The sequence below is a fragment of the Gordonia sp. NPDC003429 genome (assembly GCF_053588575.1).
In genome coordinates, this window is record NZ_JBSFQF010000001.1 from 636549 (window position 1) to 694219 (window position 57671).

The 57671-nt window shown below is 68.2% G+C and carries 49 protein-coding genes and 2 riboswitches (2 of these 51 cut by a window edge); of the genes, 20 read left to right on the forward strand and 29 right to left on the reverse strand.

The genetic code is table 11. From position 1 onward, the window contains the following. Positions 1–1378: the 3' portion of a glycerol-3-phosphate dehydrogenase/oxidase gene (locus ACWDSI_RS02950; RefSeq protein ID WP_449746073.1), read on the forward strand. 365 nt of this gene lie to the left of the window's left edge; 1378 of the gene's 1743 nt are visible here — the last part of the coding sequence; its start codon lies beyond the left edge, outside the window; the stop codon is at positions 1376–1378. Between the two features lie 136 nt (positions 1379–1514). Further along, positions 1515–1937 carry a pyridoxamine 5'-phosphate oxidase family protein gene (locus ACWDSI_RS02955; RefSeq protein ID WP_449746072.1) on the forward strand — a complete coding sequence of 141 codons (423 nt, stop codon included), beginning with the start codon at positions 1515–1517 and terminating at the stop codon, positions 1935–1937. 40 nt (positions 1938–1977) lie between these two features. Here the strand turns inward: ACWDSI_RS02955 and ACWDSI_RS02960 are convergent, their stop codons facing one another. Both ACWDSI_RS02960 and ACWDSI_RS02965 read right to left on the reverse strand, forming a co-directional pair. Next, entirely contained in the window at positions 1978–2778 is an 801-nt protein-coding gene (locus ACWDSI_RS02960; protein WP_449755615.1) for a DNA-formamidopyrimidine glycosylase family protein, read from the reverse strand. Next, entirely contained in the window at positions 2771–7519 is a 4749-nt protein-coding gene (locus ACWDSI_RS02965) for an ATP-dependent helicase (RefSeq protein ID WP_449755616.1), read from the reverse strand. Before ACWDSI_RS02965 ends, ACWDSI_RS02960 begins: the two co-directional genes overlap by 8 nt. Before the next feature lie 92 nt (positions 7520–7611). Continuing rightward, positions 7612–7671, forward strand: a riboswitch (cobalamin riboswitch). Positions 7672–7747: 76 nt separating this feature from the next. Between ACWDSI_RS02965 and ACWDSI_RS02970 the strand changes: the two genes are divergently transcribed. The 3 genes from ACWDSI_RS02970 to ACWDSI_RS02980 all read left to right on the forward strand — a co-directional run bounded on the left by ACWDSI_RS02970 (position 7748) and on the right by ACWDSI_RS02980 (position 10678). Continuing rightward, a complete protein-coding gene (locus tag ACWDSI_RS02970) occupies positions 7748–7975 on the forward strand; it encodes a CbtB domain-containing protein (RefSeq protein ID WP_449746070.1) in 228 nt (75 codons plus the stop codon). 45 nt (positions 7976–8020) lie between these two features. Continuing rightward, positions 8021–8857 carry a CbtA family protein gene (locus ACWDSI_RS02975; RefSeq protein WP_449755617.1) on the forward strand — a complete coding sequence of 279 codons (837 nt, stop codon included), beginning with the start codon at positions 8021–8023 and terminating at the stop codon, positions 8855–8857. A gap of 186 nt (positions 8858–9043) precedes the next feature. Beyond that, positions 9044–10678: a DUF222 domain-containing protein gene (locus tag ACWDSI_RS02980; protein WP_449746067.1), complete on the forward strand. Its 1635-nt coding sequence runs from the start codon at positions 9044–9046 to the stop codon at positions 10676–10678. A gap of 16 nt (positions 10679–10694) precedes the next feature. Here ACWDSI_RS02980 and ACWDSI_RS02985 read toward each other — a convergent pair whose 3' ends face one another. From ACWDSI_RS02985 to ACWDSI_RS02995, 3 genes are read right to left on the reverse strand one after another with little or no spacing between them, the layout of a single operon-like run. Next, a complete protein-coding gene (locus tag ACWDSI_RS02985) occupies positions 10695–11387 on the reverse strand; it encodes a (2Fe-2S)-binding protein (protein ID WP_449746066.1) in 693 nt (230 codons plus the stop codon). Positions 11388–11391: 4 nt separating this feature from the next. After that, positions 11392–12309 (reverse strand): CbtA family protein, encoded by a 918-nt coding sequence (locus tag ACWDSI_RS02990; protein ID WP_449746065.1) that lies wholly within the window; start codon positions 12307–12309, stop codon positions 11392–11394. A 16-nt stretch (positions 12310–12325) separates the two neighbouring features. Beyond that, the gene (locus ACWDSI_RS02995; protein ID WP_449746064.1) at positions 12326–12565 is read right to left on the reverse strand and encodes a CbtB-domain containing protein; all 240 of its coding nucleotides are present in this window, start codon (positions 12563–12565) and stop codon (positions 12326–12328) included. Between the two features lie 314 nt (positions 12566–12879). On the opposite strand from ACWDSI_RS02995, the gene ACWDSI_RS03000 reads away from it, so the two are divergent. After that, positions 12880–14121 (forward strand): acyl-CoA dehydrogenase family protein, encoded by a 1242-nt coding sequence (locus tag ACWDSI_RS03000; protein WP_449746063.1) that lies wholly within the window; start codon positions 12880–12882, stop codon positions 14119–14121. A gap of 206 nt (positions 14122–14327) precedes the next feature. Here ACWDSI_RS03000 and ACWDSI_RS03005 read toward each other — a convergent pair whose 3' ends face one another. The 4 genes from ACWDSI_RS03005 to ACWDSI_RS03020 all read right to left on the reverse strand — a co-directional run bounded on the left by ACWDSI_RS03005 (position 14328) and on the right by ACWDSI_RS03020 (position 20791). Next, on the reverse strand, positions 14328–15596 hold the full coding sequence (locus ACWDSI_RS03005) for an Nramp family divalent metal transporter (RefSeq protein ID WP_449746062.1): 1269 nt from the start codon (positions 15594–15596) through the stop codon (positions 14328–14330). Positions 15597–15703: 107 nt separating this feature from the next. Beyond that, complete coding sequence (locus ACWDSI_RS03010) at positions 15704–18490, reverse strand: molybdopterin-dependent oxidoreductase (protein WP_449746061.1); 2787 nt, start codon at positions 18488–18490, stop codon at positions 15704–15706. Continuing rightward, positions 18487–19341 carry an FAD binding domain-containing protein gene (locus tag ACWDSI_RS03015; protein WP_449746060.1) on the reverse strand — a complete coding sequence of 285 codons (855 nt, stop codon included), beginning with the start codon at positions 19339–19341 and terminating at the stop codon, positions 18487–18489. The genes ACWDSI_RS03010 and ACWDSI_RS03015 overlap by 4 nt, the downstream gene beginning before the upstream one ends. 85 nt (positions 19342–19426) lie before the next feature. Beyond that, a complete protein-coding gene (locus ACWDSI_RS03020; protein ID WP_449755618.1) occupies positions 19427–20791 on the reverse strand; it encodes an 8-oxoguanine deaminase in 1365 nt (454 codons plus the stop codon). 369 nt (positions 20792–21160) lie between these two features. On the opposite strand from ACWDSI_RS03020, the gene ACWDSI_RS03025 reads away from it, so the two are divergent. Then, on the forward strand, positions 21161–22636 hold the full coding sequence (locus ACWDSI_RS03025) for a nucleobase:cation symporter-2 family protein (protein ID WP_449755619.1): 1476 nt from the start codon (positions 21161–21163) through the stop codon (positions 22634–22636). A gap of 53 nt (positions 22637–22689) precedes the next feature. On the opposite strand, the gene ACWDSI_RS03030 is transcribed toward ACWDSI_RS03025, so the two are convergent. Both ACWDSI_RS03030 and ACWDSI_RS03035 read right to left on the reverse strand, forming a co-directional pair. Then, positions 22690–23307, reverse strand: coding sequence for a L,D-transpeptidase (locus ACWDSI_RS03030; protein WP_449746057.1), 618 nt, complete (start codon positions 23305–23307; stop codon positions 22690–22692). Between the two features lie 7 nt (positions 23308–23314). Then, complete coding sequence (locus tag ACWDSI_RS03035) at positions 23315–24778, reverse strand: short-chain fatty acyl-CoA regulator family protein (RefSeq protein ID WP_449746056.1); 1464 nt, start codon at positions 24776–24778, stop codon at positions 23315–23317. A 118-nt stretch (positions 24779–24896) separates the two neighbouring features. On the opposite strand from ACWDSI_RS03035, the gene prpD reads away from it, so the two are divergent. The 4 genes from prpD to ACWDSI_RS03055 all read left to right on the forward strand — a co-directional run bounded on the left by prpD (position 24897) and on the right by ACWDSI_RS03055 (position 31964). Next, positions 24897–26408, forward strand: coding sequence for a 2-methylcitrate dehydratase PrpD (gene prpD / locus ACWDSI_RS03040; protein WP_449755620.1), 1512 nt, complete (start codon positions 24897–24899; stop codon positions 26406–26408). Beyond that, positions 26408–27370 carry a methylisocitrate lyase gene (prpB, locus tag ACWDSI_RS03045; protein WP_449755621.1) on the forward strand — a complete coding sequence of 321 codons (963 nt, stop codon included), beginning with the start codon at positions 26408–26410 and terminating at the stop codon, positions 27368–27370. Before prpD ends, prpB begins: the two co-directional genes overlap by 1 nt. Further along, a complete protein-coding gene (locus tag ACWDSI_RS03050; RefSeq protein ID WP_449755622.1) occupies positions 27367–28494 on the forward strand; it encodes a bifunctional 2-methylcitrate synthase/citrate synthase in 1128 nt (375 codons plus the stop codon). The genes prpB and ACWDSI_RS03050 overlap by 4 nt, the downstream gene beginning before the upstream one ends. An 80-nt stretch (positions 28495–28574) precedes the next feature. Further along, positions 28575–31964 (forward strand): pyruvate carboxylase, encoded by a 3390-nt coding sequence (locus ACWDSI_RS03055; RefSeq protein ID WP_449755708.1) that lies wholly within the window; start codon positions 28575–28577, stop codon positions 31962–31964. Between the two features lie 35 nt (positions 31965–31999). Here the strand turns inward: ACWDSI_RS03055 and ACWDSI_RS03060 are convergent, their stop codons facing one another. Beyond that, positions 32000–32560 carry a helix-turn-helix domain-containing protein gene (locus ACWDSI_RS03060; RefSeq protein ID WP_449755623.1) on the reverse strand — a complete coding sequence of 187 codons (561 nt, stop codon included), beginning with the start codon at positions 32558–32560 and terminating at the stop codon, positions 32000–32002. A gap of 31 nt (positions 32561–32591) precedes the next feature. Here ACWDSI_RS03060 and ACWDSI_RS03065 point away from each other — a divergent pair, with 31 nt between their 5' ends. Beyond that, positions 32592–33545, forward strand: coding sequence for a DMT family transporter (locus ACWDSI_RS03065; RefSeq protein WP_449755624.1), 954 nt, complete (start codon positions 32592–32594; stop codon positions 33543–33545). Positions 33546–33608: 63 nt separating this feature from the next. Here the strand turns inward: ACWDSI_RS03065 and metE are convergent, their stop codons facing one another. The 4 genes from metE to ACWDSI_RS03085 form a co-directional block, all read right to left on the reverse strand. Beyond that, the gene (gene metE, locus ACWDSI_RS03070; RefSeq protein WP_449755625.1) at positions 33609–35930 is read right to left on the reverse strand and encodes a 5-methyltetrahydropteroyltriglutamate--homocysteine S-methyltransferase; all 2322 of its coding nucleotides are present in this window, start codon (positions 35928–35930) and stop codon (positions 33609–33611) included. Positions 35931–36074: 144 nt separating this feature from the next. Continuing rightward, positions 36075–36265, reverse strand: a riboswitch (cobalamin riboswitch). A gap of 205 nt (positions 36266–36470) precedes the next feature. Next, positions 36471–36797 carry a hydroxyisourate hydrolase gene (gene uraH / locus ACWDSI_RS03075; protein WP_449746049.1) on the reverse strand — a complete coding sequence of 109 codons (327 nt, stop codon included), beginning with the start codon at positions 36795–36797 and terminating at the stop codon, positions 36471–36473. A gap of 9 nt (positions 36798–36806) precedes the next feature. Next, positions 36807–37328, reverse strand: coding sequence for a 2-oxo-4-hydroxy-4-carboxy-5-ureidoimidazoline decarboxylase (uraD, locus tag ACWDSI_RS03080; RefSeq protein ID WP_449746048.1), 522 nt, complete (start codon positions 37326–37328; stop codon positions 36807–36809). Between the two features lie 9 nt (positions 37329–37337). After that, the gene (locus ACWDSI_RS03085) at positions 37338–39329 is read right to left on the reverse strand and encodes a solute carrier family 23 protein (RefSeq protein WP_449746047.1); all 1992 of its coding nucleotides are present in this window, start codon (positions 39327–39329) and stop codon (positions 37338–37340) included. Positions 39330–39530: 201 nt separating this feature from the next. On the opposite strand from ACWDSI_RS03085, the gene ACWDSI_RS03090 reads away from it, so the two are divergent. Continuing rightward, entirely contained in the window at positions 39531–40124 is a 594-nt protein-coding gene (locus ACWDSI_RS03090; RefSeq protein ID WP_449755626.1) for a nucleotidyltransferase family protein, read from the forward strand. A 46-nt stretch (positions 40125–40170) separates the two neighbouring features. On the opposite strand, the gene ACWDSI_RS03095 is transcribed toward ACWDSI_RS03090, so the two are convergent. The 6 genes from ACWDSI_RS03095 to ACWDSI_RS03120 all read right to left on the reverse strand — a co-directional run bounded on the left by ACWDSI_RS03095 (position 40171) and on the right by ACWDSI_RS03120 (position 46254). Continuing rightward, positions 40171–41043 (reverse strand): 3-hydroxyacyl-CoA dehydrogenase, encoded by an 873-nt coding sequence (locus ACWDSI_RS03095; RefSeq protein WP_449755627.1) that lies wholly within the window; start codon positions 41041–41043, stop codon positions 40171–40173. 97 nt (positions 41044–41140) lie between these two features. Continuing rightward, on the reverse strand, positions 41141–41575 hold the full coding sequence (locus ACWDSI_RS03100; protein ID WP_449755628.1) for a hypothetical protein: 435 nt from the start codon (positions 41573–41575) through the stop codon (positions 41141–41143). 10 nt (positions 41576–41585) lie between these two features. After that, the gene (locus ACWDSI_RS03105; protein ID WP_449755629.1) at positions 41586–43382 is read right to left on the reverse strand and encodes an acetyl/propionyl/methylcrotonyl-CoA carboxylase subunit alpha; all 1797 of its coding nucleotides are present in this window, start codon (positions 43380–43382) and stop codon (positions 41586–41588) included. Between the two features lie 92 nt (positions 43383–43474). Then, positions 43475–44902 (reverse strand): condensation domain-containing protein, encoded by a 1428-nt coding sequence (locus tag ACWDSI_RS03110; RefSeq protein ID WP_449746042.1) that lies wholly within the window; start codon positions 44900–44902, stop codon positions 43475–43477. Between the two features lie 22 nt (positions 44903–44924). Further along, positions 44925–45356 carry a SufE family protein gene (locus ACWDSI_RS03115; RefSeq protein WP_449746041.1) on the reverse strand — a complete coding sequence of 144 codons (432 nt, stop codon included), beginning with the start codon at positions 45354–45356 and terminating at the stop codon, positions 44925–44927. A gap of 7 nt (positions 45357–45363) precedes the next feature. Then, positions 45364–46254 (reverse strand): sulfurtransferase, encoded by an 891-nt coding sequence (locus ACWDSI_RS03120; RefSeq protein ID WP_449746040.1) that lies wholly within the window; start codon positions 46252–46254, stop codon positions 45364–45366. A gap of 139 nt (positions 46255–46393) precedes the next feature. On the opposite strand from ACWDSI_RS03120, the gene ACWDSI_RS03125 reads away from it, so the two are divergent. Beyond that, positions 46394–47413 carry a neutral zinc metallopeptidase gene (locus tag ACWDSI_RS03125; protein WP_449746039.1) on the forward strand — a complete coding sequence of 340 codons (1020 nt, stop codon included), beginning with the start codon at positions 46394–46396 and terminating at the stop codon, positions 47411–47413. 21 nt (positions 47414–47434) lie between these two features. Here the strand turns inward: ACWDSI_RS03125 and ACWDSI_RS03130 are convergent, their stop codons facing one another. Genes ACWDSI_RS03130 through ACWDSI_RS03140 form a run of 3 tightly spaced genes read right to left on the reverse strand, consistent with a single transcriptional unit; the run spans position 47435 to position 49967 of the window. Beyond that, complete coding sequence (locus ACWDSI_RS03130; RefSeq protein WP_449746038.1) at positions 47435–48094, reverse strand: Maf family protein; 660 nt, start codon at positions 48092–48094, stop codon at positions 47435–47437. Continuing rightward, positions 48091–48342, reverse strand: a complete 252-nt coding sequence (locus ACWDSI_RS03135) for an acyl-CoA carboxylase epsilon subunit (RefSeq protein WP_449746037.1) — start codon at positions 48340–48342, stop codon at positions 48091–48093. The genes ACWDSI_RS03130 and ACWDSI_RS03135 overlap by 4 nt, the downstream gene beginning before the upstream one ends. Then, positions 48339–49967: an acyl-CoA carboxylase subunit beta gene (locus ACWDSI_RS03140; protein ID WP_449746036.1), complete on the reverse strand. Its 1629-nt coding sequence runs from the start codon at positions 49965–49967 to the stop codon at positions 48339–48341. Before ACWDSI_RS03140 ends, ACWDSI_RS03135 begins: the two co-directional genes overlap by 4 nt. 77 nt (positions 49968–50044) lie before the next feature. Between ACWDSI_RS03140 and ACWDSI_RS03145 the strand changes: the two genes are divergently transcribed. Beyond that, complete coding sequence (locus ACWDSI_RS03145) at positions 50045–50851, forward strand: biotin--[acetyl-CoA-carboxylase] ligase (protein WP_449746035.1); 807 nt, start codon at positions 50045–50047, stop codon at positions 50849–50851. Between the two features lie 64 nt (positions 50852–50915). Here the strand turns inward: ACWDSI_RS03145 and ACWDSI_RS03150 are convergent, their stop codons facing one another. Beyond that, positions 50916–51530, reverse strand: a complete 615-nt coding sequence (locus ACWDSI_RS03150; protein ID WP_449746034.1) for a DUF6069 family protein — start codon at positions 51528–51530, stop codon at positions 50916–50918. A gap of 118 nt (positions 51531–51648) precedes the next feature. Between ACWDSI_RS03150 and ACWDSI_RS03155 the strand changes: the two genes are divergently transcribed. The 3 genes from ACWDSI_RS03155 to ACWDSI_RS03165 are packed head-to-tail and all read left to right on the forward strand — an operon-like array spanning position 51649 to position 54272. Continuing rightward, positions 51649–52212, forward strand: a complete 564-nt coding sequence (locus ACWDSI_RS03155; RefSeq protein WP_449746033.1) for a PH domain-containing protein — start codon at positions 51649–51651, stop codon at positions 52210–52212. Then, on the forward strand, positions 52209–52883 hold the full coding sequence (locus ACWDSI_RS03160) for a response regulator transcription factor (RefSeq protein WP_449746032.1): 675 nt from the start codon (positions 52209–52211) through the stop codon (positions 52881–52883). The genes ACWDSI_RS03155 and ACWDSI_RS03160 overlap by 4 nt, the downstream gene beginning before the upstream one ends. A gap of 27 nt (positions 52884–52910) precedes the next feature. Continuing rightward, positions 52911–54272 (forward strand): sensor histidine kinase, encoded by a 1362-nt coding sequence (locus ACWDSI_RS03165; protein WP_449746031.1) that lies wholly within the window; start codon positions 52911–52913, stop codon positions 54270–54272. Here ACWDSI_RS03165 and ACWDSI_RS03170 read toward each other — a convergent pair. Continuing rightward, entirely contained in the window at positions 54244–54804 is a 561-nt protein-coding gene (locus ACWDSI_RS03170) for a GtrA family protein (protein ID WP_449755630.1), read from the reverse strand. The two genes, ACWDSI_RS03165 and ACWDSI_RS03170, sit on opposite strands and share 29 nt — an antisense overlap. A 76-nt stretch (positions 54805–54880) precedes the next feature. Between ACWDSI_RS03170 and ACWDSI_RS03175 the strand changes: the two genes are divergently transcribed. Beyond that, positions 54881–56125, forward strand: a complete 1245-nt coding sequence (locus ACWDSI_RS03175) for a 5-(carboxyamino)imidazole ribonucleotide synthase (RefSeq protein ID WP_449755631.1) — start codon at positions 54881–54883, stop codon at positions 56123–56125. A 167-nt stretch (positions 56126–56292) separates the two neighbouring features. Next, on the forward strand, positions 56293–56808 hold the full coding sequence (gene purE / locus ACWDSI_RS03180; protein WP_449746231.1) for a 5-(carboxyamino)imidazole ribonucleotide mutase: 516 nt from the start codon (positions 56293–56295) through the stop codon (positions 56806–56808). Positions 56809–56844: 36 nt separating this feature from the next. On the opposite strand, the gene ACWDSI_RS03185 is transcribed toward purE, so the two are convergent. Then, positions 56845–57243 carry a nitroreductase family deazaflavin-dependent oxidoreductase gene (locus ACWDSI_RS03185; RefSeq protein ID WP_449755632.1) on the reverse strand — a complete coding sequence of 133 codons (399 nt, stop codon included), beginning with the start codon at positions 57241–57243 and terminating at the stop codon, positions 56845–56847. A 230-nt stretch (positions 57244–57473) separates the two neighbouring features. After that, positions 57474–57671, reverse strand: the 3' portion of a protein-coding gene (locus ACWDSI_RS03190) for a hypothetical protein (RefSeq protein WP_449755633.1). 99 nt of this gene lie beyond the right edge of the window; 198 of the gene's 297 nt are visible here — the last part of the coding sequence; the start codon falls outside the window, past its right edge; it ends in the stop codon at positions 57474–57476.

The window sequence follows — 57671 nt, forward strand, 5'->3', positions numbered from 1 at the left end:
GTGGGAGCGTCCCTACATGGCCGCCGGGTTGTTCCTCTACGACACCATGGGCGGCGCGAAATCTGTTCCGGGACAACGACATGTGACCCGTTCCGGGGCGCTTCGGGTGGCGCCTGCGCTCAAACGCGATTCCCTGATCGGTGGTATCCGCTACTACGACACCGTCGTCGACGACGCGCGCCACAGTCTGACCGTCGCGCGCACGGCCGCCAACTACGGCGCCGTGATCCGCACGTCGACGCAGGTGGTGGGATTTCTGCGGGAGGCCGACCGCATCATGGGTGTGCGCGTGCGCGACACCGAGAACGGCGAGACCGCGGAGATCCGGGCGCATTGCGTGATCAACGCGGCGGGCGTGTGGACCGACGAGGTGCAGGCACTGTCGAAGTTGCGCGGGCACTTCCGCGTGCGGGCCTCCAAGGGCGTGCACATCGTGGTCTCGCGCGACCGGATCGTCAGCGAGACCGCGATCATCCTCCGCACGCCGAGTTCGGTGCTGTTCGTGATCCCGTGGGAGACGCACTGGATCATCGGGACCACCGACACCGACTGGAATCTCGACCTCGCCCACCCGGCCGCCACGCGCGCCGACATCGACTACATCCTCGAACGCGTCAACGAGGTGCTGGTCACCCCGCTGCGCCACGAGGACATCGAAGGGGTCTACGCGGGCCTGCGACCGCTGCTGGCCGGTGAGGAGGAGTCGACGTCGACGCTCTCGCGTGAACACGCGGTGGCGACGGTGGCGCCGGGCCTGATCGCCATCGCCGGCGGCAAGTACACCACCTACCGGGTGATGGCGGCCGACGCGGTGGAGGCGTGCACCGACTTCATTCCCAGCCGGGTGGCTCCCTCGATCACCGCGCGGGTCCCGCTGATCGGGGCCGACGGATACTTCGCGCTGGTCAATCAGTGCGATCAGCTCGGTGAGCGCTACGGGCTGCACCCCTATCGCATCCGACGGCTGCTCAATCGCTACGGCTCGCTCATCGACGACGTGCTCTTCTATGCCGCCGCCGATCCGTCACTGCTGCGGCCGCTGGCAGCGGCGCCGCAGTACCTGAGGGTGGAGGTGGTGTACGCCGCCATCGACGAGGCCGCCCTGCATCTCGAGGATGTGCTGGCGCGGCGCACCCGGATCTCCATCGAGTACGGTCACCGCGGCGTCGACTGTGCACGAGAGGTGGCCGAATTGTTGGCGCCGGTGCTGGGCTGGAGCGACGAGACGGTCGAGTTCGAGATCGAGACCTACAACGCGCGTGTGGCCGCCGAGGTGGCGTCGCAGCAGCAACCCGACGATGCGTCCGCCGATGCGTTACGGGCGGCGGCCCCGGAGTCGCGGGTCGACATCCTCGAGCCGGTGCCCGTGCCGGAGTGAAGGGTTTCATCGCGCCTCTTCATCGCGCCTCTTCATCGGACCCAAACTTCATCGCGCCCAGACTTCATCGGGCCATTGTGCTCTACGCCCGGTAACGTCGATATCGGGACAATGAGCTATGGGAGAAGGACAGGTCATGGTGGACACTCCGATTCACGCACTCGCCGTCGATGAAGCCTGGGAACTGCTTGCCACTGCCGAGATGGGCAGGATCGCGGTGAGCGCGGGCGGTCAGCCCGACATCTTCCCGATCAACTTCTATGCGGGCCAGGGCCGGATTCTCTTCCGGACGGCGGAGGGCACCAAGCTCTCCGAGCTCACCGTCAATGATCACGTGGCCTTCGAAACCGACAGCTACACAGACACCGGCGGGTGGAGTGTGGTCGTGAAGGGCACCGCGCGGGTGCTCTCCACGGGAGCAGAGATCGCCGACGCGGACAAACAACCCCTTAAACCCTGGGTGCCCACGCTCAAGTACAACTACGTCGAGATCACGCCCACCGAGGTGAGTGCGCGACGTTTCGATTTCGGTCCCGAACCCGAGCGCTATCCCGTCTGACCGCAGGATCGGTGCCCGAACGACGCCGAGGTGACCGATGTCACCGCTGGCACGACGGGCAGTAATAGATCACGCGCTCCTCGGTGACACCCGACGGTGTGTGTCGGCCCATCTCGTCGCGACGGATGGGTGTGCCGCACCGTCGACATGGTGCCCCGATGCGCCCGTACACCCAGGTTCGCGCACCGTGACCGGTGCGGCCGGTGGTGGTGCGCGCGAGCCGATTCCGGTTCTCCCACAGCATTCGTCGGCACAGCTCCACCAGTGCGGGCAGGTTGTCCACCTCGCGCACCGGACGGTCCGGACGCAGTCCGGTGAGAAAGCACGCCTCGCACCGGTAGACGTTGCCCACGCCGGCCAGCAGTCGCTGATCGAGCAGGGCCAGGCCGATCGGGGTGTCGGGATGGGCCGCCAGGTTCGCGACGGCTGCCTCGGCGTCGAAATCGTCGGCGAGGAGGTCGGGCCCGAGCCAGTCCAAATCCGCGGCGGTTGCCGAGACCAGTTCCAGAATGCCCAGGTCGAACCCGACCGCCTCGTAACCGTTGGCGCGCAACACGATTCGCGCCTGAAATCCCGGTCGGCGCCATCGGGTGCCGGCCCGGTGCACGTGCCAGGCGCCCTCCATCTTCAGGTGGCTGTGAATGCTGACGCTGGTGCTGTCGGGCCGCTCGACGTCGATCAGCAGGTGTTTGCCGCGCGAGCGGACGGCGGTCACGGTGCCGCCGGTCAGGTCGGTGGTGGCCAAGGACGGGATACGAAAGTCACTGCGCTCCAGAGGGTGTCCCACCAATGCACGGCGCAGTCGATCGGCGGCCTGGTAGACGGTGTCGCCCTCAGGCATGGTTTCCGTACCGCATTCGCAGGCCTCGCGGTGTGGTGGCGAAACCGGCGTCGACGAAGACGGGGGCGAGGGGTGACCGCAAGGCGTTCACACCGTCGATCTGATCGACCATCAGTCGTGACACCCGGCCCGACGCCACGGTGGAGGCGAGTGCGGATGCCATCGCGGAGAGGCTGCCGTCATCGTCGGTGAAGCTCAGAACCGTCTTGCCGCCGCGTTCGACGAACGCGACGAGATCGCCGTCCACGAGAACCACCAGGGCACCGGGTTTGCGACCGGGCCGGTGCCCCCCGGCCTCGGGGCGGGTGGGGGGCCACGCCAGTGCCGCACCGTACGGGTTGGCAGGGTCGGTGGCGGCCAGCACCACACCCTGTTCGTGTCGTCTGTCGGCGGGTCCGGCGTCGGCGTGGGCGTGGCGGCGCAACTCGTCGACGGTGGCGGGCCCGGCGAACTGGGCGCCGCCCAGCCGGTCGACGAAATAGCCGCGTCGGACCTGTCCGTTGTCCTCGAACACAGTGAACGCCTTGTAGATTCGCGCGAATCCGCCATTGACGTCCTCGCCGGTGACGCTGCCGCGGGTCACCACCCCGTAGCGGGTGAGTAGTTGTTCGCACAGCGCCTGGGTGACCGTGGTCGGGTCCACTTCGGCACGCGCAGGCGCGAACCAGCGTCCGCTCGCCGTGGCGCGGACGGTCCCGGCCCCGGCGTTCTGGGCGAGGAGGTGACGGGTGGTGAGGCGGCTGCGCAGGCGCGGCGGCCGTGCGCGCGACCGGTGTGCCGGTGCCGACCGTGCGTTCGCGCTGCGGCGCGGCGCGAGCAGTGCACGAATCGGGCCGAACGAGTCGTTGCTGATGTGCCCGGACCACACCAGATCCCACAGCGCGTTCTCCACCTCGTCGGCCGATGCCGCATCGTCGGACCCCGCGGCGAACCGGGTGAGTTGGGGGAACCGCAGACCGCCGCCGGTGCCCAACGCGTCAAGCAGTCGGTGGTGCACGTCGGTGGTGTCGATGTCGACGGGGGCCGGTGCGAACAGCGGAGCCAGGTCGGCCGGGTAGAAGCTGATCCACCCGTCCGACGAGCCGATGCGGCCGTGTCCGGCCCAGACGATCTCCCCGGAGCTGAGCAGTTCGTCGAGCATGGCGGGCCGGTAATCCCTCACGCGGGTCGGCAGCACCAGCGATTCCCATGCCGACGCCGGAATCCGGTGCCCGGCAAGCTGATCGAGTACCACAGCCACCCCGTCGGTGCCGGTGAGCCGTTCCGGTTCGGCCACGTGCTGCCACGAGACGAGGAACCGCGTGAACGTGGCGATGTCGACGGGCTCGATCTCCGCGCGGCTCGCCGCCAGCGAACCGCGCCGAATCTGACCGAGGACGTCGCTGTGGCACCATTGCGTCTGCCATGCCGGCCCGGCGGTGCTCTGCCGGGCCGGTTCGCCGGCGGTGGTCTGCCGGGCCGGCTCGCCGGCGGTGGCCGGGGCGGGCGCGGAGTCGGAGTCGGCGTCGGCGGGCAGGAAGTCGCCCTCCACCACCTTGCGGTCGGCGGCTAGCCGTACCAGGGTGTCGCGCACCACGGCCGGACCCATACCGAGACTCTCGGCGGCCTCATCGACGGTGAAGGGGCCGTGGGTACGGGCGTACCGGTGCACCAGGTCGCCCACCGGATCGGGCACCGGGGCCACGAACACGGCCGGAACCCCCAGTGGGGCGGGCACTCCCAGTGCATCGCGCAGCCGTGCCGTGTCCTCGACGGCCGCCCACAACGGCACGCCGCGCACACTGACGGAGATGATCGCGCCACTGCGATGAAGTCGGGTGAGCAGATCCAGTGCGGGCGTGTGCTCGCCGCGGTAGCGCAGCGCCACCTCGTCGGTGGTCAGCGGCCCCAGCCAGCGCAGCAGATCGACGATGTCGTCGGCGTCGCGGGCCTTGCGGTGCTCGTCGAGTCGTTGCAGACGGGCCACCACCTGGGCGATCACCGCGGGATCGAGGAGTTCGCGCAGATCGACGCGGCCGAGCAATTGCGCCAGCAACGCGGTGTCCAGAGAGAGTGCGGCAGCACGGCGTTCGGCCACCGGAGCGTCGTCGTTGTACATGAACGCACCCACGTAACCGAACAGCAGCGACGCGGCGAACGGTGACGGCGCCGCGGTCTCGACCTCCACCATCCGGATGCGCCTGCTACCGATGCGGGTGAGCAGGTCGGTCAGCGCGGGCAGGTCGTAGACGTCCTGCAGGCATTCGCGGACCGCCTCGAGCACGATCGGGAAATCGGGGAATTGCGATGCCACCGAGAGCAATTGGGCGCTGCGCTGGCGTTGCTGCCACAGCGGGGCGCGTCTGCCCGGATCGCGTCGCGGCAGCAGCAGTGCGCGTGCGGCGCACTCCCGGAAGCGCGAGGCGAACATCGACGATTCGGCGAGTGCGTCGGTCACGAGTTGCTCGATCTCGTCCGGGTCGACGGTGAACACCGCCGAACCCGGTGGTTCGTCGTCGGTGTCGGGGAGGCGGACGATGATCCCGTCGTCCGACGCGGTGACGGCCCCGTCGAGTCCGAGCGTGGCCTGCAGGCGCGCCGAGATCGCCGACGCCCACGGCGCATGGACACGTAAACCGTAGGGGGAGTGCAGAATCAGGCGCCAGTCGCCGAGTTCGTCACGAAACCGTTCCACCACCAGGGTCCGGTCGGTGGGCAGGTGACCGGTGGCCTGGCGTTGTTCGGCGATCAGTGCGGCGAGATTGTCCCGGGCGTAGCCGCTGAGCCCGAGGTCGGCGGTGTGTCGGTCGAGTTCGGATTCGTCGGCGATGGCCCCGACGAATTTGCCGATGGCGGCGCCCAGTTCGGCGGGCCTACCCACCGTGTCGCCGATCCAGAACGGCAACCTGCCGGGCTGCCCGAACGCCGGCGACACCAGCACCCGGTCGTGGGTGATGTCCTCGATCCGCCAACTGGTTGCACCGAGGGCGAACACGTCGCCGACGCGTGATTCGTAGACCATCTCCTCGTCGAGTTCCCCGACGCGGGACTGTTTCCCGGCGCCGACCTGTCCCGCTCGCTCCGCTCCCGGCGACCCCACCATGAACACTCCGAACAGTCCGCGATCGGGGATGGTGCCGCCGGAGGTGACCGCCAGTCGCTGCGCTCCGCGTCGTCCGGTGAGCGTGTTGGTGTCGCGATCCCAGGTGACCCGGGGGCGCAGTTCGGCGAACTCATCGGACGGAAATCGTCCGGAGATGAGGTCGAGTGTCGCCTCGTACACCGACCGCCCGAGTTCGCGGTAGGGAGTGGCGCGACGCACCACGTCGAACCAGGCGTCCACATCGAGATCGTCCACCGCGGCCGCCGCGATCGTCTGCTGGGCCAGCACATCGAGGGGATTGCGCGGAATCCGGAGCTCTTCGATCGCCCCGTCGCGCATGCGTTGCACTGCCACGGTGCAGTGGATCAGATCGGTGCGGTGTTTGGGGAACAGCACGCCCTGACTGATCTCGCCGACCTGATGGCCGGCGCGTCCGATGCGCTGCAATCCGCTGGCCACCGACGGCGGGGCCTCCACCTGGATCACCAGATCCACTGCACCCATGTCGATCCCGAGTTCGAGTGAACTGGTGGCCACCACGCACCGCAGTCGCCCGCTCTTGAGGTCGTCCTCGATCTCGGCGCGCTGTTCCTTGCTCACCGAGCCGTGATGTGCCCGGGCCAGCAGTGTGTCGGCGCCCGTTGTCGATCCGGAGGCCATGACCAGCGCCGGCGCCCCGCCGCCGACACGTTCGTTGCGGGGCACCTCGCGTTCGGCGCCCGCCCTCGACTCGTGGATCTCGTTGAGCCGCGCGGTGAGTCGTTCGGCGAGTCGTCGTGAGTTGGCGAACACGATGGTGGTGCGGTTGGCCTCTATGAGGTCGACGATCGACGCCTCGACGTACGGCCACAACGAACCAGCGGTGGGGGAGAACGCGTCGTCGAGTTCCTCGGTGTCAGGTGCCGACGGCGGCGGCGGAATGTTCGCCATGTCCTCCACCGGCACGTCGACGCGCAGGTCGAAGGTCTTGGTGGCGCGGGGACGCACGATGGTGCACGGAGCTGCGCCGGAGAGGAAGTCGGCGACCAGTTCGGGTGGCCGCACCGTCGCCGACAGTCCGATCCGTTGTGCGGGCTTGTCGAGCAGCTCGTCGAGACGTTCGAGCGACAACGCGAGATGTGTGCCGCGTTTGGTGCCCGCGACCGCGTGTACCTCGTCGATGATGACGGTCTCGACGGCGGCCAGCGTCGTGCGGACCGACGAGGTGAGCATCAGGTACAGCGATTCGGGGGTGGTGATCAGGATGTCCGGCGGGGTCTTCGCCAGGATGCGCCGCTGTGCGGCCGGAGTGTCGCCGGAGCGCAATCCCACGGTGATGGACGGTTCGGGCTCCCCGAGCTCCTGCGCGGCCCGGGTGATCCCGGCCAGCGGGGCACGCAGATTGCGCTCCACGTCCACCGCGAGTGCCTTGAGCGGCGAGATGTAGACGACGCGGGTGCCGCGCGCGCGGTCGGGACGGGCCGCGAGTGTGTCGAGTGCCCACAGAAACGCCGACAGCGTCTTGCCCGACCCGGTGGGTGCGATCACCAGGGTGTGTTCACCGTCGGCGATGGCCTTCCACGCGCCGGACTGTGCCGCAGTGGGCGCCGGGAACGCACCGCTGAACCACCGCCGCGTGGGGGCGGTGAAGCGCTGCAGAACCGGCGCGGAAGTGGCCACGCAATCCATCATCCCCGACGGTCCCGACAGCCATCCCCGACGGCCCCGACAGCGCCCGGGCTGGTATAGAGTCTGATCTGCGCTGATTGCCTGGAATCCGGTGAAAGTCCGGAACGGTCGCGCCACTGTGAGCCCCGCGGGCGAGTCAGGACGGGCGGTCGGCGGACCTGAGCCACGCGCTCGCACGTGACGATTGGGGACGCGCAATCCCCGAAAGGACCACTTGAGATGACTTCTTCGCATGCACCGGCCGCCCGGCCGGCACGATCGCTCGCGGTTCCCGACCTGTCGGTCGCGAGTACCGCGGTGGTGCTGTCGGTGACCGTTCTGCTGGCCGCGCTGGCCTACTACTTCCTGGGCTACGACCAGGGCGCGGTGTCGGTCTTCGGTTCCGACACCCACGTGCACGAGTTCGTGCACGACGCCCGCCACTTCCTCGGATTCCCCTGCCACTGAGCAGTGACAGAACCAGGAGACGCCGGGACCGGGAGACAACAGCACATGGAGAAGAAGTTCATCGGCATCGGCCTGCTCGCGGGCCTGATCGCCGGAATCGTGTCGTACGTATTCGCGCGGGTGTTCATCGAGCCGGTGGTGGCCAAGGCCATCGACTACGAGGACGGCCGGTCGGAGGCAGAGGAGGCTCTCGAGGCCGCGCACGGCCACGGCGCACATGAGCACGGGGCCGAGGTGTTCACCCGGTCGGTGCAGCAGAACATCGGTGCCGGGGTGGGCACCGTCGTGTTCGCGGTGGCCATGGGTGCCCTGTTCGCGGTGGCGTTCACCGTGTTGTGGGCATATGTGGGCCGGCGTTATCCGGCGACCGATCCGCGGTGGGCCGTCGGCGCGCTGGGCGCGATCGGGTTCGTCGCGGTGTTCGGCGTGCCGTTCTTCGCCTACCCGGCCAACCCGCCCGCAGTGGGCAACGACGACACCATCGGGGCGCGGTCGGGTGCGTTCCTGACGATCACGCTGCTGTCGGTGGCGTTCGCGATCGCCGCGGTGGTGGCCGCGCTGTGGCTGCGTCCTCGACTCGGTGGACTGGTGTCGGCGATCATCGCCGCCGTCGGCTACCTGATCGCGGTGACCATCACCATCGCGCTGTTGCCGGAGTTCCACGAGGTACCCACGCCGCTCACCGATGACGGTGGCCAGATCGTGTTCCCCGGGTTCCCGGCCGACGTGGTCGGCGATTTCCGCGTGTACGTGGTGGCCAATCAGGTGATCATCTGGACGGTGCTGACCGCCGGGTTCGCGCTCGGCATCGGCCGGCTGATGCGCGGCGGATCGTCGGACGAGGTGAGTGCCGAGCGCACCGAACCGCAGTCGGTGGGCTGACGCAGTTCGTGGGTTGAACTCGCTCCCGCGGGTGATCGATCGCCCGGATGTGGGCACGCTCGACGCGGATGTGGGCACGCTCGACCCGGGTGAGCTGCGAGAACGTTTCTGTCGGTGACCTCATGTAGCGTGGTTGTCAGTTCGAACATCAGTTCGTAGACGACGGCGTGAAGGAGGTGGGTCGCGGTGGGTGAAGGACATGTCAACGATGGCGCGGCGGCCGCCGCGCCCGCGCCGGGGTCGGCGGCTGAGGTGTTGGCCCGGATTCACAAACTGCTCGACGAGTTGGGGTCGGCGAATCTGACCGCCGTGCCCGATGCCGACGTGGTGGGTGTGGCCGAGGACGCCGAGCGGGCGTCGCGCCGGTTGGCGGCGCTCACCGACCGCGTGGTGGTCGAGGCGTCCAACCGCAACATGCCGCGGCGCCTGGGGTATCGCAGCATCATCACCTTCCTGTCGCAGCGCCTGCATATCGCCGACGCGGTCCGCCGCAACCGCCAGATCACCGCCACCGCCTCCTTTCACGGGATGACCGGTGACGTGTTGCCGCCGGCGTGTCCGGGGTTGGCGGCCGAACTCGCTGCCGGGCGGGTGGCCCCCGGCCACGTCACCGCGGTGTTGGATGTGCTCGACCGGATTCCGCACACGGTGGCCCACGACGTGCGGGTGGCCGCCGAAGCGCAGATGGCCGACTACGCCACCCGGTTCACCCCCGCCGAGATCACCACTCTGGGTACCCGGTTGCTGGGGCACCTCGATCCCGACGGCACCCTGACCGACGACAAGGATCGCCGGCGGCAGCGACAGTTGTTTCTCAATCGGCAGACCCCGCAGTTGATGTCGAAACTGACCGGCCACCTCGACCCGATCACCCGCGCCCGCCTCGATGTGCTGCTGGACGCATGGGCCAAACCCGGCATGAACAACACCGAAGACCCCAAATCGCCGGTCGGTGCGATCGGCGATGCCGACCCCGACGTGGTGGCTGCGGCCGCCGAGCGTGATGGGCGCACCCCGGCGCAACGCAATCATGACGCGCTCTCCGCTCTGTTGGGACAGATGTTGGAGGACGGCACACTCGGACGCACGCATCGCGGCCTGTCCACCCAGGTCATCATCAAGGTCGATGAGAAAGACCTGCGACGCCAGGCCGGAGTGGCGACGACCGCGTCGGGGGCGCTGCTCCCGATCGGCGATGTGATCGCGTTGGCGGCGCAATCGCAGCAGTACCTGGCGGTGTTCGCCGAGCACACCAGCACCCCGCTCTACCTCGGGCGTGCCAAGCGGTTGGCGTCGCTGGGTCAACGGTTGGCGTCGTTCGCCGCCGACGGTGGCGAGATGTGTTCGGCGCCGGGCTGCACCCAACCGGCCACCCGGGTGGAAATCCACCACACCATCGAGTGGGCCGACGGCGGCCTGACCGACATCGACCTCCTCGCACCGGCATGCACCGCCCATCACCCGATGATCGGCCCCAACCCCGGCCAATACTCCACCACCGTGATCACCGAGGGGCCCGACACCGGACGCGTCGCCTGGACACTCAACCCGCAGCCCGGCATGCCACCCAATCCCGCCCGGATCAACCGCTACCCCGACGTCGGCCGCGAACTCGCCGACCGACTCGGACTGGTGCGCAACGAGATTCACCACAGCCCGCCACCAACGCCTGACGAGAGTGGCCTCGAAAGCCGAATGGCCCTCGCCGTGATTCGCAGCGCTCCATGTCACACCCGGCGGTGCTACTTCACCTGGCCACGCCGCCGCATCACTCTGGACGACAACACCGACGACGATGGTGCTGATCCGCAGGCAGGGTGACGAGGAGATTCCGTACTCAGCTCAGCAGCACGCAGTCTCCGCACGCCGCTGCGCGGTCGCCCGCGATCCGATAGATGAGACAGCAGCTGCGGCGGCGGAAACCGTCGCCGGCGCGCAGCTTGCCGTCCTCGATGTGTGGCCGTCGTAGCACCTCGTCGGCCGCCGCCTTGGCGCGCGCGGCCAGGTCGGGCCGGCTCAACGCGATCATGCGGGCCGCCGAGTTGGCTGCCGACGCGACGTTGCCGCCCACCACCCGTGCGCTCAGGCCGTACCGGTTCACACACACTGCGCCGACCTCGTCGACCACCCCGAGTGACGGGGGCGCAACCAGTGGTTCCCGGCTCGCCGATGGCACATGAGCGACCGACAGCGGGAACGGCCCGCCGAGAGTGTCCTGCCACCACAGCGCCCCGGCATCGAGCCCGATCGGGTCGATGCCGAGCGCGCCGGCTCCGACGACCGGGGCGATCAGGCGCGCCACCATGCCCAGGTGCATCACCGACGCGGCCACGCGCAGCTCGACGCCGTCGGATTCGCGCCCCGCACCCGCGGCGAGGGCGGCGCGAACCCGGTGCATCCGGGCATCGATCACGTCCGGGTCGTTTATCGCGGATGTCAGCGACACCCACGGCCAGACCGGCGCCTCGTCGGCATCGTGGAACTCGACGGCGAAAAACGGCCCCAGTTCGGCCAGGCGGGTGTCGGTCACCCCGTCAGGATGCCGCGACCGGTTCGTCGTGTGCCACCGGCATCCGCGGTGCGGTGCCGCGGGACATCCGCTCCATGAGTTCCCCGAACACCACCCCGATGGTCAGCCACACGAGGACCTGGTTGATCAGCGAATACCACCGGAACTTCCACAGCACGTCCGGATCGAATCCCGGGTAGACGATCTGTCCGGGCGCGTACACCTTGCCGTCGACGGTCAGCGGCGTGGACAGGATGTTGGTGATCGGCTGCGGCGTCTCGGTGGAGGCGCGGGCGAATCCGAACTCCCCGGCCTGATTGACGTTGTCCGACAGATTGCCCAGCGACGGCATCACCGTGAGAAGAATGCCGAAGAGCACGAGGAATCCGACAACGGTGATCAGCGCCGCCCAGCCCGTCCCCACCCGGGGGGCGAGGTGGTAGGCGGCGTACACCGCGAGCCCCAGCAGGATCAACGACGCCGCGACCATACTCAGGTACAGCATCCCGCGCGTGTGAATGGTGAAGGTGTGTCCGATGGCCGGAGGGTTGGCCGGGTACTTGACGAACGGCAGCAGGTACACGCCACCGAAGCCGAACGCGGTGATCGCCCAGGCGAGGTGTCGGGGGCGGATCGCGAATCGGCCCTGCAGCACCAGGTACGCGACGGCCACCAGCATGCCCATCGCCACCGAGAAACCGATGATGCCGGTGGCGACACCGATCGTGGACTGGATCGACCGACTGAAGATCTCCGGTCCGTCGGGTTCGATCGGCCGGCCGGCCGCCTGGTTGAGGGCGTTGAGCACATCGTCGCGCCCGGATTCGTAATCGATGGCCTTGTTGATGACGGGTTCGGCCCAGATGCGAGCGAAGACGAAGCCCAGGATGCCGGCGATCAGGCCGGCGAGGGCTCCGCGTCCGATGACACGGAGTTCTAACACTGTGAGGTCCGGTGGCTCAGTGGCAGGGGAACCCGAGGAAGTGGCGGGCGTCGTGCACCCACTCGTGCACCACCATCGTGTGGCCGAACACCGACGACATGCCCTCATCGACGCCGATGAAGTAGTACGCGAGCAGCGCGACGAGAACCGTGATGCTCAGGATCAGCGCCACGCGGCCTCGTGACAGCGCCTCGCCGGACACCTTGACGCCGGGGTGCGGTGCGGAAACGTGCGCCGCGGGAACGTGCGAACTCATTGTTGAACCTCCTCCAGGGGTGATGCGCCCCTGCCTTGGGATGACATCCATGACGCCGACGTATCTGACTTGCCGCACCCGGGGGATCCGGACGACACACAGTGGCGCAACCGTCCCGGACTCGCACCGGGTTCCGTCGGTCGTCACGCTCACCAAGCAGATCACCACGGTTCTCGCAGGTCAAGCCGATGCCCGGTTTGCCGGAACCGCAGCCATGGAACCCCACTGGACAACCTCGCCGGCCACCTGCCAGAGTTGAATTAGAACGTGTTCTCGTTCGTGTCTTCAGTGTCCAGGGATTCTGTGAGGTGTCGATGTTCGAGTGGTCGCAAGAGGATCTGATGGTGCGCGACGCGGTGCGGGCGTTCGTGGACAAGGAGATCCGGCCGCACTCCGACGAACTCGAGACCGGAGCGCTCCCGCCCTACGACATCCTGCGCACGATGCTCACCACGTTCGGTGTCGACGCGATGGCCACCGAGTCGCTGGAGAAGGAACTGGCCGCGGAATCACGAGAAGAGTCGGTGGCCGCCGGTGCACCGAAACCGTCCGGCGGCGGTTCGGGCCTGATGAACTCGATGGCGCTGATCCTCAACATGGAACTGGCCGCGGCCAGCCTCGGCATGGTGGTGTCGCTCGGAGTCAGCGTGGGCCTGACGGTCTCGACCATCCGCTCCAAGGGCACCCTGGCACAGAAGAAGCGGTGGCTGCCGGAGCTGGTGACCCTGGAGAAGGTGGGCGCCTGGGCCATCACCGAACCCGACTCGGGCTCGGATGCCCTCGGCGGCATGAAGACCACCGTGCGCCGTGACGGCGACGGCTACGTGCTCAACGGCCAGAAGACATTCATCACCAACGGCCCGTTCGCCGACACCATCGTCGTCTTCGCCAAACTCGACGACGGGTCGGGGACACCGCCTCGCGAGCGCAAGGTCCTCACCTTCGTCCTCGACAAGGGCATGGAAGGTCTCACGCAGGGCAAACCCTTCAAGAAGATGGGCATCATGAGTTCGCCGACCGGAGAGCTCTTCTTCGACAACGTCCGACTCGGCCGCGACCGGCTGCTCGGCGAGACCGAGGACACCGGATCGAACAGCCGCGGCGACGACGGTGTGAAGGCCGGCTTCACCGCCGAACGCATCGGAATCGCGGCACTCGCGCTGGGCATCATCAACGAGGCGCAACGCCTGTCGATCGACTATGCGAAGTCGCGGAAGCTGTGGGGTCAGGAGATCGGCCGCTTCCAGCTGATCCAGCTCAAACTCGCCGAGATGGAGATCGCCCGGATCAACGTGCAGAACATGATCTTCAGTGCGATCGAGCGTGCGCGCGCGGGGTCACCGCTGAGCCTGGCGGAGGCGTCGGCGATGAAGCTGTACTCGTCGCGGGCGGCCACCGACGTGGCGATGGAGGCCGTGCAACTGTTCGGCGGCAACGGATACATGGCCGAGTACAAGGTGGAACAGCTTGCGCGCGACGCGAAATCGCTGATGATCTATGCGGGCAGCAACGAGATCCAGGTGACCCACGTCGCCAAAGGACTGCTCGCCGACTGACTTCTGCGCGCAGGATGTGGCGCAGCCGCCTCCCCGGTGCTTTTCAGCATGGCTGCTTCTTCCCGCGTGACTGTTTCCTTCCCGCGTCGCTGATTCCTTGCGCGGGAAGGAAATTGCGACGCGGGAAGGCGACCGCGGCCCGGGCGGGCAGGGTGCGAACGTGCGGGTGCGAACGTGCAGGTTACGCGCGGCCAGGGTCCGCGCGCTCACGCCCCGGTGACCAGGAGCACGATCAGCGCGAGGTTGAGCACCACGATGAGCACCGACGCGATCAGTGCGCTCACACGCAGCGGCAGGCCGTCGACGAATTCACCCATGAGTTCGCGGTCGCCGGTGAGCCGGCCCAGCGGAATGATCGCGAAGGGGATGCCGAAGCTCAGCACCACCTGGCTGAGCACCAGTGCCCAGGTGGGATCCACACCGATGGCCAGCACCACCAGCGCCGGGATCAGGGTGATCAGGCGGCGCGCGATCAGGGGCACCCGCACATACAACAGGCCGCTCATGATGGCCGAGCCCGCCGACGACCCGACCGACGTGGCGGCCAGCCCGCTGGCGAGCAACCCGATCGCGAAGATGGTGGCCACCGCAGGCCCCATCGCGTCCCGCACCGCGTCGTAGGCGCCCTCGATGGTGTCGGTGCCCTCCTTGCCCCGCAGGTTCTGGGCGGCCAGCAACAGCAGCGCGATGTTCACCGCGCCGGCCACCAGGAGTGCCACCGCGACATCCCACCGGGTGATCCGGATCAGGCGCCGTTTGCGCCAGGGTCGGTGATCGGAACCATGCCGGTCCACCACCAGCGACGAGTGCACGTAGATCGCGTGCGGCATCACCGTGGCGCCGAGCATCGACGCGGCCAGCAACACGGTCTCGGGTCCCTGTAGGCGTGGCACCAGACCTCCGAGTACCTCGCTCGGAGGCGGTGGATTCACGAACAGTCCCGCCACGAACCCGATCACGATGATCGCCAGGAGACCGAGGATGACCCGCTCGAAGACCCGCTGTTGCCGGGGATTCTGCAGCACCAGCATCGCCAGCGACACCGCACCGACGATCACGCCGCCGACCACCAGCGGCAGCCCGAACAGCAGTTGCAGGGCGATGGCCCCGCCGAGTACCTCGGCCAGGTCGGTGGCGATCGCCACCACCTCGGCCTGCGCCCAGTAGGCCAGACGGCCCCCGCGGCCGAGGCGTTCGCCGAGCAGGGCGGGCAGGCCGCGTCCGGTGACGATGCCGAGTTTGGCCGACTGATACTGGATCAGCATGGCGATCACATTGGCCACCACCAGCACCCAGGTGAGCAGGAAACCGTACCGCGACCCCGCGGTGATGTTGGCCGCCACGTTTCCCGGGTCGACGTAGGCGATCGCCGCCACGAACGCGGGTCCCAGCAGCAGCACGTTGCGGGCGAGGGCGCGGGGGCGTCGCACGGTCACGGTCGGCGGATCACCGCGCCGCTCCCGCTCACCGACCATGCCCACCTCTCCCAATCTCGCACACCGTCGAGCCGTATTCAAACCGAGCAAACAAAAAACTTAGGCTAACCGAAAACTGCCCGGGGCGTGCCGGTCGCCGCGCAAGATCACTGCATGAGCCGCCAGATCCGGTCGCGTGACATCGGCTGCTCGTAGGGCCGCACGCCGATCGCGCGGCGGATCGCGTTGGCCAGCGCCGGCGCCACCGGGTTGTAGGGCGATTCGCTCATCGACTTCGCGCCGTAGGGCCCCAGATCGTCGGCGGTCTCGGCGAAATACACCTCGGTGTCGGGGATGTCGGCCATCTGCGGCACCCGGTAGGTGCGGAACACGGGCGTGACGGGCACCCCCTTGCCGTCGAGCATGATCTCCTCGTACAACGACGACCCGATGGCCTGGGCGACGCCGCCCTCCACCTGCCCGCGGCACTGCGCCGGATTCATCACCGTGCCCGCGTCGGCGGCCTGCACCGACTGCAGGATCTGCACCGCGCCGGTCCCGGTGTTCACCGCCACCCGGAACGCCTGCACGTTGAACGCGATGGAGCGCAGCGCACCGCTCTCCGCACCGGTGGCCACCGCACGATCACCGTCACGGTGATCGGCGTCGACGGCGTCGACGAGTTCGGCGAAGTCCACCAACCGGTCACCGGCGAGCGCCCCGTCGGGGGTCAGGCGGATCTCGTCGGGTGCCAGCGCGGTGATCGACGACGCCGCGTCGAGCAACACGGTGCGCAGCGTGCTCGCGGCCCCGAACACCGCCTTGCCCGCCACCGTGGTGCCCGCCGATGCGAAAGCTCCTGTGTCATAAGCAGCTTCGTCGGTGTCGCCGTGATGCAGGCGAACCCGTGACGGGTCGGTGCCCATCGCGGTGGCCACGATCTGGGTGTGCACCGTGGTGGTGCCGTTGCCGAACTCGCTGGTCCCGACGCCGACGTGATAGGTGCCGTCGGGGGCGACCGCCACGGTGACGGTGGAGAAGTGACCGCGCGGCGCCATGGTGGCGATCGCCGCCAGGGCCATGCCCTCACCCACACGCCACTCGGATCCTGCGGGCGCATCGACACCGTTACCGCGGGCGAGCGCCTGCTGGGCGAGATCGAGGCACTGGTCGAGTCCGTAACTGCCGTAGACGAGATCGTCCTCGGGTTCGGGGTGGGCGATCAGCAGCGGATCGCCGTCGGCGACGGCGTTGCGGCGCCGCAGGTCGAACGGGTCCATCCCCAGTGCGAGCGCCAACTCGTCCATCGCGCACTCCACCGCGAGGATCACCTGCCCGAGGCCGTAACCGCGGAACGCACCCGACGGCGGGTTGTTGGTGTAGACCACCTCGGCGTCCACCCGTTTGACCGGGCTGTTGTACACCGACACCGATTCCGCGCAGGCATGGAACATCACACCCATCGAGTGGTTGCCGTAGGCGCCGGTGTCCGACAGCACGTCGACCTTCATCGCGGTCAGCGTGCCCTGTGCGTCGGCGCCGAGGTCGACGGACACCCGGAAGGGGTGGCGGTAGGTGGTGCGGGTCATCTCGTCGGTGCGGGTCATCTCGTAGCCCACGGGACGGCCCGTCCGCACGACCGCCAATGCCACCAGATCCTCGGTGAGCAGTTCCTGTTTGCCCCCGAAGCCGCCACCCACCCGCGCGCTGAACACGCGGATGCGGTCTGTGGGCATCTCCAGGAGCAGCGCGAGTTCGTCGCGCACCAGGAACGGCACCTGGGTGCTGGTGCGGATCACCAGCCGGCCGTCGTCGTCGAGCCACCCGATGGCGCCGTGGGTTTCCAACTGCGCGTGGGCCACCCGGCCGGTCTGCCAGGTGCCGCCGACGGTGATCGCCGACGCCGCCAGCGCCTCGTCGGCGTCACCGCCGAAGCCCTCGTGGAACGACGTGATCACGTTGCGGTCGGCTTCGAAGACCCGGTCCTCGGCGGTGCGGTCGGGGTGTATCAGCGGGGCGCCGGGCCGCCGCGCCTCCTCGGGGTCGAAGACGCCGGGCAGCAGTTCGTACTCCACGTCGATGAGGCGGCATGCCTCCTCGGCGGCGGCGGCGGTGTCGGCGACCACCGCGGCCACCCGCTGTCCGACGAACCGGACCACCGGATCGAGGACCAGGGTGTCGTCGGGATCGTCCGAGCGCATCTCGTGTCGCGCGGTGGAAAACCTTCTGGTGCTGACATTCTCATGCGTGAGCACCAGCGTGACCCCGGGCAGGGCCATTGCCGCGGTGGTGTCGATGGCGACGATGCGGGCGTGCGGATGCGGTGACGGCAACACCCGCAGGTACTGCATGCCGGGCACGGCCACGTCGAAGGTGTAGGGCTCGGTGCCCGTCACCACCCGACGGGCGGCGGGCGGATTGAGCGAGGTGCCCACCGTGCCGGCGGGTGCCGTATCGGTGGGCGCGGTGACGGCGCGGGCGGCGTCACCACAGGGGGCGCCGCCGCATGCGCCGGGGTCCGCACCCTGCCGGATCGCGTCGCGGATGGCGCGATACCCGGTGCAGCGGCACAGATTTCCCTTCATCCGCCGCGCCAGCTCGGCCGGGTCGGCCGCCGTGTCGGCATCGAGGGTGGAGGCGGTCACGATCATTCCCGCGGTGCAGAAGCCGCACTGGAATCCGAAGTTGTCGACGAAGGCCTGCTGCATGGGATGCAGGTCGTCGGCGGTACCGAGCCCCGACACCGTGGTCACCGACCGGCCGTCGATCCGCTGGGCGGGAAAGATGCACGAGTGCACCGGTGTACCGTCCACCAGCACCGAGCAGGCGCCGCAATCGCCTGCGTCGCAGCCCTTCTTGACCTCGAAGTGCGCCTCATCACGCAGGAACGTACGCAGACACTGTCCGGGTGCCGGATCGGCCTCGGTGGGTTCGCCGTTGATCTCGAATCTCATCGCGATTCCCCCTGGACTGCGTCCTCGTCGGGGTTCGGGTCCGCGTCGGCCGCCAGCTCGTCGCGAATCTGTTCGGCCAGGACCATCGACACCCCGCGACGCCAGTCGGCCGATCCGAGGGGATCGGTGTAATAGCCGTCGGCCGAACCGATGTCGGTGCGCAGCCGCCCCGCATCGGGGACGCCGTGGTACCGCAGCATGGTCGGCCATCCGGTCGCGGCAGTGATGCCGAACACGACGGTGTCGTCGGACTCGCGGCGCCCGGTGACCACCGCCCCGGAGCGGCCGAGCTCGGCCAGGGCGATCTTGCGGAAACCCGTGCGCGCACCCATCGCGTGAGCGGGAAAGTCGATGGCGCGCAGCACCTCTCCTGCCGCGAGCGTGTTGGTGCCGTTGCCGGTCACCAGGTCGGCGACGGGCACGGTGTAGTCGGTGCCGTCGGGCCGCCACACCAGCGCCACCGCGTCGAGTCCGGCGGCCAGCGAGACCATCGACGCCGCGGCGAACGACCGGCAGATGTTGCCGCCGACGGTGGCGACGTTCCAGATCTTGAACGACGCGAGTAGCGCGGTGGCGCACTGGAAGAACAGTGGCTGTGCGCGCCATCCGGGACGCGGCGGCAGGGCCGCGAGGGTGGCGATCGGGCAGGTCGCGGCGACGCGCAGCCCACCGTCGGGCAGGTCTTCGAGATCGGGCCAGCCCATGGTGGTGATGTCGACGACACCGGTCGACTCCACCTGCGGTTCGCTGAAAAACCATGTGCCCCCGGCCACCACGCGTTCGCCGGGGGCCAACGCGAGGTCGTCGCGGGTGGCGGCGTACCGGTAGGAGGCGATCGTGTGCAGATCCATCAGCGCGTCCCGTTCATCGTGTCGCCGGGCCTCATCGGGCTGCCCTGTCTCCTCGTGCTGCCCGGCCTCATCGTGCTGCCCTGTCTCATCGTGCTGCCCTGTCGAGCAGGCGCCGGTGTTCGGTGGCGACATCGGCGGCGATCGCCGTGGTGTCGACGGTGAGCATCTCGCCGTCGGCGACGATCTGTGTGCCGTTGACCCAGCTGGCCCTGATCGGGGGGATCGATCCGAGCACCAGCGCGGCGACGGGATCGTCGATGCCGGAGTGATCCACCGTGGTGAGATCCCACAACACCAGATCGGCGAGCTTGCCCACCTCGACCGACCCCGTCTCGGCGGCGCGACCGAGCACCCGCGCGCCCCCGATCGTGGCCAGTTCGATCGCGGTGCGGGTGGTGAGCGCGGTGGGGCCGCCCCGGGCGCGCGCCATCAACACCGCCTGATGTGCCTCCTCGAGCAGGCGGCACGATTCGTTCGACGCCGCGCCGTCCACACCCAGACCCACCGGCACACCGGCATCCACCAGGTCGCGGGTGCGGCAGATCCGGTTGCCCAGCCGCGCGTTGGAGGTGGGGCAGTGCGCCACGCCGGTCTGGGTGGCGGCCAGCCGCCCGATCTCGTCGTCGTCGAACTCGATGCCGTGGGCGAACCACACGTCGTCGCCGACCCATCCCACCGACTCCATGTACTGCAACGGCGTGGCGCCGAAATGCTCTGCGCAGTATGTGTTCTCGTCGAGCGACTCGGCGAGGTGGGTGTGCATCCGGACACCGAGTTCGCGGGCCAGCGCCGCCGACTGCGTGAGGAGGTCGGTGGTCACCGAGAACGGCGAGCAGGGTGCCAGCGCGATCCGCAGCATCGAATCCGGCGCGGGGTCGTGCCATCGGCTCACCGCGTCGTCACTCGCGGTGAGGATCTCGTCGATGGTCTGCACCACACTGTCCGGCGGCAGGCCGCCGTCCTTCTCCGAGAGGTCCATCGATCCGCGGGTGGGATGAAAGCGCATCCCGATGGTGGCGGCGGCATCGATCTCGGCGCCGAGCAGGTCGCCGCCCTCGGCGGGAAAGACGTAGTGGTGGTCGGTGGTCAGCGTGCACCCGGACAGCGCGAGTTGGGTGAGTCCGCCGAGCGCAGCGGTACGCACCGCCTGTTCGTCGATGCCGGCCCAGATCGGGTACAGCGTGGTGAGCCACTGGAACAGCGTGTGATCGGCGGCCAGTCCGCGGGTAACCCACTGGTACAAGTGATGATGTGTGTTGACCAGCCCTGGAGTGAGCACGCAGCCGCTGCCGTCCACGCGGGTGACGTTGTCGGGGACGTCGAGTTCCGCGGTGCGTCCGATGCCGGCGATCGTCGTGCCGTCGAGCAGAATCGAAGTGGCCGGCAATTCGCGTCGCTCGGAGTCGACGGTGATGACCTGGGCGTTCTCGATCAGGGTTGAGGGTGGCACGTCGTCACGCTACGACGAGCGGGTTACAGCGATATTGCGCACGCCACGGGCGGCGCGTCTGGCTGAGCTGTGACGGCGTGGTTCACTGGTCGATGACTGTCGTTACGATCGCTTTACCTGAGTTAACCCATTCGTAATGGACGGCCGGGTTTACTTAACCCCGCAAGCAAGATTGCACGTATCGCGATCAGGTCACTGGTCGGGCGCGTCGCGGGAGTGGTCTCCCCGTTCGAAAAGCGCGTGCGGTCTCACGGAGTTTCTTCGCCGTGACGATCGGGTACAGCGCAGTCCTCGCTCATCTCGCGGTTTCTGATCTCCGTGTCATCCCCTCCCGGCGGTGCCCGCCGCCGGTACACACAGGACACAACCATGAGCGTTCCCAACCTTGCTGAGCTACGTCAACGATTCTCCCGCAACGGATTCGACCCCGCCGAGACCACCGACATCGTGGCGGCGGAGCCGACTCCGACTCCGACGCCACCCGGCACCTCCGCCCCGACCGGAGAACCCACACCAGCCGGCCAACCCGATCCGGTGAATGCCGTGCTGCCGCCGCTGAAGCTGGTGCTCTACGCGGTGCAGCACCTGCTGGTGATGTACGCCAGCACCGTCACGGTGCCGGTGGTGGTGGCCGCGGCTCTGGACCTCTCGACCACCGACCTGGTGTACCTCGTCACCGCCGACCTGCTGTTGTGCGGCTTCGGCACCCTGCTGCAATCGCTCGGCATCTGGAAAGTGGGTGTGCGGCTGCCGATGGTGATCGGCGCCTCCTACACGGGTATCGCGCCGATGCTGATCATCGGTCAGGGCAGTGGCCTGCAGACCATGTACGGCGCGGTGCTGGTGGTGGGTCTGCTCACCATCGCGATCGCACCCCTGGTCAGCAAACTGATGCGGTTCTTCCCGCCGGTCGTCATCGGCACCACCATCCTGCTGATCGGCATCCAGCTCATCCCCGCCGGCGGCAAGATGATCGTCGGCGCCGACCCCGACGCCCCGAACTTCGGATCCCCCGCGGCCATCGGTCTCGCCGCGGCCACCGCACTGGCCATCCTGCTGTGCTACCGCTTTCTGCCCCGCTCGATCCGTCCCGTGTCGGTGCTCATCGGCATGATCATCGGTGTGGTGGTGGCCGCGCTCACCGGTTCGCTGTCGTTCTCCGGAGTCGGTGACTCACAGGCGTTCTCGTTCCCCGATCTGCTGCATTTCGGTGCGCCGCGCTTCGATCTGCTGGCCATCGCGTCGCTGGCGATGATCCAGATCGTGCTCGTCATCGAACTCGCCGGGCAGGTCAACGCGGTGGGCGAGACCGTCGGACAGAAGATCTCCGACAAGCGGCTGGCCGCCGCGGTGCGTGCCGACGGTGTGGTCACCGCGCTCGGCGGCGGTGTGTTCCAGTCGTTCATGTACGTCACCTTCGCCCAGAACGTCGGCATCCTGACCATCACCCGGGTGTTCAGCCGCTACGTCACGGCGGTCACCGGGGTCATGCTGATGTGCCTGGCCTTCTTCCCGGTGGTCGGCGAGGTGGTGGCGTCGATTCCGCGTCCGGTCCTCGGCGCTGCGGCGGTGGTCATGTTCGGCACCATCGCGGTGGTCGGTATCCGCATCCTGGGCCGGGTGGACTTCACGCAGAACTCCAACATCATCATCACCGCGGCTTCGCTCGGGGTGGCGCTGCTGCCCGGGATGATCCCCGGCTTCTACTCGGCGTTTCCGACGGCGGCCAAGCAGTTGCTGTCGAGTGGGGTGGCCGTCGGCATCTTCGTCGCGGTGCTGCTGAACCTGCTGTTCATGCTGGGTGAGCGCACGTCGGAGCACGCTGCGGAGTCCGTCGCGAAGTAGGTGGACAGGAGCCACGGGGGTGTGACGGACTCGTCACACCCCCGTGGTCTGTGTCAGGCGGTGATGTCGATGGGGGTGCCGTCGTCGGCCCACGCGTAGAGCCGTTTCATGGCGTCCGGCGGTACGTGGATGCAGCCCTGCGAACCCTGTGTCCGGTACCTGGCGAGATCGCCGTAGGGGAACTTCTGCCACGGAGAGTCGTGCAGCCCGATGTCGCCGACGATGTGCAGCCAGTAGTGCACGAACACGGTGTAACCCGGTCCGTTCAGTGTGCGGTCGGTGTCGTGGCTCTCGATCTTCCAGCGTCCCAGCGGGGTGCCCGCCCCGCGGTCGACGCTGCCGGTGGTGACCTTGATGTCGGAGACCGGCGCGCCGTTGAGGCACAACACCATCTGCTGCGCGGCCAGACCCACCACGATCTGCTTCCCGGACATGCCCGGCGTGCAACGCGGTGCGGCGGGCGCGGCGACGGCGTGCGATGCCGTGGTGTCCGGCGACGCCGCAGGTATGGGCGTGGAACCGGCGGATTCCCCTGGCCGACTGGTGATCCCGATCAGCATCGCGACGGTGACACCCAGCACGGCGACGGCCAGCACGGCGGGCCACGCGTATCCGAGGACCAGGGACCGGAGGCCGGACCCGGAATACGTCTTCTTGGTAACCGCTGTCATTTCGGACTCAACGGTACACCCCGGGATCGGCGCGGTAGGGAATGGAGTCGCTCACCGTGACGTCCACCCGGACGGGCCGGCCGATCCGGGGAAACGCGCGCTGCCGGCATGCGGGCCGGTCGCAGACCTTGCACCCCGCACCGATCGGCACCATCGTCCGCGCGTCGGTGAGGTCGACACCGGTGGAGTAGATGAGACGGTCGGCGTGGGCGAGGTCACAGCCCAGGCCGATCGCGAATGACTTGCGCTGGGTGAGGAATCCGTGTGCCTCGTCGACGGTGCGGGCCAGCCAGAAGTAGGAGCGCCCGTCGGGCATCTGCGACACCTGGGTGACGATCCTGCCCGGTGCGGCGAAGGCGTCGTGCACCACCCACAGTGGACAGCTGCCGCCGACGCGGGAGAAGTGAAACGCCGTCGCGGACTGCCGTTTCGAGATGTTTCCCGCCCGGTCGGTGCGCACGAAGATGAACGGGATGCCACGATCGCCGGGCCGCTGCAGCGTGGACAACCGGTGACACACCGTCTCGAATCCGACGTCGAAGCCGAGGCACAGCAGTTCGATGTCGTATCGCGCATTCTCGGCGGCGGTCCGAAAACGCTTGTACGGCAACAGCAAAGCACCGGCGAAGTAGTTGGCCAGGCCGACCCGGGCGACGGGCCGGGCCTCATCGCTCAGGTCGTCGGCGTCGGCGAGCACGGTGTCGATGAGGTCGGCCGCGGTGAGCAGCGCGAGCTGGGTGGCGAGCTGAAACGCGCGTTGGCCCGACGTGAGCCGGCCGGCGAGCTGCACGACGCGTCGCACCGGGTCGTAGGAACGTTTGGGCCGGTTCGCGGCGACGGCGGGGTCGGCGTCGTGCGCGATGGACACACCGATCCCGTAGTCGCGGTCGAGCACCGCGGCCAACTGCAGGTCGAGCCCGCCGATACGCAGTGCGTGACGATCGAACATCTCCTCGGCGGCGCGGTCGAGCACGTCGATGTGGTTCTTGCGGTCGTAGAAGAAGTCGCGCACCTCCTCGAAGGGCATCGGGGCCGCGGTCCGTGAGCCCGTCTCGGCCGATACCTGCGCACGGTATGTCTCGAGTTCGGCTTCGGCGGCACCGAGCCGCCGGTGCAGCGAGGCCAGGGTGGCGCCCACCGAGGGCATGCGCCCGACGAGCTCGGTGATCTCGGCGCGGGTCACCTCCCGTGCCTCCGGGTGTGCGGTGAGTGCCTCGACGAGATCGGCCACCAGCCGGGCGTCGGTGTCGGCCGCGAAGTAGTCGGCGTCGAGGTCGAACTCGCGGGTCAGGGCGAGCAACACCGGCACGGTGATCGGGCGCTGATCGTTCTCCAGCTGATTGACGTAGCTGGTGGATTTCTCGATCCGGCGCGCCAACGCGGCCTGCGAGAGTCCGTGCTCGTCACGCAGCCGCCGCAGTCTCGGTCCGACGAAAATGCGTTCCCGTGAGCTCTTCGCCGCATCCGACATGACGCAAGGGTAGCGAGCCGCGTGTTCGCAACGTTCGCAAAGCGGGCCGCAAAGATCCGCAAGAATACGCATCTGCCAGCACTTTCGTCGAGCTACTCGCTCTGCGTACGGTGCGAACATGATCATCAACACCGTGCGGACCCGGCGCAGCGCCGACGATTTCCCGAAGTCCGAGCATCTCGCGCAGAAGATCGCCGCCGTGGCCACCGATCCGGTGGCGGTGCCCGCCGACACCACCGAGATGGTGATCAACCGGATCATCGACAACGCCGCGGTGAGCGCTGCCTCGGTGATCCGACGGCCGGTCACCACCGCACGCGCCCAGGCGCTGGCGCATCCGCCGACCTCCGCCGGGAGCGGTTCGGGAGTGTTCGGTGTGGCAGGCGCCTACGCACCCGAGTGGGCGGCCTGGGCCAACGGTGTCGCCGTGCGTGAACTCGACTTCCACGACACCTTCCTGGCCGCGGAATACTCCCATCCCGGCGACAACATCCCGCCGCTGGTGGCCGTGGCCCAGCACGTGGGCGCCTCGGGTACCGATCTGATCCGCGGATTGGCCACCGCCTACGAGATCCAGATCGACCTGACGCGCGGAATGTGCCTGCACGAACACAAGATCGACCACGTCGCCCACCTCGGACCGTCGGTGGCGGCGGGCCTGGGCACCATGCTCGGCCTCGACGAGGACGTGATCTACCAGGCCGTCGGACAGGCGCTGCACCTGACCACCGCGACCCGACAGTCCCGCAAGGGCGCGATTTCCAGTTGGAAGGCGTACGCGCCGGCACACGCCGGGAAGATCGCCATCGAGGCGGTCGACCGGGCGATGCGCGGCGAGGGGTCGCCCGCTCCGATCTGGGAGGGCGAGGACGGCGTGATCGCCTGGCTGCTCGGCGGTCCCGAGGCGGTGTACGAGGTGCCGCTACCCGGGCCCGGAGAACCCAAGCGGGCGATCCTCGACAGTTACACCAAGGAGCATTCGGCCGAGTACCAGAGCCAGGCGCCCATCGACCTCGCCCGCCGGATGCGCACACAGATCACCGATGTCGACGACATCGAATCGATCGTCTTGCACACGAGCCACCACACGCACGTGGTGATCGGCACCGGCTCGAACGATCCGCAGAAGTTCGATCCGTCGGCGAGCCGGGAAACCCTCGACCATTCGGTGCCCTACATCTTCGCGGTGGCCCTCCAGGACGGAACCTGGCACCACGAATCGTCCTATGCCCCCGAACGGGCCAACCGTCCCGACACCGTCGACCTGTGGCGCAAGATCTCGACCGTCGAGAACCCCGAGTGGACGCGGCGCTACCACTCCGACGACCCCGCCGAGAAGGCGTTCGGCGCCAGGGCGGTGATCACCCTGCGCGACGGGCGGGTGATCACCGACGAACTCGCCGTCGCCGACGCGCACCCGCTCGGCGCGCGTCCCTTCGCCCGTCCCCAGTACGAGGCCAAGTTCACCACGATGGCCGACGGGGTGATCGACCCCGACGAACAGCAGCGGTTCCTGTCGGCGGTGGCAACGTTGACCGATGTGGCGGCGGGTGACTTGGGTGCGCTCGACATCGCCGTGCTGCCACAGGTTCTCGACAAGGCGCCGACCCTCGGGGCGGGGATCTTCTGATGCCGGACGCCACACCCGATGCGGCGGGCCTGTTCTCGTCGGTCACCTCAGCCACCGACAAGCGTCGCGCGTTACGTGCCGGACTGGCGTCGGGACGGTTGCAGCGCTGGCCGGGCGCCTTCTCACCGCTGGTGGCCACACTGATCGCCGACATCGGTTTCGACGCCGTCTACGTCTCAGGCGCGGTGCTCGCAGCCGATCTCGGACTGCCCGACATCGGGCTGACCACTCTGACCGAGGTCGCCGGACGCGGCGGGCAGATCGCGCGCGCCACCGAGTTGCCGTCGCTGATCGACGCCGACACCGGGTTCGGCGAACCCATGAGCGCCGCACGGACCGTGGCGATGCTCGAGGACGCCGGACTCGCCGGATGTCACCTCGAAGACCAGGTGAATCCGAAACGCTGCGGCCACCTCGACGGCAAGGACGTGGTGCCCACCGGTGACATGCTCGGGCGCCTCGCCGCGGCGGTGTCGGCGCGACGCGATCCCGACTTCGTCATCTGTGCCCGCACCGACGCCCGCGCGGTCGAGGGACTCGACGCCGCGATCGACCGGGCCAAGGCGTACGCCGACGCGGGCGTTGACCTCATCTTCACCGAGGCACTACGCGACCTGTCGGAGTTCGAGAGGTTCCGCGCGGCAGTGGATGTGCCGCTGCTGGCCAACATGACCGAGTTCGGAAAATCCGAGCTGTTCACCACGAGGCAACTCGGCGACATCGGCTACAACGCGGTGATCTACCCGGTCACCACGCTGCGCATCGCGATGGGTGCCGTCGAGGCCGGCCTGCGTGAGATCCGCACCGCGGGAACCCAATCGGGCCTTGTCGATGGCATGCAGCACCGCAGCAGGCTCTATGAGCTGCTGCGCTACGCCGACTACAACGACTTCGACCAGGATCTGTTCGGCGCCCACCGTGAAGCCCAGCGTGAAACCGACCGTGAAGGAGCCCTGTCATGAGCACACCGGTCACCGCCCCGACCATCTACAAGGGGCTCGCGGGTGTCGTCGTCGACTCCACCTCGATCTCGAAGGTGGTCCCCGAAACCAACTCGCTGACCTACCGCGGCTACGCGGTGCAAGATCTCGCGGCGCACTGCGGCGTCGAACAGGTGGCCTACCTGCTCTGGCACGGTGAGCTGCCCGGCGACGCCGAACTCGCCGCGTTCACCCAGCGTGAGCGGGCGAGTCGGCGCCTGGACCGGTCGACGCAGGCGGTGCTCGCACGCATCCCGGAGAACTGCCATCCGATGGACGTGGTGCGCACCGCGATCAGCTACCTCGGCACCGAGGACCCCGACGAGGACAACGCCGACCCGTCGGCCAACCACGACAAGGCGCTGCGCATGTTCGCGGTGCTGCCGACGATCGTCGCCGCCGACATGCGTCGCCGCCGCGGACTCGATCCGATCAGACCTCATCACGGTCTCGGCTACGCCGAGAACTTCCTCAACATGTGCTTCGGTGAGGTGCCCGACGCGGTGATCGTGCGGGCATTCGAGCAGTCGATGGTGCTCTACGCCGAACACAGTTTCAACGCCTCCACGTTCACCGCCCGCGTGGTGACCTCCACCCGGTCCGACATCTACAGCGCGGTCACCGCGGCGATCGGCGCGCTGAAGGGATCGCTGCACGGCGGGGCCAATGAAGCGGTGATGTACGACATGATCGAGATCGACCGCCCCGAACGCGCGCGTGATTGGCTCGACGGCAAGCTGTCTCGAAAAGAGAAGGTGATGGGTTTCGGCCATCGCGTGTACAAGAATGGCGATTCGCGGGTGCCGACGATGCGAGCGGCGCTCGGCGAGGTGTCGGCGCATATGGGGGAGGACCGGTGGCTGCGGATCTATACCGAGTTGGAGTCGGCGATGGCCGCGCGCACCGGGATCGCACCGAACCTCGATTTCCCGACGGGACCGGCATATCACCTGATGGGCTTCGACATCGGCTCGTTCACACCGATCTTCGTGATGAGCCGGATCACCGGTTGGACCGCCCACATCATGGAGCAGGCGGCCTCGAACGCACTCATCCGCCCGTTGAGCGACTACACCGGGCCCCCTCAGCGCACCCTCGTCGTCTGAGACGTTCGTCCGGGATCACGACCGTTTGAGGGTTATGGTCAAGCGCAACACCGCTCGGGGGCGACGAGGAGATGAGTGACATGTTCGACAAGGTGCTGGTGGCCAATCGCGGTGAGATCGCGATCCGGGCGTTTCGCGCGGCCTACGAACTCGGCGCCCGCACGGTGGCGGTGTTTCCCTACGAGGACCGCAACTCCCTGCACCGGTCGAAGGCCGACGAGTCCTATCAGATCGGCGTGCCCGGCCACCCGGTGCGCGCCTACCTGTCGGTGGACGAGATCATCGGCGCCGCACTGCATTCGGGTGCCGATGCGATCTATCCGGGCTACGGATTCCTCGCCGAGAACGCCGGGCTGGCCGCGGCCTGCGCCGCGCACGGCATCACCTTCGTGGGGCCGTCGGCCCAGATACTCGACCTGACCGGCAACAAGGCCGAGGCGGTGGCCGCGGCCCGCGCGGCCGGGCTCCCGGTGCTCGCCTCCTCGGAACCGTCGGCGGATGTCGACGAACTCGTGGCGGCCGCGGAGACGATGCGCTTTCCGGTGTTCGTCAAAGCGGTGGCCGGCGGCGGCGGCCGCGGTATGCGTCGCGTCGCGCATCGTGAGGATCTCACCGACGCGATCGGCGCCGCCTCCCGCGAGGCCGACACCGCGTTCGGCGATCCGACGGTGTTCCTCGAGCAGGCGGTGATCGACCCGCGCCACATCGAGGTGCAGATCCTCGCCGACACCCACGGCGACGTGATCCACCTGTTCGAGCGTGACTGCAGTGTGCAACGCCGACACCAGAAGGTGGTCGAGTTGGCACCCGCCCCCAACCTCGACCCCGCACTGCGGTCACGGATCTGCGCCGACGCAGTGGCCTTCGCCCGGCAGATCGGCTACTCGTGTGCGGGCACCGTCGAATTCCTCGTCGATGCACACGGCAACCACGTCTTCATCGAGATGAACCCGCGGATTCAGGTGGAGCACACGGTGACCGAGGAGATCACCGACGTCGACCTGGTGGGTGCTCAGCTGCGGGTGGCCGCGGGAGAGCGGCTGAGCGATCTGGGACTCACGCAGGACTCGATCACGATCCGCGGTGCGGCGATGCAATGCCGGATCACCACCGAGGACCCGGCCGACGGATTCCGGCCCGACGTCGGCCGCATCACCGCCTACCGCAGCCCCGGCGGTGCCGGGGTGCGGCTGGACGGCGGCGCCAACCTGGGCGGTGACGTGTCAGGGCATTTCGATTCGATGCTCGTCAAGTTGACTTGTCGTGGAAGGGATTTCGACACCGCCGTGCGCCGCGCGCGACGCGCGTTGGCGGAGTTCCGCATTCGCGGGGTGGCCACCAACATCCCGTTTCTGCAAGCCGTGCTCGACGACCCGGATTTCGCGGCGGGACGCGTCACCACGTCGTTCATCGGCGACCGCCCGTGGCTGCTCACCTCGCGCGGGTCGGCCGACCGCGGCACCCGCATCCTCTCGTACCTCGCCGACGTCACGGTCAACAAACCGCACGGTGAACGCCCCACCACCGTCTATCCGCGCGACAAACTGCCCGGCGTCGACCTCGGGGTACTCGACTCGCCGCCGGACGGGTCGCGGCAACGACTTCTCTCGCTGGGGCCCGATGGCTTCGCGCGGGATCTGCGGGAGCGGCCGGCGGTCGGGGTCACCGACACCACGTTCCGCGACGCCCACCAGTCGTTGCTGGCCACCCGGGTGCGCACCAGCGGCATGATCGCCGTGGCCCCCTATGTGGCCGCGCTGACCCCGCAGTTGCTCAGCGTCGAGTGCTGGGGTGGGGCCACCTACGACGTCGCCTTGCGGTTCCTCAAGGAGGATCCGTGGGACCGGCTCGCGCAGTTGCGTGAGGCGATGCCCAACATCTGCCTGCAGATGCTGCTGCGCGGCGCGAACACCGTCGGGTACACGCCGTACCCCACCAAGGTGACCACCGCCTTCGTCGCCGAGGCCACCGAGGTCGGCATCGACATCTTCCGGATCTTCGACGCACTCAACAACATCGACCAGATGCGACCGGCCGTCGACGCCGTCCGCGAGACGGGCCGCGCCGTCGCCGAGGTCGCGATGAGTTACACCGGCGATCTGGCCGATCCCGCCGAGGATCTCTACACCCTCGACTACTACCTGCGGCTGGCCGAGCAGATCGTCGAGGCCGGTGCGCACATCCTGGCCATCAAGGACATGGCCGGGCTGTTGCGGGCGCCGGCGGCCACCCGCCTGGTGTCGGCGCTGCGCCGCGAGTTCGATCTGCCGATCCACGTGCACACCCACGACACACCGGGCGGGCAGCTGGCCACCTACCTCGCGGCGGTGGCGGCCGGCGCCGACGCCGTCGACGGGGCCGGCGGTCCGCTGGCCGGCACCACGAGCCAGCCGCCGCTGTCGGCGATCGTCGCGGCCTTCGCGCACACCGACCACGACACGGGCCTGGACCTGGGGGCGGTGTGCGATCTGGAACCGTATTGGGAGGCGGTGCGAAAGGTGTACGCGCCCTTCGAATCCGGCGTACCCGCACCCACCGGACGGGTGTACTCGCACGAGATTCCCGGCGGTCAGCTCTCGAATCTGCGGCAGCAGGCCATCGCGCTGGGCCTGGGTAACCGCTTCGAGGCGGTGGAGGAGGCCTACGCGGCCGCCGACACCATGCTCGGCCGGCTGATCAAGGTGACGCCGTCGTCGAAGGTGGTCGGCGACCTCGCCCTGGCGCTCGTCGGGCAGGGCATCGCACCCGAGGAATTCGCCGCCGATCCGGGCGCCTACGACATTCCCGATTCGGTGATCGGTTTCCTGCGCGGTGAACTCGGTGAACCCGCCGGCGGCTGGCCCGAGCCGCTGCGTACGCGAGCGCTGGCCGGGCGTTCGGCGCCCCGACCGACCGCCGAGGTGTCGGCCGCCGACTCCGCCGCGCTCGACGAGTCCGGGCGCGGGCGGCAGGAGACGCTCAACCGGCTGCTGTTCCCCGGCCCGACCCGCGAGTACACCGAGCACCGCGACGCCTACGGCGACACATCGCGGCTCTCGGCGAACCAGTTCTTCTACGGACTGCGCTACGGCGAGGAACACCGGGTGGAACTCGAGCCCGGGGTGGAACTGCTCATCGGTCTCGAGGCGATCAGCGAACCCGACGAGCGCGGCATGCGCACCGTGATGTGTGTGCTCAACGGACAGTTGCGGCCGATCGCGGTGCGTGACCGTTCGGTGGACTCCAAGGTGGCCACCGCCGAGCGCGCCGACCGGTCCAACCCGGGCCACGTCGGTGCGCCGTTCGCGGGCGTGGTGTCGCTGTCGGTGGATGTGGGTGACGAGGTGGCCGCGGGCGCCGCGATCGGCACCATCGAGGCCATGAAGATGGAGGCCACCATCACCGCGCCCGTCGCCGGCAAGGTGTCGCGGGTGGCGATCGGGTCGGTGCAGCAGGTGTCGCCGGGCGATCTGCTCATCGAGATCGGCTGAGCGCGACGCGACCTTCCCGCGCGAGTGGTCGGCGCTCAGTTGATCACGTTGCGGACGAATCGCGTGGTGCCGTCGGCGATGTTGACGTAGGAGTAGGTCTGCGAGCTCGGGTAGGTGGTGTGCTCGCCGGGGTCGAGGTCGATGTCGGGGGACTGCGGGTCGGCGAAGGCGATGCGTAACCGGCCGAAGGCGACGAGCACCGTTTCGAACCAGCCGTCCGGGTCGGGCTCGGCGTCGTAGCGTTCGCCCGGGCCCAGCGTCCAGGTCCACAGCTGCACCTCGTGGCGTGCGGGGACGCTGGTCCGCAGCACTCCGACGCTGTGTTCGTCCTCGCCACGCCAGGCCACCACGTCGAGATCGCGGGAGTGGCTGTCCGGGTCGCGCACCATGTCGACGAAGCGGACGCCGAGCGCTTCGGCGAGCCGGTCGAGGCTGGCGAGACTGATGTTGGTGTCGCCGCCCTCGAGGTTGACGATCATGCGCCTGCTGATGCCGGACGAGTCGGCGAGGGCCGCCTGGCTCAGACCGCTCTGCCGGCGCAGATCGCGCAGGTTGCGGCCCACGTGAGCCAGCACGTCGGATCGTCGACTTGGCATGCGCACTATATTACCCCTAAGCTTGTGCACTATGTTGCGCAAAGATCCGGCCCGCGACCGAGGGGGTATCCAGCTCGGCCGTCACGAACTGGCCCTCATCGCGGTGACCGCGATCTGGGGCGGCACCTTCCTGGTGGTACACACCGCGATGGCCCACAGCGGACCGCTGTTCTTCGTCGGACTGCGTTTCACCGTTGCCGGTCTGTTCGGACTTCTCGTCTTCGGCAGGTCGCTGCGGGGCATCACGCGTCTCGACGTCGTGGCGGGGGTCTCGATCGGACTCATGCTGGCATTCGCCTACAGCCTGCAAACCTTTGGGCTGCAGTCGATCAGCTCGAGCAAGTCGGCGTTCATCACGGCCATGTACGTGCCGCTGGTGCCGGTGGCGCAGTGGGCGATCTTCCGCAAGCGGCCCGGTGTGATGAGCTGGATCGGCGTCACCCTCGCCTTCGTCGGCCTGCTGCTGCTCTCCGGACGCGACGCCGGCGGCCTTGGCTTCGGCGCTGGTGAGTTCGCGACGCTGCTCGGTGCGATCGGCTGCGCGGGCGAGATCCTGCTCATCGGCTTCTTCGCCGGACGCGTCAACATCCAGCGCGTCACCATCATCCAACTGCTCGTCGGCGGGGGACTCTCGTTCCTGGTGATGCCGGTGGCCGGCGAGTCGGTGCCGTCGTTCTCGTGGGTGTGGCTGCTCGCCGCCGTGGGCATGGGTGCGGCGAGCATCGTGATCCAGCTGACGATGAACTGGGCTCAGAAGTTCGTCTCGCCCACCCGGGCCACCGTGATCTACACCGGGGAACCGGTGTGGGCGGGCCTCTTCGGCAGGCTGGCCGGTGAGAGACTGCCCGCGCCCGCGCTTGCGGGAGCGGCGCTGATCGTGGTGGGTGTGCTGGTGAGCGAGATGCGTCCGCCGCGGTGGCGGACACGGGGAGCGAAGAGGCGCGAGCTTGCGGCCGAGCAAGCGCCAGAAAGGTCACCGCTGTAGCCGGGCACATGTACCGGTACCACTCGGCATGCCGAGCGGTGACCCTTCTGGACACATGCGAACTCAGCCGACTTCGGAACGCACCACGGTGGCAGCCGACACCAGGTTGGTCAGTGCCGCGGTGACCTCCTCGGTGGTGCGGGTTTTCAGGCCGCAGTCGGGATTCACCCACAGCCGTTGCGGCCCCACCGCGGCCAGTGCCGCCCGCAGCGACACCTCGATCTCCGCGGGGGACGGGACGCGCGGCGAGTGGATGTCGTACACGCCAGGACCCACAGCGTTGGCAAAGCCCACCTCGTTGAGGTCGTCGAGCACCTCCATCGCCGAGCGGGCCGCCTCGATCGAGGTGACGTCGGCATCGAGATCGGCGATCGCGCCGATCACCTCACCGAACTCGGAGTAGCACAGGTGGGTGTGGATCTGCACGGCGTCGGTGATGCCCGACGTCGCCAGCCGGAACGCCCGCACCGCCCAGTCCAGATACGCGGGTTTGTCGGCGTCGCGCAGTGGCAGTAGTTCGCGCAGGGCCGGTTCGTCCACCTGGATGATGCTGACACCGGCCCGTTCCAGGTCGATGGTCTCGTCCCGGATGGCGAGCGCGATCTCGTTGGCCGACACCGACAGCGGTTGGTCGTCGCGGACGAACGACCACGCCAGGATGGTGACCGGACCGGTGAGCATGCCCTTGACCGGTTTGTCGGTCAGCGACTGCGCGTAGGTGATCCAGTCTTCGGTCATCGGTCGTGGACGCACGACGTCGCCGAAGAGGATCGGCGGACGGACGCAGCGGGTGCCGTAGGACTGCACCCAGCCGTTCGTGGTGGCGAAGAAGCCGTCGAGCTGTTCGGCGAAGTACTGCACCATGTCGTTGCGCTCGGGCTCGCCGTGCACCAGCACGTCGAGGCCGAGCGTCTCCTGCAGCGCAACCACATCGGCGATTTCCGCTTTCATTCGGCGCTCGTATCCGGCGTGGTCGATCTCGCCGGAACGCAGGGCGGCGCGCGCCAGCCGGATCGACGACGTCTGCGGATAGGAGCCGATCGTGGTGGTCGGCAGCACCGGCAGCTGCAGCCGTGTGTTCTGCGCTTCTATCCGTTCGGCGGCCCGACCGCGGGTCACGTCGCCGGCCGAGATCGCGTCCAGCCGCTCGCGCACCGACGCCACGTGCACACGCGGATCGGTGGCCCGGGTGGACAGGGCGGCGGCCGACGCTGCGAACGCCTCTGCCTGCGACTCGCGCCCGTCGCGCAGCGCCCGCGACAAGGTGGCCACCTCGTGGTACTTCTCGGCGGCGAAGGCCAGCCAGCCACGCAGATTCGCGTCGAGTTCGTTCTCACCGTCGAGCGTGTAGGGCACGTGCAGGGTGGAGCACGACGTCGACACCGCCAGTGCCCGTACCGAGCCCAGCACAGTTCCGAGTGTGGCGAGCGCCTTGTCGAGGTCGGTGCGCCACACATTGCGGCCATCGACCACTCCGGCGACGAGCAGTTTGCCGGCCAGTTCGGGTACGGCGACCACGGAGTCCACCGAGCCCTCGACCAGGTCGACGCCGATCGCCTCCACCGGTGTGCGGGCCAGTGCGGCCAGCGACTCGCCGGGATCGCCGAAGTAGGTGCTGACCAGGATCGCCGGGCGCCCGGCCGGAGCGGCCAGCGCCGAGTACACCGCGTGTGCCAGCGCCGGAAGGCCCTCGGCGATGTCGGTGACCAGTACGGGCTCGTCGATCTGCACCCAGCCGACACCGGTCGCCGCCAACAGAGTGAGCAGTTCGGTGTACCGCGGCAGCAGGTCGTCGAGGCGACGCAGCGGGTCGACGCCGCCGTCAACGGCCTTGGCCAGCGCCAGATAGGTGATCGGTCCGATGATCACCGGGCGGGCCGGGACACCCGCGGCGTGGGCCTCGGACACCTCGCCGAGAAGCTTGGCGGGGTTGAGTCCGAATGTGGTGTCGGGGGAGATCTCAGGAACGAGATAGTGGTAGTTGGTGTCGAACCACTTCGTCATCTCCATCGGCGTGAGGTCGCCGGTGCCGCGGGCCGCGGCGAAGTAGCGGTCGAGATCGTTGTCGACTGCCGTGAAACGCTCCGGTAGCGCATCGAAGAGCACGGTGGCGTCGAGCATCTGGTCGTAGTAGGAGAACGTGTTGATCGGGATCGAGTCGAATCCGGCCGCGACCAACTGATCGATGGTGTCGCGGCGCAACCCGGCGGCGGTCTGTTCGAGGTCGGCGGCGCCGACCGTGCCGCGCCAGTAGCCCTCGACGGCGCGTTTGAGTTCGCGGCGCGGACCGATACGTCCGGTGCCGGGAACGGTGGTGGTGAACGGCGCGGCGACCGGCCCCGAGGTGGGACCCGCGGAGGCGCCGGCATGGGAACTGATGGACATGAGTCGTGTACTCCTGCACTGGATGTCAACGGTTCACCGCCCTGCAGGGAGCATCGACAAGCCACGGGTGCCGCACCGAGCGGGCACCACGGATGGCATGATCGACCTGCGCCCAGTCCTCGAGGCGGCGAGCCACCGGCCGCGGCGCGGCCGGTACAGCAGGCAGGTCTTCGGACTCGCCGGCTCGCACACCCGGACGGGCGTTACACCTACTGGCCGTCGCTTCCCGGGCGCAGTGCGCCCAGTGCTGATGACGGCGGTCGTTCCGACATACCGCTGCGGGACAGTTCCGGATTCACACCGGATTCCCTCTCACCCGGGGAGCCGGACGGAATCCGGGACCGGGCTCGACGCCGCGCGCTGCGATCACGGTGCGCGCGGACGAACCAACTGCGCGAACCAGCGTAATGGACGTTGCGGTGAGGGTGTCCTGCACCCTCTGTGCCGCGGCATCAGCACCTTTGCCTACGACCTCACCGACCGTGGGTCGGTGATCGACGCCGTCGCCGCCGCACCGGGGTTTGCCGAGATCGTGAACCGTCAGCTACCGCGATAGGTGGAGTACGAGTACGGACTCAGCAGGATCGGGACGTGATAGTGCCGGGACGGGTCGTCGACGGTGAAGCAGATGTCGACCTGCGGGAAGAAGCCGACGATCCCGTTGCCGTCGAACCATTCACCGGTGGCGAAGACCAGGTGATATGTGCCGGGCGCCAACGGATCCCGGTTCACCTGGGAGATGCGGCCGTCGTCGTCGGTGACCCCGGTGGCGAGTTCCTCGCCGTCGACGGCGCGCAGGCTCACCGACATCCCCACCGCGGGGGCGCCGGAGACGGCGTTGAGGACGTGCGTGGACAGACCTGTCATGGTGTCACCCTAGTCATCGACGAACTGCACCGCGGGGGTCAGCATGCGCTGCAGGCGGCTGCGGTTGATCTTGGCCAGTTCCATCCGCATCACCCGGCGTTCGGTCTCGGCGTCGTTGCGCAGGCGTTCCTTGAGGATCGCCAGCAGTTCGTCGGCGGGCCGGCCATTGGCGAACACCAGATACACATGCCCGAACTTCTCGTCGTAGGCCTTGTTGAGTTCCTTGAGTTCGGCCAGCACCGCCGGATCGGCCCCGGTGACACCCGACTGCTCCCGCGACGACGACGGGTTGTCGGGACGGTCACCGATCCGTGGATGCCCGGCCAGGGCTTCGTCGAGGTCGGCCTCGGTGAGTTCGGCGAGGATCAGGTCGGCGTATTCGAGCAGCGCCTCGTCGTCGGAGAACGGGCGGGCCCGCGCCACCCGCAGCGCCCAGATCGACGAACTGCAGCACTCGTAGAGCGATCCGATGGCCTGACGTTCGGTCAGGTCGTTGAAACTGGACAATCCTCGCCAATCCACGCGTCGCACGCGGACAGCCTACGAGAGCTCGGGCTGGCGGCTGAACCGGGCCGAGGTGATCGGGTTTGCGTCGGCCACGAGATCGTCGAATCGGTAGTTGACGATCTTGGCGATCTCGATCAGCGCGAACGACTTCTCGGAGATCTCCGAGTTGTCCATCCGCGCCCAGCCGTTGCGCAGCACCCTGTCGTAGCGTTCGGTCTCCCGAGCGCAGATGACCAGCGGGAAGCCGAAGTGATCGCGGTAGGCCGACGCCAGGTTCACCACGTTCTCGTGCTCGGTCTCCTCGAGGTGGGAGAGACCCTTGTGGTCGACCGCCCTCAACGTCCCCGTCTCGTCTTCGGCGCCCAGGTCGGGGAACGCCTTGATGAGCTGGAGTTGTTGCTCGTCGCTGCCGGTGAGCATGGCCTCCTGGAAGGCGATGCGCAGGTCGTGGACGTCCTCGAAAGGCCGCTGCGCCCAGGCGCGGTCGAGCACCCAGTCGACACTCTGCACCACCTCGCCGAAGACGTCGCGGAACATCTCCCGGGTCATCTTGTTGACCTCGTCGAGTGTGATGGCGCCGCCGCCGGCCACCGCCGGTCCCCGCGATCCGATGTGGAAGAACAAGAGATTCAACAGGATCGCGGTGATGGCACCCATCGTGATGCCGGTGGAGAAGGGGATCTGAAGGAAGATGTTGGGCATCGCCTCGTCCACGCCGGGCAGGGCGGGCACCTTGACCACCTCGCCGCCCTTCTCGATGACCGACGTCGGCGTCGACGACTGCGAGAACTGCACGTAGAGCGCCACGGCCAGTGAGGTGGCGGCGATGATGAGGTTGCGGTGGTCGGTGAAGTCGACCGCGGTGAGCGTCTGGATGCCGACGATGGCGACGGTGGCGAACATGATCAGCGCCGCGCCGCCGAGTACCGGCGACGGAATCGACTGCACCACACCGGCGAGCTTGGGGATCAGGCCGAGGATGATCATGATGCAGCCGGCGCAGGCGACCACCCAGCGGCTCTTGACGCCGGTCAGCCGCACCAGGCCGACGTTCTCGGAGAACGCCGTGTAGGGGAACGAGTTGAACGAGCCGCCGATCACGGTGGCCAGTCCGTCGGCGCGCACGGTGGCCGCGATGTCTTCCTTGCGGATGCGCTTACCGACGATCTCACCGGTGGCGAACACCGAGCCGGTGGATTCGACGGCCACCACGAGCAGCACCACGATCAGCGAGACGATGGCGACGATGTCCCAGCGCGGCCATCCGAAATAGAACGGCGGGGTGAAGCCCAGCCAACTCGACTTGCCGACGTCGGTGAAGGAGGCGTCGCCGCACAGCCAGGCGACCAGCGTGCCCACCACCAGTCCGAGCAGCACCGCGATGGTCGCCATGAAGCCCTTGAAGAAGCGCTGCATCAACACGATCAGCAGGATGGTGCCGAGGGTGTAGCAGACCCATTTCCAGTTGGCGGAGTCGTGCAGGCCGGCGTTCTCGCCGACGGGGTTGGTGACCGCGTCGCCGGCACCGACCGGGATCAGGCAGACGCCGATGATGGTGATCAGCGTTCCGGTCACCACGGGGGGCAGAAATCTGATCAGCCTGGCGAAGTACGGGGCGATGAGGAAGGTGAAGGCACCGGCGGCGATCACCGCGCCGTAGACCGTCTGCAGGCCGACGGTGCCGCCGCCGTTCTGGTTGGCGATGTGGATCACCGGTGCCAGCGTGGCGAAGGTGATGCCCTGCAGCAGCGGCAGCCGCACGCCGATCTTCCAGATGCCCACCGACTGCAACAGCGAGGCGATGCCGCACGTGAACAGGTCGGCGGTGATGAGTTTGGTGAGGTCGGCGCTGTCGAGGCCGATCGCGTTGGCGATCAGGATCGGCACCAGCACGGCTCCGGCGTAGAAGGCGACGACGTGCTGGGCGCCGAGCGCGACGAGTTTGCCGGGTGGTGGCACCTGATCGACGGGATGAACCCTCTTGTTCTTTTTGGCCGGTGCGGCCGGTGCCGAATCGGTTGCCATGACGAGATCCCCTTCACACGACTGTGCCCAAGCGCGACTGTGCCCACTGCGTCGGTGTGCTTTCGTGCGCCATGGACGTGGCGCGGCTCACCGGCAGATAAATAGTGGACCGCGGGCCGCATTCGCGCGAGGCGCGGATCGTATATTTCGCCTGGGTAAAGGGGACAGAACGGACGGGTGCGCCTACCATCGGCGCACATCATGACTCTGCGATCACCCGACGGGAACCCCGGTCGCGCGCGCACGGGGACGTCGGTGGCCGGCGTGGTACTCGCGGCGGGTGCCGGAACGCGCTTCGGGCAGCCGAAAATCCTTGCTGCACAAGGAGTATGGCTACGCAATGCGGTGGCGGCACTACGTGGTGGGGGATGCGACGAGGTGGCCGTGGCGATGGGTGCGGCGGTGATCGAACCACCCGACGACACCGTCGGGCTGGTGGTGGACGATTGGTCGGACGGATTGTCGGCGACGGTGCGCGCGGCGTTGCGGTGGGCGCGGAGCCGCAACCGGTTCGCCGGTGTGGTTTTACATGTTGTTGACATGCCCGACGTCGGCGGTGAGGTGGTCGGCCGGCTCCTCGACGCCGCCGCCCGTGCACCGGACCGTTTGGTGCGCGTCACCTATCGCGGGCGCCCCGGCCACCCGGTGTATCTGGGAGCCGAGCACCTCGACGGGGTGATCGACTCCCTCGACGGCGATGTGGGCGCGGCGCGCTATCTGCGCGCACACGCCCACAGCGTCGTCGAGGTGGAGTGTTCGGATCTGGCCTCGGGACTCGACCGGGATCACCGGTGAGCCGACCGAATCGGGGTGTGAGCCCACCGACTCGGCGGACCCGACCTCAGGAGGCGGAAGACTTGGCAGGGTAGGTGTAGAAGCCTTCGCCGCTGGCCATGCCCAGCTTGCCCTCGTCGATGTAGTTGGCCTTGAGCCAGGCACCGAGGTGCCGGTTGCCCTGGTCGCCGTTCATCAGGATGTTGTACGGCGTCTCCAGCCCGATCACGTCGTAGATCTGCATCGGGCCCAGCGGTGATCCGGTGGCGATCCGCCACGTCTCGTCGACATCCTCGGGGTCGGCGTAGCCGCCGGCGACGAGTTCGAGTCCGGCGTTGAGGAACGGGATCAGCAGGGTGTTGAGGACGTAGCCGGCCTTCTCCTTGTGCAGCTGGATCGGCACCATCCCGATCTGCTTGGCGAACTCGACCACCTCGTCGTAGACCTTGGGGTCGGTGTCGCTGGTCCCCATCACCTCGGCGGTGTTGAACTGCCACACGCGATTGGCGAAGTGCAGTGCGAGGAATCGGTCGGGGCGGCCGGTGCATGCCTTGAGGTCGCTGGGCAGCAGCGACGACGAGTTGGTGGCGAATACCGTCTTCGCCGGCGCGAGGTCGGCGAGCTTGCGGTAGATCTCCTGCTTGAGTTCGAGAACCTCGGGCACCGCTTCGATGACGAGGTCGGCGTCGGCGACGGCCTTGGCCAGGTCGCTGGTCAGTGTGATGCGGGCGCGGCCGGCCTCCGCGGCGCCGTTCCCGGCGTCGGGAACCTCGGCCTTGTACGTCTCGACGAGGCCGTCGAAGCGCTTCTCCGCAGCCGCGAGTGCCTTGTCGCTGACGTCATAGGAGATGACGTCGAAACCCTTGAACGCGGACTGGAAGGCGATCTGGGAGCCCAGTACGCCTGCACCGAGCACCGTGATGTTGTGAAAATCTGCCATGGTGTGAAACCTCCGTGATTGTGGTGGATTTCCCTCCCTCCCAGAGTTCAACGCAACCGCACCGCAAGGTGAGTCCGGGATCGAGCTGTCCACTCCGTCACACAATCACCGGCGGTATGGCATCGATCAATGCGCCGGTCACCGACAGGCCGAGGGCACCGGCAGCGAATCGGGACACCGGGGCCACCGCGGCAGTCATCGCGTCGGCTCCGCCGGCGCGGCAGCAGCCGGAGAGCACCGCTGCACCGGACTCCTCTGTGCCGGACGGGGCTGCGTCGGACTGGGCTGCACCGGATTTCGTCGCGTCGGCGGCCGGGGTCAGCCCGATCAGTGCGATCAACTCACCGGTGGTCGGCACACACACCGCCCAGGTGAACGTGGTTTCGTCTCGCCAGCCGGCGTCGCTGCTCGCCACGTATCGCGCCGGGTCATCGACACCCAGTTCTGCGAGGGCGGCCGCATCCGAGAGCCGATCATCGGCACGTAGGCCGCGCAGATACCACGAACCGGCATTGATCTCGACCGGCTCCACCTGCTGAGCTCTATTTGAGTTCGAGCAGAACGGTGCCCTGGGTGACCGCCGCGCCGGCCTCGACGGCCAGGCCGGTGACCACACCGTCCTTGTGCGCGGTCACCGGGTTCTCCATCTTCATGGCCTCCAGGACCACCACCAGATCGCCCGCGGCCACCTGCTTGCCCTCTTCGACAGCGATCTTCACCACGGTGCCCTGCATCGGTGCGGTCACCGCGTCGCCGGAGGCGGCAGCACCGCCACCCTTCTTGCGGGCACGCGGCTTGGGCTTCTTGTGCACGACGCCATGCGCCGCCGACCCGCCGCCACCGAGCGCCAGGTCACCGGGCAGCGACACCTCGACGCGACGTCCACCGACCTCGACGACGACGCTCTGCCGCGGCAGCTCCTCGTCCTCGATGGGCTCGCCACCGGTGTACGGCTCGATCGGGTTGTCCCACTCGGTTTCGATCCACTTGGTGTACACGTCGAACGTCTCGGTGCCGTCGTCGGTGGTCCGCCCGACGAAGGCGGGGTTGGACACGATGTGACGATGGAACGGCAACACCGTGGCCAGGCCCTCGATGCGGTACTCCGACAGCGCGCGGCGGGCGCGTTCGAGCGCCTGCTCGCGGGTCTCGCCGGTGACGATCAGCTTGGCCAGCATCGAATCGAACTGTCCGCCGATCACGCTGCCCTGCTCCACACCGGAATCCACGCGCACACCGGGACCCGCAGGCTCGTGGTAGACGGTCACCGGGCCGGGGGCCGGCAGGAAGTTGCGTCCCGCGTCCTCGCCGTTGATGCGGAACTCGAAGGCGTGCCCGCGGGGTTCGGGGTCGGCGGAGAGCTCCAGCTTCTCGCCGTTGGCGATGCGGAACTGCTGGCGCACCAGGTCGATGCCCGCGGTCTCCTCGGTCACCGGATGCTCCACCTGCAGTCGGGTGTTGACCTCCAGGAACGAGATGAGGCCGTCGGCGCTCACCATGAATTCGACGGTGCCCGCACCGTAGTAGCCGGCCTCGCGGCAGATCGCCTTGGCCGACGAGTGAATGCGCTCACGCTGCTCGGTGGTGAGGAACGGCGCCGGGGCCTCCTCGACGAGCTTCTGGAACCGGCGCTGCAGCGAGCAGTCGCGGGTGCCGGCAACGATCACGTTGCCGTGCTGGTCGGCGATCACCTGTGCCTCGACGTGGCGGGCCTTGTCGAGATAACGCTCGACGAAACACTCACCGCGGCCGAACGCGGCGGTGGCCTCACGGTGCGCCGACTCGTACAGTTCGGGGATCTCCTCGATGGAGTAGGCCACCTTCATGCCGCGACCACCGCCACCGAACGCCGCCTTGATGGCCACCGGGACACCGAACTCCTCGGCGAAGGCCACCACCTCGTCGGCGTCCTTGACCGGGTCCTTGGTGCCCGGGGCCATCGGCGCGTCCGCGCGCAGCGCGATGTGGCGTGCGGTCACCTTGTCGCCGAGGTCGCGGATCGACTGCGGCGACGGACCGATCCAGATCAGCCCGGCGTCGATGACCGCTTGCGCGAAGTCGGCGTTCTCCGACAGGAAGCCGTACCCGGGGTGAACGGCGTTGGCGCCGGACTTGGCGGCCGCGTCGAGAAGCTTGTCGATGGCCAGATACGACTCCGCCGAAGTCTGCCCGCCCAGCGCGAAGGCCTCGTCTGCCAGCCGCACGAACGGCGCGTTCGCGTCGGGTTCCGCATACACCGCGACGCTGGGGATACCTGCGTCACGAGCGGCCCGGATGACGCGGACGGCGATCTCTCCCCGGTTGGCGATGAGGATCTTGCTGATCGTGGGACTGGGCACTTGTTCTCCTGGGGCCTGACTACTGAGCGTGGGTTGTCGGTGGTCCGGGGTTCACCCTAACCCACCGATCAAACGATCGGTGACGGCGAGGGTCACCTCTGAATGCTGAACGTGCTCTCGTCTCCGACCGTGCGCACCAGGTCGACGAAATCCTTCAGATAGCGGCGCACGGGCTGCGTGTCCGGGTCGCTGTCGTCGGCGGGAAAACGCGCGGACAACCGCATCCCCGACGGCGTCCGGTTGATCCAGATGAACACCTCGTCGGGGGAGTAGCTGTGGCTGCGGATGACCCGGGCGCGGCCGGCGTCGGCCGCCGCGGCGCCGGGTGCGTACCGGGTGTCGATAAACGAGATCACAAAGCGCGGTTCGCCCCGGTAGCCCATCAGGCCGGCCACCCGCAGGAACGGCAACGACGCCCCCTGGCGAGCCCGTTTGAGTTCGGTGGTGGCGCGCGCGACCGCCTGATCGAAGGTGGGGGAGTCGGACATGTCCAGACAGAAGGGGGCCACCGCGACGAACCAGCCCAGCGCGGTGAGCCACCGGGATTCGTCACGGGTGTGACGCGGCAGCACACAGCGGAATTCCGAGTCGCCGGTCTGGCCGTGATGGGCCAGCGCGAACGCGGCCAGAACACCGGCGGCCAGCGTGCCGCCCGCCTGCGAGCACACCGCGGTGAACCGGTTGGCCGCGTCGTCGTCGACCACCACCCCCGACACCGATTGCTGCGGCGGGTCGGTGGCCGGGTCGGGTTCGGTACCGGGAACGCGTTCACCGCCGAGGCCGTCATTGAACGGTGGCATGTCGCCTCGGCCCGCCCGCAGAAACGTCGACCACGTGGGCACCGCGGGATGGTCGGCGCCGGTCTGATCGGCCAGTCGGCGTTCCTGCGCGCTGAAGTCGACGTAACTGCCCACCTCGGGTAACTCGACGTCGCGATGGTCGCGCTGCGACTGGTAGAGCGTGACGAGTTCGTGTTGCGCCGTGATCAGCGAGTACCCGTCGACCAGCGAGTGGTCGGCGGCGAACAGCAGGGTGAAGGAATCCTCCCGGCCCACCGTGGCAAACAGGTAGGCCGGCCATTGCAGGGGAGCGGTTGCCCGGTCGAAGGCCCCGGCGACCTGCTCGGTCAGCGGACCGGACTCGTTGTACCAGCCGATCCGGCCCATCTTGAGTCCGACGGTGCCCGGTGCGGTGGTGAGCCGGGTCAGCCCGTCGCCGGTCAGTACGACGTGGCTGCGCAGCACCTCGTGGCGGTCGATCCACGTGAGCAGGGTGGCGCGGATCGCGGGGATCGACAGGGGTTCGTCGAACTCGATCACCAGGCCGAGCCACGACTCGCGGCCGCCCTCGCGCCGGGTACGGGCCCGGTACTCGAACGCCGAGCGCAGATGCTGCTCGTGGTTGTGTGAGGTGAGCCGGGAGTCGCTGTCCCACGCGGCCAGCCCGCCCCGGACCGACGGCACCCATTCGACGAGCCCGCCGGGGGCGATCGGCTCTTCCAGGATCTGCACGAACTTCATCGGCGTGCCGTTCCGGCGGTGCTCACCGGCGCCCGGTCTGTGTGCGCACCTGATTCTTGATGCGGCCGAGCATTCCGGCCATGCCGCGCAGGCGCAGCGGACTGACCGCCGCGTCGAGTCCGAGGTCGTGGTAGAAGTCGCCCGGCACGTCGAGGATGACCTCGGCCGGTTCGCTGTCGAGTCCCTGCGCCAGTATCGACGCGAATCCGCGGGTGGTGGGCGCCTCCCGCGGTGCGCTGAAGAACAGGCGCACCGCCGCGGGGTCGGCGGCGTCGACGGAGAGGAACACCGGCGACTGGCACTCCGGTACCGGTTCCATGGCCTCCTCGTGGAGATACTCGGGCAGCGGGGGTAACTCGCCCGCGAACTCGAGCAGCAGCGTCACCTTGTCCGAATCGCCAAGCGCAGCAAAGTCGTCGACGATCTCGGCGAGGGCCGGTGGAAGGGCGGCCATGGCCGGTTCACCCGGGGGTTTCGCCGGGCGCATCGCCGACGGCGATGGGTACACGGACCGCGTTGCCCCACTCGGTCCACGAGCCGTCGTAGTTGCGGACGTTGGTGAAACCGAGCAGATGCGTCAGGACGAACCAGGTGTGACTCGACCGCTCACCGATACGGCAGTAGGCGATGGTGGCGGTGGCGGGATCGAGGCCGTCGTAGATCTCGTCGAGTTCGGCCCGCGGGCGGAAACGCCCGTCGGATCGGACCGTCTTGGCCCAGGGGATGGAGACCGCGGTGGGGATGTGTCCGCCGCGCAGCGCGCCCTCCTCGGGATAGTCGGGCATGTGGGTGCGTTCGCCGGTGTACTCCTGCGGCGAACGGACGTCGACGAGCGGTTCGGAACCCAGCGCGGCGCGAACCTCGTCGGCGAAGATCCGGATCCGTGAATCGTCACGTTCGACGACCGGGTAATCGCTGCGCGGATATTCGGGGACGTCGAAGGAGGTGTCGCGGTCCTCCGACATCCACGCGTCGCGCCCGCCGTCGAGCAGCCGCACGTCCTCGTGCCCGAACAGGGTGAACACCCACAGCGCGTACGCGGCCCACCAGTTGCTCTTGTCGCCGTAGATCACCACGGTGTCGTCGCGCTCGATTCCCTTGCTGCGCATCAGTTCTGCGAACTGCTCACCGTTGATGTAGTCCCGCGTGACCGGATCGTTGAGGTGCAGGTGCCAGTCGATCTTCTGTGCCGTCGGGATGTGACCGATGTCGTAGAGCAGCACATCCTCGTCGGACTCGACGATCTTGAGACCCTTGGCGCCCAGGTGCGCCGACAACCACTGGGTGGTCACCAGACGCTCGGGATGCGCGTACTCGGCGAATGCCGGATTCGGGTCGGTTTCAACACTCACGGTCAGTTCTCCAGCTCCCATTGGGCTCGATGCGGCGCGGTGGACCGGCGTTGGTCCTTCAACAGCGTAGTCGAGATCGCGTCATTCATTCGTCGGCCGTCGATTCGGTCGGGCCGCGGCCGTTGGTAGATTTCCCCGCATGATCCGACCCGCGCCCGACAGGTGCCCGTCGCAGTGCCTCCGTGCGGCCGTCGTGGTCGTGGCCCTCGCCGCGGTACTCGCCGTGGCTGCGTGCTCGTCGTCGTCCCCGCGCAACGGCGAGCCCACCGAGACCACCACGGCCACGGCGACCCGGACCGGTTCGGCACCGACCACCACCGAGACCAGCTCACCCACGGCCACCACCCCCGGTGGATCGCCGGAACCGGGCACGGCCGCGGTGCCGGGCGCCTGCACGCCGTCGGTGTGCCCGATGCTCTCGGCGCCGTCGGAGAGCCTGATGACCGGAAGGGTCACGGCGGCGAACGCGCCGCAGACCGTTCCGGGCTACATCGGTTCGGTGCTCGACGACCTCGACGACACCTGGGGGGCGTGGTTCACGGGTCTGCGGTGGGGTCAGCCGCAGCCGGGTCGGGTACTGGTGAAGCAGGGCCGGGAGTTCTTGTCGCAGTGCACGAATGCCGATGGCGCCCGCGAACTGGTACAGGCCGACACCCCCAACGCCTTCTTCTGCCCGCTCGACACCGCGACCACCGGCGCCGGGCAACGCCGGCAGGGCGCGGTGGTGTTGCCGGTGTCGACGTTCGTCGACATCTGGAACGGTCGGCTGCTGGGCAGTTCGGGGGCGTTCCTCGGTGAGTTCACCGCGGCCACCGTCATCGCACACGAGTACGGCCACAACGTGGTGTACCGCATCGCCAAATCCGGCGGGGTGCCCGCCGCCGACCTACCGCACGGGGACAACGACGAGCTGATCGCCGATTGTCTCGCCGGCAACTGGGCGGCCACGGTACTCAAACGTAACCAGCTCTCGATTCCCGACATCGTGCAGGCGGTGGCGCTGCTCGGCCAGATCGGCGACGCGAGGTCGGGTGAGGGTCACGGCACCAGCCCGCAGCGCATCGCGGCGATCAGCCTCGGGTTCGCCGGACCGAGCTACAACCGGCAGGGACAGCCGATCGACTGTCTGCACCGCTACTGGCCCGAAGTGTTCGCCTGAGCTCTGCCGCGCGCGGTGGCGTCAGGGGCGCCAGAGGTCGGCGACGGCGATGCCCAGCCGAGCGAGCAGATGCCGCACGGTGGGCAGGCCGATGCCGATGACCGACGACGGGTCGCCCTCGATCCCGTCGATGAACCAGCCGCCGAGCCCGTCGAGGGTGAAGGCGCCGGCCACCTCGAGTGGTTCGCCGGTGGCCACGTAGGCCTCGATCTCCGCGTCGGACACGTGGCCGAAACGGATGATCGTCGACGCTGTGTCGTGGGTGCGCCCGACGACGTCGAGACCCGACACCCGCATCGCACAGTGACCGGTGAGCAGTTCGCCGTCGGTCCCGCGCACCCGTTTCCACTGGGCGATCGCGGCGTCGGCGGTGTGTGGTTTGCCCGAGAGCGTGCCCCGATGCAGCAGCATCGAGTCGCAGGTCAGGATCACCACGTCGGGCAGTCCGGATACGTCGGGGGCCGCGGCCCGTTCGGCGAGGACCGTCGCGACCACCGCGTCGGCCTTGGCGTCGGCGAGGCGGGCCACCGCGTCACCGGGGTCGGCGCCGACGAGTTCGGTGAGCAGCGCGTCCTCGTCGACGTCGGAGACCAGGACGCGCGGGGCGAGACCGGCGTGTCGCAGCACCGACAGACGGGCTGGTGACGCCGACCCGAGGATGACCTCGATGTGTGAGGTCACCAGCGTCCGCGGAGGAATCCGGTCGAGGCCGGCCAGGCCGAACGCAGATTGTCCTCGATGCGTCCCCAGTCGTCGCGGGGACCGGCGTCGTGATGCGGGGCCGGGCCACCGCCGGCGGCGGTCAGCACCGCGACCAGCGCGGCGATGTCCTCGTCGGTGGGGTTGCCCGAGACGATCCGCAGCATCGGACGGGAATCGTCGCTGCCGTTCGTGGTGGGGTCTGCGTCACCCGTGTTCCCCGTGCTCACAGCGGGATGTTCCCGTGCTTCTTGGGCGGCACGCTGACCACCTTGCGTTCGAGCAGCCGCAGCGCGGTGGCGATCTGGCCGCGGGTGTGGCTCGGCGGGATCACGGCGTCGACGTAACCGCGTTCGGCGGCGACGTACGGGTTCACCAGGGTGTCCTCGTACTCCTCCTGCAGTTGCAGGCGCAGCGCGTCGACGTCTTCTCCGGTGGTCGCGGCTTCCAGCAGCCGATGCCGGTAGACGAATCCGACGGCGCCGGACGCGCCCATCACGGCGATCTGCGCGGTGGGCCAGGCCAGGTTGACGTCGGCACCCATGTGCTTGGAACCCATCACGTCGTAGGCGCCGCCGTAGGCCTTGCGAGTGATCACGGTGATCTTGCCGACCGTGGCCTCTCCGTAGGCGTAGAGCAGTTTGGCGCCGCGCCGGATGATGCCGTTGTATTCCTGGTCGGTGCCGGGGAGGAAGCCGGGCACGTCGACGAGGGTGACGATCGGGACGTTGAACGCGTCGCACGTGCGCACGAAGCGTGCGGCCTTCTCCGATGCGTTGATGTCGAGGCAACCGGCGAACTGGGTTGGCTGGTTGGCCACGATGCCGACGCTGCGGCCGTCGACCCTGCCGAAACCGATGATGATGTTGGTGGCCCGTTCGGCCTGGACCTCGAGGAATTCGCCGTCGTCGACGATGTGCTCGATCACCTCGTGCATGTCGTAGGGCTGATTGGCCGAGTCGGGGATCAACGTGTCGAGTTCGAGGTCCTCCTCGGTGAGGGTGTCCTCGATCGACCCGGCGGCGGGCTGATCCACCGGCAGGCGCGGCGGGTCGGCGCGGTTGTTGCTGGGCAGATAGCCGAGGAGGTCCTTCACGTAGTCGAGGGCGTCCTCCTCGTCGGAGCCGACATAGTGCGCCACACCCGATTTCGTCATGTGGGTGGTGGCGCCGCCGAGGTCTTCCATCGTGACGTCCTCGCCGGTGACCGTCTTGATCACGTCGGGCCCGGTGACGAACATCTGGCTGGTCTGGTCGACCATCACGGTGAAGTCGGTGAGCGCGGGGGAGTAGACGTGCCCGCCCGCGGCGGGACCCATGATGAGGGAGATCTGCGGGATGACGCCCGACGCGCGGACGTTGCGGTAGAAGATCTCGCCGTAGAGACCGAGGGAGACCACGCCCTCCTGGATACGGGCGCCCGCGCCTTCGTTGATGCCGATCAGCGGGCGTCCGGTTTTGATCGCGAGGTCCATGACCTTGACGATCTTCTCGCCGTACACCTCGCCGAGGCTGCCGCCGAACACGGTGACGTCCTGGGAGAAGATGCACACCTCGCGGCCGTCGATGGTGCCGTAGCCGGTGACCACGCCGTCGCCGAGCGGACGACGGTCGGCCAGACCGAAATTGGTGCTGCGATGCCGGGCCAGCGCGTCGAGTTCGACGAACGACCCCTCGTCGAGCAGGTAGGTGATGCGCTCATGCGCGGTGAGCTTGCCCTTGGCGTGGATCTTGTCCACCGCTGCCTCGCCGACCGGATACCGCGCTTCGGCCAGTCGTTGCCGCAGGTCGTCGAGCTTTCCGGCGGTGGTGTGGATGTCGGGCGCGGCCCCGGAATCTGACGAAGCAGTGGTCATGGGAGTCGATGCTATCGAGAGTGCTGTGATGCACGTCAACCGGCCGCGTGCAGGCGGTGACGTTCTAGGCTCGCACCATGACCGCCGAGGCACCGGATACGCACGACGTCGAACGCAGGATCGGCTCGCTCCTCGATGAGGCCGGGGTGCGCCGCTGGGGGCCGATCGAGGTGGTGGCGTCCACCGGGTCGACCAACGCCGACCTCGCCGCGCGGGCACTCGAGCCCGGGATCGTGGGCACCGTCCGGATCACCACCGATCAGGTGGCCGGGCGGGGGCGGCACGCACGGGTGTGGAGCGCTCCCGCGGGCGGGCAACTGGCGATTTCCGTCGTGCTCGATTCCGGTGCGGACACCGCGAAGCTCGGCTGGTTGTCGCTGGCCACCGGCGTCGCCGCGGCCACGGCCATCGACCGTGCCACCGGGGTGCGTCCGGTGCTGAAGTGGCCCAACGACGTGCTCGTCGGAGAGAAGAAGGTCGCCGGCATCCTCGCCGAGTTCACACCTGCCGCCGACGGTGGCGTGGTGGTGGTGGGGATCGGGATCAACACGAACATGTCGGCCGCGGAGCTGCCGGTGCCCACCGCGACGAGTCTGCTCGAGGAGACAGGTGCACCGGTGGACCCCGCAGCGCTGGCCGCGGCATACCTGACGGCGTTGGCGGCGCAGCCGTGGCCCGACGACATCGCCGGGGTCGCTGCGCGTTACCGGGAACGCTGCGACACCCTCGGCAGGCAGATCACGCTGCAACTCCCGGGCGGCGAGGTTCTCGAGGGCACTGCCGCCGATGTCGACGAGCAGGGACGCATCGTGGTGCAGCGGCCCGACGGCGCTCGGGTCACCGCCGCCGCCGGGGACGTGCTGCACCTGCGCCGGGCCCGGTAGCCGGGTGGCCCGGTGGCGCCGGCGGTTGGCCCGGTGGCCGGTCGCGCTGCCGAGGCCCGAACACTCAGCGGCGCTTGCTCTTCTCGCCCATGGCCGGGATCAGCGAGATCAGTGGCAGGCCGATGATCAGATGCATCACCGCCGTCCCGATGCCGGTGGAGATCTGCGCGGAGAGCACCAGCGGGATGACCACCGCTGCCGCGATCAACAGGCCCACGATCCAGACGTAGAACTGGTTGGGTGACGGCGTGATCAGCTGCAGCACGTACCAGAGTGCGCCGGCGGCCAGCGCGCACACGAAGCCGGTGACCGCGAACCAGATCTCGTCCTGTGCCACCGGATTCCACACACCCAGGTTCCCGGCTTCGTTGACGCGCTGGGCGATGGCCCGGATCACCCACGCGGCGAGCCAGGCCGCCAGGCCCGTCACCACGCCGGTCATCACCACGCCGCCGGTGAACATGCCCGGATTGATGTCGGGGCCGATGCGCTTGCGCGCGGGCTGCTGGGTTCCGGGCTGCTGATACTCGGGCTGCTGGTACTGGGGCTGCTGGTATGCCCGCTCGGTGTACGACGATCCTTCCGGGGGCTGGCTGTAGGCACGCGATTCCGGGGCGTAGCCGGGCTCGTACCTGGCGGTGCGGGGATCCCTCGGGTCGCGGGGGTCGCGGTAGCTCATGCAGTCTCCTGACCTTTGACGCGGCTATGCGGGCGAGTGTACTCAGCGTGTCCACCGCCACGGTCGCGTCGGCGGCGTGCGACGTTTCACCCGGTCGGGGGCGGATATGCTGACATCCATGCCCTACCCACGGGAGAACCTCGCGCCGGGTGAGCGCGTGGTGCTGCATCGACATCCGCATTGGAAGCGGTTGATCGGGCCGTTTCTGCTGTTCATCGTGGCGACCGCCGTGGCCGGGGCGCTGTGCGGGGTCATCGGTTCGGCGGGCTTCGACCCGACCGTCGCCATGGTGGCCTACATCGCGGTCGCGGTGCTCTGGGGGGCCTGCCTGGTGTGGTTCTTCGTGCGTCCGCTCATGTCGTGGACGTCGACGCATTTCGTGCTCACCGACCGGCGGGTGATCTACCGCAACGGCATCGTCACCCGATCGGGCATCGACATCCCGATCCGCCGGATCAACACCGTCGAGTTCCGTCACGGGCTGGTTGACCGCCTGTTCCGCACCGGCACGCTGATCATCGAGTCGGCGTCGGACGAACCGCTGTCCTTCGACGACATCCCGCGGGTGCAGCGGGTACACGCCATGCTCTACCACGAGGTCCTCGACGATCGCGACGACGACGAGTATGGCAACAGGGAGAATCCGATGCCCTCCGACACGAGACTGGAAGCCGACCGATGACAGATGTACTGCTCGCCGAGGATGACGCGGCGATCGCCGAACCGCTCGCCCGCGCATTGGCGCGTGAGGGCTACGGCTGCGACGTGGTGGGAACCGGCGGCGAGGCGCTGGGGCAGGCACTCGATCACCGCTACGAACTGCTGATCCTCGACCTCGGGCTACCGGAGATGGACGGGCTCGAGGTATGTCGCCGGATACGCGTGGAGCGCCCCGAGCTGGCGGTGCTGATGCTCACCGCACGCACCGACGAGGTGGACTTCGTGGTGGGACTCGACGCCGGCGCCGACGACTACGTGGGAAAACCGTTCCGGCTGGCCGAGTTGCTGGCGCGGGTGCGTGCCCTGCTGCGCCGCCGCCAGGGGGTGGACGTGGTGCTCGACGGGGGCGACATCCAGCTCGACGCGCGCGGTCGGCGGGTGCTGATCAACGGCCAGGACATCGTGCTGGCCAACCGCGAGTTCGATCTGCTGCGGTTCCTGATGGAGCGTGCCGGGCAGGTGGTGTCGCGCGACGAGATCCTGACCGAGGTGTGGGGGTCGGCGGACCTGCGCTCGTCGAAGACCCTCGACATGCACATCTCGTGGCTGCGGCGAAAGATCGGCGACGACCGCCGTGATCGCCCGCGCCACATCGTGACCGTGCGCGGCGTCGGATTCCGGTTCGACTCGTAGCCGCCCGAGTCCCACCGATACGCTCCCATGCGCCGCCGAGTCCTCTACACGATGATCGCCATGCTCCTGGCGGTCGGAGCGTTGCTGGGTGTACCGCTGAGCGTCGTCGCATGGTGGTGGGTGGCCGACAGTGCTCATCAGACTCTCGATTCGCGTCTGAAGGTGATTTCCGATCAGGTGATCCGGCAGTCGCAGGCCGACGATCGGATCGACCCCGCGGTGATCGACAGCGAATCGCTGCGCCTGCTGCTTCCCGAGGACGGCCGGCTCACACTGCGTTACGCCACCGACGGCGGTGTGCGCTCCCGATCGATCGGCGCACAGATCGATGGACCCGCGATGACCGACTCCATCGGACTCGGTAACGCGGGCACCCTGATCCTGGAGATCCCGCTCAATTCGGTTCGCAGCGATCAGCTGGCCGCGATCGGCATCGTGTCGATCGTGGTGGCCGGATCGGTGGCGGCGGGCACGGTGGTGGCGGCGGTGACGGCCGGACGGATCGCCGACCCGGTCACCGACCTGGCCGACCGGGCCGCGGCGATGGCGCGCGGTGACTTCCGGACACAGTGGAAGTCCTACGGCATCAACGAACTCGACCGGTTGTCGCGGGCTCTCGGCGACGCCAACACCGAGATCGCCCTGAGACTCGAGCGTGAGGGGCAGATCGTCGGCGACGTGTCGCATCAGATCCGGAGCAGGCTCACGGCCATCCAGCTGCGGCTCGACGAGCTTTCGTTGCACGACGATCCGGCCGTGGTTGCCGAGGCTGAGGCCGCGCTCGGACAGGTGGAGCGGCTCGCGAAGGAGCTCGACGATCTGGTGTCGGCCTCCCGGGACGAGCCGTCCGAACCCGAGCGCGTCGACGTGGCCGGGCTGGTGGAGACGCTTGCAGGCGATTTCTCCCAGTCGTTCGAGAATGCCGGGCGCGTGTTGACCACGTCCTTCTCGGGAGGTGGGGTGGCGCGCAGTGCCGGACCGGGCAGGCTACGGGAGGCGGTGAGCGTCCTCGTCGACAACGCACTGCAGCACGGGACCGGGCAATGCCGGATCGCGGTGAGCGACCTCAAGGGAGACATGCTCCGGATCACGGTGTCCGACGAGGGGCCGGGCGTCTCCGACGACGAGGCGTCTGTCATCTTTCGCCGCGGCTTCTCGGGTGGTCTCGGCAGCGGGGTGGGACTGTCGTTGGCGCGCGCTCTGATCGAGGCCGACGGTGGTCGACTCGAACTCACCTCGCGACGACCGCCGGTGTTCGCCATCGTGGTGCCGACCGCACGTGAGGGTGTCGTCGACGGCAGCAGCGGTGACACCGGCGAAGCGTCGGGCGGTCCACGGGCGGTCGACGCCCCGCCGAACGTCAGGCGTGACCGAGTTCCTCATCGTTGAGTTCGTCCTCGGTGGGATGCAGGTCGGTGGAACCGGCCTCACCCCCGCTGAGCTGTTCGACCGGGAAGGCGAACTTCCGCAGGGCCCAGAACCGGAACGCCATCTGCAGGATGTTGCCGATGAGGAAGCCCAGGATGAAGTCGACGACCGCCAGTTGCAGGGGATCGAGGTTGGAACGTAGGTCGAACACGTTGTTGGCCAGCCACAGCGGTGCGGCGGCCAGTAGGACGCCGATGCCGCTGATGAAGAAGAACAGGAACGCTTCGTGGTGACGTTCGCGCCCGCCGCGGTTCTTGAACGCCCACTCGCGATTGAGGATGTAACTCAGGATCACCGCGAGCGTTCCGGAGATGATGCGCGCGACGACCGGTTTGTTGCCGAGCACCGAGAAGGTGAGGGCGTAGAAGATCACCAGGTCGAACACGAACGTCGTGCCGCCGACGAGGGCGAATTTGATGAGTTCATGGTGCTTCATCAATCGGAGGCGGATCGGCTCCGGAAGGCGAGCTACCGCGTCATCGATGAAAGGCACAAGATCTGAGTGTACAAACCCGATCTGATCGCCCGGCGGCGGTCGGATATGCGACTGACGAGTCGGACATGCCACGATGGACCGCGTGACTTCGCGAGATGCACCGACCTGGTCGGAGACCGGCGTGCCCACAGTGACGATGATCGGTGGCGGGCAGCTCGCGCGGATGACACATCAGGCCGCCATCGCGCTCGGCCAGTGTCTGCGGGTTCTCGCGGCCTCTGCGGACGATCCGGCCGCGCAGGTCAGTGCGGACGTGGTGGTGGGATCTCACGACGACATCGGTGACCTGCGTGCGGCCGCCGCGGGAGCGACGGCATTCACCTTCGACCATGAGGGCGTTCCGCTGCAACATCTGCAGACCCTCGAGTCCGAGGGCGTGGCGGTACGGCCACCGTCGGCGGCCCTGCACTTCGCCCAGGACAAGCTCGCGATGCGGGTTCGGCTCGCCGAGTTGGGGTTGCCGGTGCCCGATTTCGCCGATCTCGCCGCCGATCTTGGTGTGGCGCGGGCCCGTTTGATCGAATTCGGTGAACGCCACGACTGGGCGGTGGTGCTCAAGGCGATCCGCGGTGGTTACGACGGTCGGGGCGTGTGGATCGTCGACAACCGGGATGCGGCGATGGCGGTCTTCGACGCACAGTTCGACGCCGGCGCCGATCTCATCGTCGAGCAGAAGGTCGAGATGCGGCGCGAATTGTCGGCGATGATCGCGCGGTCGCCGTTCGGTCAGGGAGCCGCGTGGCCGGTGGTGGAGACGGTGCAGCGCAAAGGCCAGTGTGCGGTGGTGATCGCGCCTGCGCCGGGACTCGACGGCGAGGTGGCCGAACGTGCCGAACAGATGGCCTTGCGGCTCGCGGCGGAACTCGGGGTGGTCGGCGTCATGGCGATGGAGTTGTTCGAGACCACCGATGGGGATCTCCTGGTCAACGAGCTCGCGATGCGGCCGCACAACAGTGGTCACTGGACGATGGACGGTGCGGTGACCTCGCAGTTCGAGCAGCATTTGCGTGCTGTTCTCGACTATCCGCTGGGGGCCACGGCGGCGCGTGCGCCGGTGACGGTGATGGCGAACATTCTCGGGGCCGAGCAGGCGCCGGAGATGTCGATGGACGAGCGCTTGCATCACCTGATGGCGCGCATGCCCGACGCGAAGGTTCACCTCTACGGCAAGGGGGAGCGGGCCGACCGCAAGATCGGACATGTCAACATCGTCGGAGGCTTGGGCGACTCGGTGGAATCGACCCGGGAACGCGCGGAACGCGCCGCGCATTGGATGTCACACGCGCACTGGACCGATGGATGGGACCCACACTCATGAGCGACGCTGAGCGTTTCGATTCGGGGGAGCACGCAGATTCGGGCGAGCACGCCGACGGTGGTGTAGACCACGATGCCGGGCCTACCGAGGTCGTCTCGGACGAGGTGAGCGCGGCCGAGAAGAATGCAAGCGAGACGAATGCGGCCGAGACCAGCCCTGCTGGGACGATGCCGGTCCGGAACAGGGCGCGGGTCGGCCTGATCATGGGCAGCGACTCCGACTGGCCGACGATGGAAGCCGCCGCCGAGGCGCTCGCCGAGTTCGATGTGCCGTTCGAGGTGGGCGTGGTGTCGGCCCATCGCACCCCGCAGCGCATGCTCGACTACGCGAAGAGTGCCGCCGGAGAGGGAATCGAGGTGATCATCGCCGGCGCGGGCGGTGCGGCGCACCTTCCGGGCATGGTGGCGTCGGCAACCCCGTTGCCGGTGATCGGGGTGCCGGTGCCGTTGCGGTACCTGGACGGAATGGACTCGCTGCTGTCGATTGTGCAGATGCCCGCCGGTGTTCCCGTGGCCACCGTCTCGATCGGTGGTGCCCGCAACGCGGGACTGCTCGCCGTTCGTATCCTCGCATCGGCCGATCCGAGGCTCCGCGCTCGAATGGAGGAGTTCCAACAGAGCCTCGAGAGGCTGGTGCTGGACAAGGACGCGGTGTTGCGCGAACGGTTGCTCGGCGGTAGCTGAGAGATCCTGGCGTCGACCGGTCCGTCGAGTCCGGTCTCAGGGTACCGATTCGGCCGGGACGAGGGTGGCGATCAACGCCCAATCGGCCAGCATCGCCGACACACGTGCTCCCTTGGCGAGGTCGGGGGAATCAGCAGGAATGATGCTGGGGCGAATGAGTTTGTAGTGCTTGCCTTTTCGGATCACTCCCGCTGATGCCGCAGCGAGCGTGTTACGTACCCAGTCGGTATCGGCCCCGTAGTTCAGCACGATCGAGATCTTCTGGTCGGGAACGCTCCCGCTCACCCACGCGAGGACCGGCGTGGAGTAGGCCTTGCCCGACGTGCGTCCGGTGTGTTCGATCATCGCCCAGGGCGCCAGTCGCGGAGCCCACTGGCGTTGGATCGGGTTGGCGACGACCTTGTTGAAGCGGGCGAGCGTGCGCGGCAACTGCATGCAGCCACTGTGCCTCACCGCCCACTTCATCGTCGAGCGTGCCCACTTCATCGTCGAGCGTGCCCACTTCATCGTCGAGCGTGCCCAGATCCGAGTTGAGCGTGCCTGCGGGTGGTTTCGACAAGCTCAACCAGCGGTCAGGGACTCAACCAGCGGTCAGGGCTCAACCAGCGGTCAGGGACTTAAGCAGCGGTCAGGACTCAACCAGCGGTCAGGTACTCGAGCAGCGGTCACGGCTCGACCAGTGCGGTCGCCCGACCAAGGAGGCGACACACATTCGACGAGTATCTGGGCACGCTCGACCCCGATGTGGGCACGCTCGACCCCGATGCGGGCACGCTCGACCCCGATGTGGGCACGCTCGACGGACGGGTGGGCACGCTCGACCCCGATGTGGGCACGCTCGACCCCGATGTGGGCACGTTCGA

Bases quoted from the DNA above. Each gene is read 5' to 3' on its own strand.
- ACWDSI_RS02955 (WP_449746072.1), top strand. From the start codon at position 1,515: ATGGTGGACACTCCGATTCACGCACTCGCCGTCGATGAAGCCTGGGAA.
- ACWDSI_RS02960 (WP_449755615.1), bottom strand. From the start codon at position 2,778: ATGCCTGAGGGCGACACCGTCTACCAGGCCGCCGATCGACTGCGCCGT.
- ACWDSI_RS02970 (WP_449746070.1), top strand. From the start codon at position 7,748: ATGACTTCTTCGCATGCACCGGCCGCCCGGCCGGCACGATCGCTCGCG.
- ACWDSI_RS02975 (WP_449755617.1), top strand. From the start codon at position 8,021: ATGGAGAAGAAGTTCATCGGCATCGGCCTGCTCGCGGGCCTGATCGCC.
- ACWDSI_RS02995 (WP_449746064.1), bottom strand. From the start codon at position 12,565: ATGAGTTCGCACGTTCCCGCGGCGCACGTTTCCGCACCGCACCCCGGC.
- ACWDSI_RS03000 (WP_449746063.1), top strand. From the start codon at position 12,880: ATGTTCGAGTGGTCGCAAGAGGATCTGATGGTGCGCGACGCGGTGCGG.
- ACWDSI_RS03005 (WP_449746062.1), bottom strand. From the start codon at position 15,596: ATGGTCGGTGAGCGGGAGCGGCGCGGTGATCCGCCGACCGTGACCGTG.
- ACWDSI_RS03010 (WP_449746061.1), bottom strand. From the start codon at position 18,490: ATGAGATTCGAGATCAACGGCGAACCCACCGAGGCCGATCCGGCACCC.
- ACWDSI_RS03015 (WP_449746060.1), bottom strand. From the start codon at position 19,341: ATGGATCTGCACACGATCGCCTCCTACCGGTACGCCGCCACCCGCGAC.
- ACWDSI_RS03025 (WP_449755619.1), top strand. From the start codon at position 21,161: ATGAGCGTTCCCAACCTTGCTGAGCTACGTCAACGATTCTCCCGCAAC.
- ACWDSI_RS03030 (WP_449746057.1), bottom strand. From the start codon at position 23,307: ATGACAGCGGTTACCAAGAAGACGTATTCCGGGTCCGGCCTCCGGTCC.
- ACWDSI_RS03035 (WP_449746056.1), bottom strand. From the start codon at position 24,778: ATGTCGGATGCGGCGAAGAGCTCACGGGAACGCATTTTCGTCGGACCG.
- prpD (WP_449755620.1), top strand. From the start codon at position 24,897: ATGATCATCAACACCGTGCGGACCCGGCGCAGCGCCGACGATTTCCCG.
- prpB (WP_449755621.1), top strand. From the start codon at position 26,408: ATGCCGGACGCCACACCCGATGCGGCGGGCCTGTTCTCGTCGGTCACC.
- ACWDSI_RS03050 (WP_449755622.1), top strand. From the start codon at position 27,367: ATGAGCACACCGGTCACCGCCCCGACCATCTACAAGGGGCTCGCGGGT.
- ACWDSI_RS03055 (WP_449755708.1), top strand. From the start codon at position 28,575: ATGTTCGACAAGGTGCTGGTGGCCAATCGCGGTGAGATCGCGATCCGG.
- ACWDSI_RS03060 (WP_449755623.1), bottom strand. From the start codon at position 32,560: ATGCCAAGTCGACGATCCGACGTGCTGGCTCACGTGGGCCGCAACCTG.
- ACWDSI_RS03065 (WP_449755624.1), top strand. From the start codon at position 32,592: ATGTTGCGCAAAGATCCGGCCCGCGACCGAGGGGGTATCCAGCTCGGC.
- metE (WP_449755625.1), bottom strand. From the start codon at position 35,930: ATGTCCATCAGTTCCCATGCCGGCGCCTCCGCGGGTCCCACCTCGGGG.
- uraH (WP_449746049.1), bottom strand. From the start codon at position 36,797: ATGACAGGTCTGTCCACGCACGTCCTCAACGCCGTCTCCGGCGCCCCC.
- ACWDSI_RS03085 (WP_449746047.1), bottom strand. From the start codon at position 39,329: ATGGCAACCGATTCGGCACCGGCCGCACCGGCCAAAAAGAACAAGAGG.
- ACWDSI_RS03090 (WP_449755626.1), top strand. From the start codon at position 39,531: ATGACTCTGCGATCACCCGACGGGAACCCCGGTCGCGCGCGCACGGGG.
- ACWDSI_RS03095 (WP_449755627.1), bottom strand. From the start codon at position 41,043: ATGGCAGATTTTCACAACATCACGGTGCTCGGTGCAGGCGTACTGGGC.
- ACWDSI_RS03110 (WP_449746042.1), bottom strand. From the start codon at position 44,902: ATGAAGTTCGTGCAGATCCTGGAAGAGCCGATCGCCCCCGGCGGGCTC.
- ACWDSI_RS03115 (WP_449746041.1), bottom strand. From the start codon at position 45,356: ATGGCCGCCCTTCCACCGGCCCTCGCCGAGATCGTCGACGACTTTGCT.
- ACWDSI_RS03125 (WP_449746039.1), top strand. From the start codon at position 46,394: ATGATCCGACCCGCGCCCGACAGGTGCCCGTCGCAGTGCCTCCGTGCG.
- ACWDSI_RS03140 (WP_449746036.1), bottom strand. From the start codon at position 49,967: ATGACCACTGCTTCGTCAGATTCCGGGGCCGCGCCCGACATCCACACC.
- ACWDSI_RS03145 (WP_449746035.1), top strand. From the start codon at position 50,045: ATGACCGCCGAGGCACCGGATACGCACGACGTCGAACGCAGGATCGGC.
- ACWDSI_RS03150 (WP_449746034.1), bottom strand. From the start codon at position 51,530: ATGAGCTACCGCGACCCCCGCGACCCGAGGGATCCCCGCACCGCCAGG.
- ACWDSI_RS03155 (WP_449746033.1), top strand. From the start codon at position 51,649: ATGCCCTACCCACGGGAGAACCTCGCGCCGGGTGAGCGCGTGGTGCTG.
- ACWDSI_RS03160 (WP_449746032.1), top strand. From the start codon at position 52,209: ATGACAGATGTACTGCTCGCCGAGGATGACGCGGCGATCGCCGAACCG.
- ACWDSI_RS03165 (WP_449746031.1), top strand. From the start codon at position 52,911: ATGCGCCGCCGAGTCCTCTACACGATGATCGCCATGCTCCTGGCGGTC.
- ACWDSI_RS03175 (WP_449755631.1), top strand. From the start codon at position 54,881: ATGGACCGCGTGACTTCGCGAGATGCACCGACCTGGTCGGAGACCGGC.
- purE (WP_449746231.1), top strand. From the start codon at position 56,293: ATGCCGGTCCGGAACAGGGCGCGGGTCGGCCTGATCATGGGCAGCGAC.
- ACWDSI_RS03185 (WP_449755632.1), bottom strand. From the start codon at position 57,243: ATGCAGTTGCCGCGCACGCTCGCCCGCTTCAACAAGGTCGTCGCCAAC.